The sequence below is a fragment of the Chryseobacterium sp. BGARF1 genome (genome assembly GCF_001677955.1).
In the GTDB taxonomy this organism is placed as follows: Bacteria; Bacteroidota; Bacteroidia; order Flavobacteriales; family Weeksellaceae; genus Chryseobacterium.
In genome coordinates this window covers 1-57671 of the sequence record NZ_LELA01000030.1, presented here as the reverse complement: position 1 = coordinate 57671, position 57671 = coordinate 1, and the positions used below count along the sequence as shown (strand labels likewise).

Annotated in this window: 58 protein-coding genes; 21 read left to right on the top strand and 37 right to left on the bottom strand. The window is 33.1% G+C overall.

The genetic code is table 11. The features are described 5' to 3' along the window. Positions 1-19: 19 nt before the first annotated feature. Entirely contained in the window at positions 20-505 is a 486-nt protein-coding gene (locus AB671_RS04935; RefSeq protein WP_157444130.1) for a hypothetical protein, read from the bottom strand. 10 nt (positions 506-515) lie between these two features. Further along, a complete protein-coding gene (locus AB671_RS04930; RefSeq protein ID WP_066677346.1) occupies positions 516-3479 on the bottom strand; it encodes a tetratricopeptide repeat protein in 2964 nt (987 codons plus the stop codon). A gap of 248 nt (positions 3480-3727) precedes the next feature. Here AB671_RS04930 and AB671_RS04925 point away from each other — a divergent pair, with 248 nt between their 5' ends. The 4 genes from AB671_RS04925 to AB671_RS04910 all read left to right on the top strand — a co-directional run bounded on the left by AB671_RS04925 (position 3728) and on the right by AB671_RS04910 (position 6965). Beyond that, complete coding sequence (locus AB671_RS04925; RefSeq protein ID WP_066677344.1) at positions 3728-5398, top strand: APC family permease; 1671 nt, start codon at positions 3728-3730, stop codon at positions 5396-5398. A 79-nt stretch (positions 5399-5477) separates the two neighbouring features. Further along, positions 5478-5999 carry a hypothetical protein gene (locus AB671_RS04920; protein WP_157444129.1) on the top strand — a complete coding sequence of 174 codons (522 nt, stop codon included), beginning with the start codon at positions 5478-5480 and terminating at the stop codon, positions 5997-5999. 247 nt (positions 6000-6246) lie between these two features. Beyond that, positions 6247-6567 (top strand): DUF962 domain-containing protein, encoded by a 321-nt coding sequence (locus AB671_RS04915; protein WP_066677340.1) that lies wholly within the window; start codon positions 6247-6249, stop codon positions 6565-6567. A gap of 50 nt (positions 6568-6617) precedes the next feature. Beyond that, positions 6618-6965 (top strand): DUF4377 domain-containing protein, encoded by a 348-nt coding sequence (locus tag AB671_RS04910; RefSeq protein ID WP_066677338.1) that lies wholly within the window; start codon positions 6618-6620, stop codon positions 6963-6965. Between the two features lie 46 nt (positions 6966-7011). Here the strand turns inward: AB671_RS04910 and AB671_RS04905 are convergent, their stop codons facing one another. Continuing rightward, positions 7012-7959, bottom strand: coding sequence for an SPFH domain-containing protein (locus AB671_RS04905; RefSeq protein WP_157444128.1), 948 nt, complete (start codon positions 7957-7959; stop codon positions 7012-7014). 82 nt (positions 7960-8041) lie between these two features. Here AB671_RS04905 and AB671_RS04900 point away from each other — a divergent pair, with 82 nt between their 5' ends. Continuing rightward, a complete protein-coding gene (locus AB671_RS04900) occupies positions 8042-8758 on the top strand; it encodes a hypothetical protein (RefSeq protein WP_157444127.1) in 717 nt (238 codons plus the stop codon). A 13-nt stretch (positions 8759-8771) separates the two neighbouring features. Here AB671_RS04900 and dgt read toward each other — a convergent pair whose 3' ends face one another. Continuing rightward, entirely contained in the window at positions 8772-10127 is a 1356-nt protein-coding gene (gene dgt / locus AB671_RS04895) for a dGTP triphosphohydrolase (RefSeq protein ID WP_066677373.1), read from the bottom strand. A gap of 71 nt (positions 10128-10198) precedes the next feature. On the opposite strand from dgt, the gene AB671_RS04890 reads away from it, so the two are divergent. Together AB671_RS04890 and AB671_RS04885 are read left to right on the top strand one after the other, a co-directional pair. Continuing rightward, positions 10199-10930 carry an endonuclease gene (locus AB671_RS04890; RefSeq protein WP_066677336.1) on the top strand — a complete coding sequence of 244 codons (732 nt, stop codon included), beginning with the start codon at positions 10199-10201 and terminating at the stop codon, positions 10928-10930. 59 nt (positions 10931-10989) lie between these two features. After that, positions 10990-11616 carry a class I SAM-dependent methyltransferase gene (locus tag AB671_RS04885; RefSeq protein WP_066677335.1) on the top strand — a complete coding sequence of 209 codons (627 nt, stop codon included), beginning with the start codon at positions 10990-10992 and terminating at the stop codon, positions 11614-11616. A 31-nt stretch (positions 11617-11647) separates the two neighbouring features. On the opposite strand, the gene AB671_RS04880 is transcribed toward AB671_RS04885, so the two are convergent. After that, on the bottom strand, positions 11648-12373 hold the full coding sequence (locus tag AB671_RS04880) for a LytR/AlgR family response regulator transcription factor (RefSeq protein ID WP_066677333.1): 726 nt from the start codon (positions 12371-12373) through the stop codon (positions 11648-11650). Further along, positions 12370-13446, bottom strand: coding sequence for a sensor histidine kinase (locus AB671_RS04875; RefSeq protein WP_066677371.1), 1077 nt, complete (start codon positions 13444-13446; stop codon positions 12370-12372). Before AB671_RS04875 ends, AB671_RS04880 begins: the two co-directional genes overlap by 4 nt. A 199-nt stretch (positions 13447-13645) precedes the next feature. Here AB671_RS04875 and AB671_RS04870 point away from each other — a divergent pair, with 199 nt between their 5' ends. The 5 genes from AB671_RS04870 to AB671_RS04850 all read left to right on the top strand — a co-directional run bounded on the left by AB671_RS04870 (position 13646) and on the right by AB671_RS04850 (position 17708). Next, on the top strand, positions 13646-14074 hold the full coding sequence (locus tag AB671_RS04870; RefSeq protein ID WP_066677331.1) for a hypothetical protein: 429 nt from the start codon (positions 13646-13648) through the stop codon (positions 14072-14074). Between the two features lie 6 nt (positions 14075-14080). Then, positions 14081-15061, top strand: coding sequence for a hypothetical protein (locus AB671_RS04865; protein WP_066677329.1), 981 nt, complete (start codon positions 14081-14083; stop codon positions 15059-15061). Between the two features lie 534 nt (positions 15062-15595). Beyond that, on the top strand, positions 15596-16099 hold the full coding sequence (locus AB671_RS04860) for a MepB family protein (RefSeq protein ID WP_066677328.1): 504 nt from the start codon (positions 15596-15598) through the stop codon (positions 16097-16099). A 184-nt stretch (positions 16100-16283) separates the two neighbouring features. Further along, complete coding sequence (locus AB671_RS04855; RefSeq protein WP_066677327.1) at positions 16284-17003, top strand: AAA family ATPase; 720 nt, start codon at positions 16284-16286, stop codon at positions 17001-17003. Between the two features lie 168 nt (positions 17004-17171). Next, positions 17172-17708: an STM3941 family protein gene (locus AB671_RS04850; protein WP_066677326.1), complete on the top strand. Its 537-nt coding sequence runs from the start codon at positions 17172-17174 to the stop codon at positions 17706-17708. Positions 17709-17868: 160 nt separating this feature from the next. Here AB671_RS04850 and AB671_RS04845 read toward each other — a convergent pair whose 3' ends face one another. After that, positions 17869-18084, bottom strand: a complete 216-nt coding sequence (locus AB671_RS04845; protein ID WP_066677324.1) for a hypothetical protein — start codon at positions 18082-18084, stop codon at positions 17869-17871. Between the two features lie 45 nt (positions 18085-18129). On the opposite strand from AB671_RS04845, the gene AB671_RS04840 reads away from it, so the two are divergent. The 4 genes from AB671_RS04840 to AB671_RS04825 all read left to right on the top strand — a co-directional run bounded on the left by AB671_RS04840 (position 18130) and on the right by AB671_RS04825 (position 21943). Next, positions 18130-18513: an outer membrane protein assembly factor BamE gene (locus tag AB671_RS04840; protein WP_066678090.1), complete on the top strand. Its 384-nt coding sequence runs from the start codon at positions 18130-18132 to the stop codon at positions 18511-18513. A 226-nt stretch (positions 18514-18739) separates the two neighbouring features. After that, positions 18740-19534: a GLPGLI family protein gene (locus AB671_RS04835; RefSeq protein WP_066678092.1), complete on the top strand. Its 795-nt coding sequence runs from the start codon at positions 18740-18742 to the stop codon at positions 19532-19534. A gap of 129 nt (positions 19535-19663) precedes the next feature. Continuing rightward, positions 19664-21103: a hypothetical protein gene (locus AB671_RS04830; RefSeq protein ID WP_066678095.1), complete on the top strand. Its 1440-nt coding sequence runs from the start codon at positions 19664-19666 to the stop codon at positions 21101-21103. A 378-nt stretch (positions 21104-21481) separates the two neighbouring features. Next, positions 21482-21943 carry a hypothetical protein gene (locus tag AB671_RS04825; RefSeq protein ID WP_066678097.1) on the top strand — a complete coding sequence of 154 codons (462 nt, stop codon included), beginning with the start codon at positions 21482-21484 and terminating at the stop codon, positions 21941-21943. Between the two features lie 108 nt (positions 21944-22051). On the opposite strand, the gene dnaN is transcribed toward AB671_RS04825, so the two are convergent. Then, entirely contained in the window at positions 22052-23182 is a 1131-nt protein-coding gene (gene dnaN / locus AB671_RS04820; protein ID WP_066678098.1) for a DNA polymerase III subunit beta, read from the bottom strand. A gap of 84 nt (positions 23183-23266) precedes the next feature. Continuing rightward, complete coding sequence (locus AB671_RS04815; protein WP_157444126.1) at positions 23267-23881, bottom strand: hypothetical protein; 615 nt, start codon at positions 23879-23881, stop codon at positions 23267-23269. 74 nt (positions 23882-23955) lie between these two features. Here AB671_RS04815 and AB671_RS04810 point away from each other — a divergent pair, with 74 nt between their 5' ends. Beyond that, complete coding sequence (locus tag AB671_RS04810) at positions 23956-24312, top strand: diacylglycerol kinase family protein (protein ID WP_066678102.1); 357 nt, start codon at positions 23956-23958, stop codon at positions 24310-24312. A gap of 72 nt (positions 24313-24384) precedes the next feature. On the opposite strand, the gene AB671_RS04805 is transcribed toward AB671_RS04810, so the two are convergent. The 26 genes from AB671_RS04805 to tpx all read right to left on the bottom strand — a co-directional run bounded on the left by AB671_RS04805 (position 24385) and on the right by tpx (position 50392). Further along, a complete protein-coding gene (locus AB671_RS04805; protein WP_066678103.1) occupies positions 24385-24768 on the bottom strand; it encodes a ribonuclease inhibitor in 384 nt (127 codons plus the stop codon). A gap of 15 nt (positions 24769-24783) precedes the next feature. Continuing rightward, positions 24784-25506 (bottom strand): hypothetical protein, encoded by a 723-nt coding sequence (locus AB671_RS04800; RefSeq protein WP_066678105.1) that lies wholly within the window; start codon positions 25504-25506, stop codon positions 24784-24786. Further along, positions 25503-26300 carry a DUF4097 family beta strand repeat-containing protein gene (locus tag AB671_RS04795; protein WP_157444125.1) on the bottom strand — a complete coding sequence of 266 codons (798 nt, stop codon included), beginning with the start codon at positions 26298-26300 and terminating at the stop codon, positions 25503-25505. Before AB671_RS04795 ends, AB671_RS04800 begins: the two co-directional genes overlap by 4 nt. Positions 26301-26434: 134 nt before the next feature. Next, complete coding sequence (locus AB671_RS04790; RefSeq protein ID WP_066678109.1) at positions 26435-27277, bottom strand: HEAT repeat domain-containing protein; 843 nt, start codon at positions 27275-27277, stop codon at positions 26435-26437. Then, complete coding sequence (locus AB671_RS04785) at positions 27261-27833, bottom strand: RNA polymerase sigma factor (protein ID WP_082987233.1); 573 nt, start codon at positions 27831-27833, stop codon at positions 27261-27263. Before AB671_RS04785 ends, AB671_RS04790 begins: the two co-directional genes overlap by 17 nt. Before the next feature lie 193 nt (positions 27834-28026). Beyond that, positions 28027-31725, bottom strand: a complete 3699-nt coding sequence (locus AB671_RS04780; RefSeq protein WP_066678113.1) for a phosphoribosylformylglycinamidine synthase — start codon at positions 31723-31725, stop codon at positions 28027-28029. Positions 31726-31955: 230 nt separating this feature from the next. Continuing rightward, positions 31956-33383 carry an adenylosuccinate lyase gene (purB, locus tag AB671_RS04775; RefSeq protein ID WP_066678116.1) on the bottom strand — a complete coding sequence of 476 codons (1428 nt, stop codon included), beginning with the start codon at positions 33381-33383 and terminating at the stop codon, positions 31956-31958. Between the two features lie 121 nt (positions 33384-33504). Further along, complete coding sequence (locus tag AB671_RS04770; RefSeq protein WP_066678118.1) at positions 33505-33963, bottom strand: DoxX family protein; 459 nt, start codon at positions 33961-33963, stop codon at positions 33505-33507. Positions 33964-34087: 124 nt separating this feature from the next. Continuing rightward, a complete protein-coding gene (locus tag AB671_RS04765) occupies positions 34088-34540 on the bottom strand; it encodes an SRPBCC family protein (protein ID WP_066678120.1) in 453 nt (150 codons plus the stop codon). A 58-nt stretch (positions 34541-34598) separates the two neighbouring features. After that, a complete protein-coding gene (locus AB671_RS04760) occupies positions 34599-35027 on the bottom strand; it encodes an SRPBCC domain-containing protein (protein ID WP_066678122.1) in 429 nt (142 codons plus the stop codon). 61 nt (positions 35028-35088) lie between these two features. Continuing rightward, positions 35089-35952: a VOC family protein gene (locus tag AB671_RS04755; RefSeq protein ID WP_066678154.1), complete on the bottom strand. Its 864-nt coding sequence runs from the start codon at positions 35950-35952 to the stop codon at positions 35089-35091. 66 nt (positions 35953-36018) lie between these two features. After that, positions 36019-36276: a hypothetical protein gene (locus AB671_RS04750; RefSeq protein WP_066678126.1), complete on the bottom strand. Its 258-nt coding sequence runs from the start codon at positions 36274-36276 to the stop codon at positions 36019-36021. Between the two features lie 20 nt (positions 36277-36296). Then, complete coding sequence (locus AB671_RS04745) at positions 36297-36710, bottom strand: SRPBCC family protein (RefSeq protein ID WP_066678127.1); 414 nt, start codon at positions 36708-36710, stop codon at positions 36297-36299. Positions 36711-36783: 73 nt separating this feature from the next. Further along, a complete protein-coding gene (locus tag AB671_RS04740; protein WP_066678129.1) occupies positions 36784-37215 on the bottom strand; it encodes a VOC family protein in 432 nt (143 codons plus the stop codon). A gap of 167 nt (positions 37216-37382) precedes the next feature. Further along, positions 37383-37907 carry a hypothetical protein gene (locus AB671_RS04735; RefSeq protein WP_066678131.1) on the bottom strand — a complete coding sequence of 175 codons (525 nt, stop codon included), beginning with the start codon at positions 37905-37907 and terminating at the stop codon, positions 37383-37385. 62 nt (positions 37908-37969) lie between these two features. Beyond that, positions 37970-38431 carry a hypothetical protein gene (locus AB671_RS04730; RefSeq protein WP_066678132.1) on the bottom strand — a complete coding sequence of 154 codons (462 nt, stop codon included), beginning with the start codon at positions 38429-38431 and terminating at the stop codon, positions 37970-37972. A gap of 4 nt (positions 38432-38435) precedes the next feature. Further along, positions 38436-38843 carry a VOC family protein gene (locus AB671_RS04725; RefSeq protein WP_066678133.1) on the bottom strand — a complete coding sequence of 136 codons (408 nt, stop codon included), beginning with the start codon at positions 38841-38843 and terminating at the stop codon, positions 38436-38438. Between the two features lie 35 nt (positions 38844-38878). Further along, on the bottom strand, positions 38879-39292 hold the full coding sequence (locus AB671_RS04720; RefSeq protein ID WP_066678134.1) for a VOC family protein: 414 nt from the start codon (positions 39290-39292) through the stop codon (positions 38879-38881). Between the two features lie 76 nt (positions 39293-39368). Beyond that, positions 39369-39959, bottom strand: a complete 591-nt coding sequence (locus AB671_RS04715) for a Crp/Fnr family transcriptional regulator (protein WP_066678155.1) — start codon at positions 39957-39959, stop codon at positions 39369-39371. 318 nt (positions 39960-40277) lie between these two features. Next, positions 40278-41489, bottom strand: coding sequence for a DUF763 domain-containing protein (locus AB671_RS04710; RefSeq protein ID WP_066678135.1), 1212 nt, complete (start codon positions 41487-41489; stop codon positions 40278-40280). Between the two features lie 292 nt (positions 41490-41781). Then, positions 41782-42663, bottom strand: a complete 882-nt coding sequence (locus AB671_RS04705; RefSeq protein WP_066678137.1) for a YitT family protein — start codon at positions 42661-42663, stop codon at positions 41782-41784. A gap of 7 nt (positions 42664-42670) precedes the next feature. Then, entirely contained in the window at positions 42671-43255 is a 585-nt protein-coding gene (locus tag AB671_RS04700) for an HD domain-containing protein (RefSeq protein WP_066678138.1), read from the bottom strand. Positions 43256-43441: 186 nt separating this feature from the next. Further along, the gene (locus tag AB671_RS04695) at positions 43442-45451 is read right to left on the bottom strand and encodes an adenylate/guanylate cyclase domain-containing protein (RefSeq protein WP_066678140.1); all 2010 of its coding nucleotides are present in this window, start codon (positions 45449-45451) and stop codon (positions 43442-43444) included. Between the two features lie 11 nt (positions 45452-45462). Further along, positions 45463-47460: an adenylate/guanylate cyclase domain-containing protein gene (locus AB671_RS04690; RefSeq protein ID WP_066678142.1), complete on the bottom strand. Its 1998-nt coding sequence runs from the start codon at positions 47458-47460 to the stop codon at positions 45463-45465. A 10-nt stretch (positions 47461-47470) separates the two neighbouring features. Next, positions 47471-49807, bottom strand: a complete 2337-nt coding sequence (locus AB671_RS04685; RefSeq protein WP_066678148.1) for an adenylate/guanylate cyclase domain-containing protein — start codon at positions 49805-49807, stop codon at positions 47471-47473. Positions 49808-49894: 87 nt separating this feature from the next. Then, the gene (tpx, locus tag AB671_RS04680) at positions 49895-50392 is read right to left on the bottom strand and encodes a thiol peroxidase (RefSeq protein WP_066678149.1); all 498 of its coding nucleotides are present in this window, start codon (positions 50390-50392) and stop codon (positions 49895-49897) included. Positions 50393-50542: 150 nt separating this feature from the next. Here tpx and AB671_RS04675 point away from each other — a divergent pair, with 150 nt between their 5' ends. From AB671_RS04675 to AB671_RS04665, 3 genes are all read left to right on the top strand, one after another. Further along, a complete protein-coding gene (locus AB671_RS04675) occupies positions 50543-50995 on the top strand; it encodes a T9SS type A sorting domain-containing protein (RefSeq protein ID WP_157444124.1) in 453 nt (150 codons plus the stop codon). Between the two features lie 13 nt (positions 50996-51008). Next, the gene (locus AB671_RS04670; protein WP_157444123.1) at positions 51009-51950 is read left to right on the top strand and encodes a hypothetical protein; all 942 of its coding nucleotides are present in this window, start codon (positions 51009-51011) and stop codon (positions 51948-51950) included. 109 nt (positions 51951-52059) lie between these two features. Next, positions 52060-54279, top strand: a complete 2220-nt coding sequence (locus tag AB671_RS04665) for an NADP-dependent isocitrate dehydrogenase (RefSeq protein WP_066678648.1) — start codon at positions 52060-52062, stop codon at positions 54277-54279. 289 nt (positions 54280-54568) lie between these two features. Here the strand turns inward: AB671_RS04665 and AB671_RS04660 are convergent, their stop codons facing one another. Beyond that, positions 54569-55753 carry an MFS transporter gene (locus AB671_RS04660; protein ID WP_228390942.1) on the bottom strand — a complete coding sequence of 395 codons (1185 nt, stop codon included), beginning with the start codon at positions 55751-55753 and terminating at the stop codon, positions 54569-54571. Between the two features lie 289 nt (positions 55754-56042). On the opposite strand from AB671_RS04660, the gene AB671_RS04655 reads away from it, so the two are divergent. Then, positions 56043-56330 (top strand): GNAT family N-acetyltransferase, encoded by a 288-nt coding sequence (locus tag AB671_RS04655; protein ID WP_066678644.1) that lies wholly within the window; start codon positions 56043-56045, stop codon positions 56328-56330. A 1-nt stretch (position 56331) separates the two neighbouring features. Here the strand turns inward: AB671_RS04655 and AB671_RS04650 are convergent, their stop codons facing one another. Further along, on the bottom strand, positions 56332-57426 hold the full coding sequence (locus AB671_RS04650) for an MBL fold metallo-hydrolase (protein ID WP_317040107.1): 1095 nt from the start codon (positions 57424-57426) through the stop codon (positions 56332-56334). Between the last annotated feature and the right edge of the window lie 245 nt (positions 57427-57671).

Sequence of the window (57671 nt, the reverse complement as noted above, 5' to 3'; positions counted from 1 at the left end):
TTGAAAAATAGATGAGAACTTATTTATTTGAAGCGATATAATTGCCCAATAAAACCTTCCCTGTTTGCTTTTTATAAGTTTTACCCAGTCTGAATATATTAAACAGCCAAAGGCTTTGATAAACTTCTAATTTGTATTGATAATTTTTGGCTGTATTGTTTTCAGTAATATCATAACTATATGTTTCTGTATATGGAAAATAAGACGGAAGAAGCCCTACGGTCAACATACTTCCAATCATTGGATTTCCACATGGCGGACTATACGAATGAATGGGATATAGCTTTAATATAGCAGTATTTGTACTGTCTTCAACAATATTATAAATATTTGAATTCTTTAAAATTTCAAATTCAGTCTTTAAATCCTTATTCGCAACAAATACATTTTGCTTAGAAAAATCAGCTTTTACATTTCTATATTCTTTTGCCACATTGTACGAAGGAATACAGCTGCAAAGCAGTCCGGATAATAAAAAAGAATATGTTAAAACTTTAAGTTTCATTTATTTCAACTTACTTTTTAATCTGTTTTTTAACTTCCTTCGCTTCTGCAACAATTTCAGGGAAATCTGCATAGTTTGAGATAATCTGGTCGCAAGTATAACTCGCCTGATAATTATCTTTCAGACCTATATAATTTTTCGCCATCAAAACCAATGCTTTTGCTCCCCAATAATCTTCTGATGCGTAATTGTTGGCAATTTTAAAGATTGTTTCGTTAGAAGATTTATAAGCTTTCGCTTTGTTTTGATAAAATGCTTTTGCATAGAAAGCTTCTGCAGCAACTTCAGTGTTGGATGATTTTTCAAGAACCATATAAGCAGTTTGTGCGTCTTTATCTTTCCCTGAATTCATTAAGCTTCGTGCCTTAATGACTTTTGCTGTTTCAATTACAGCAGCAGAGTTTTTATTGTTGGCAATTACAGCGTTGGCTAATTTTTCAGCTTCTGAGAAATTCTTTTCTTCAGCATACATTTTCATCAACTCAACATTAGCATAATTTTTAACGTTGACATTGGATGAATTTTTAATATTTTCTAAATACTTTTTAGCTTCGGCAGAATTTCCTTGTGCGATGTAAATCTGTGCAACTCGCGTTTGCGCATCATCCTGATAATCGTTCTGAACATTCGCAACTTCCTGAAGAACTAATAATGATTTTGTAGGATTATTGGTCTGGTAATAACTTTCTCCCAACTCGTATTTAGCCTGATAAAGACCTTCTCCTGTAGGATTTTGAGTTAAATATTTCTCGTAATAAGAGATTGCATTTTTGTAATCTTTCCTTGTAAAATACTGTTTTCCAGTCGATAAATTGATTTCATCAATTTCAGAAGCATCAATATTTACGCCTATATTTCTTGCGAAATCTGCGTAACCTGAAACATCCCCATTTTTAGTAAAAATCGGTTTTGCAGCCTGAACAATTTTCTGTGCATAAGCTGTATTTCTATACTGTTCACCCAAAGATCTTAACTCAGACAACGCTTTATCATTTTGATTTTGTTCGATATAATTTTGCGCTCTGTAAATCGATGCATTGGCTACCAAATCTTTATCTGAAGAAGATTTTATAACTTTTCCGAAGAAATCATTAGAATTGGTAAAATCATTTTGAGCGGCATAAGCTGCTCCTATTTCGTATTGTGCATCATCGATATATTCTGAAGCAGGATATTTAGAAATTAAAGATTTTAAGTTGGTGATTTTCGCAGCTTGCTCATCTTTAAATCCTAAAGCCAAGGCTTTTTGATATAAGGTATAGTCTGTTGCGTCTTCGTTTTTATCGTAAATCGCAATCGCACGATCCAAATCGTTGTTGGCGTAATTAATATCTGCTAAACGAAGTTCTGCATCATTTTTAAACTCAGATTTTGGATTTTTAAGATATTGTGTAAAATATTGCTCTGCCTGATCGAATTTTTTAGATTTAAAATAAGCATACCCTAAATCGTAAGAAAGCTGTTGTTTTTCAGGGAATATTTCGTTGGTTAGTTTTTCGTAACGAACAATTGCTGAAGGATAATTACCCTTCTGATAATATACCTGCCCCAACCAATATAAAGCCCTGCTGTGGAATTCTTTGTTTAAATCAAATTCTAAACTTCTGAGGAAATATTTTTCAGCTTCATCGAAATTACCTTTGTTAAACTCTTCCGTTCCCAAAAGATAAGAAACTTCCTGGTCTACTTTATTAATCTCAGAAGTTGAGTTTGGTAATTTGTCAATCGCATTCAGCGTTTCTTTAAAGTTTCCGGAATACAGATAAGATTTCACTAAAAGTGATCTCATTTCTGATGTTTTCGCATCATTATTATTAATGGTAATGTAATCTTGGATAACCGTTGTAGGGCTTTCAAAAGGATTACCGATATCGTAGCTCAGTTTTGCATACTGCTCATGCGCCAGTTTTTTCACACTTTTATCGTAATCCATTTGATAAGACGAACGGAATGCAGAAAGTGCTTCTTGCTTTTTCTCAACCGCCAAATAAGCATTTCCTAATTGATAATAAGCATTCTGAGCCAAAGCCGAATTGCTGTTTAACAACTGATTGTAGTAAGAAACCGCTTCGTCATATTTTTTAAGCTGCGCTGCTACAAATCCCATTTCATACAAATCATTCTCAGAAGGATTCGACTGTACCGCCAAATAATCCTTCAAATGTGGATACGCCGAATTGTAATCGTTCTTCATGAAATAAGATTCACCAATAATCTTGTGAACCTCTGCTTTGTAAGAATTTGAAATACTTTCATTCAACAACGCATTTCCTTCCGAAATTGCTTTGTCGTAATCTTTATCATTATAATACATCTGCACATAATACGGACGCACCAATTTTGAATATTTAGGCTGATCTTTTACCGAATCAAAATACTGAAATGCCTGATCATTCTGTCTTTTAGAATAATACAAATGTCCCAACATATAGGCGATATCGCCTTTTTGAGATTCATCAGCAGTTTTGTAAGCTTCTTCAAGTGCATCAATAGCACCTTTAGAATCGCCCATCATAAATTTAGCATACCCCAATTTCAGAATATACTGTGTATTTTCTTCTTTGGTTAATTGATATTGATTAACCTTCTTTAAAGTTTTTAAAGCTTCCTTAAAATCTTTTTTAGCTAAATAATAATCAGCCAAAGGTAAGTTTGCCTGTGCAAAATAGGCAGAATTCGGGTATTCTTTCATAAAAGCCGTCAAACCGTCTTCCGCATGATTTTTCTGAAGAATAACACCAATTACATTATCAAAAAACTGCGCAGCTTCTTTTTTCGACTGCTCCAGATTCTGATTATAGAAATACTGGCGTGCATATTCGTATTGAGAAGCGTTGTATATTTTTGTTTGATAAAGATTCTGAGCTAAGTTAAACCTATAGTTTTCCTTTTGGGTAAAGTATTGAGACTGTTGTGCTTCGGAAACTCCAAAATAGAAAACAGCAGCCGCTAAAAGTATTTTTTTTGATTTCATTAATATCAAATTTAAAATGGATAGGCCTTCAAAAATAAGACCAAATATTTTAATTTTCAGAAGGTTTTATCCCTGAATTGTCAACGAAAATATCGAAAAGATATTGTATAAACAAGTCTTTTTACACATTGTTAGCCCGTGAATTATTTTTTAGCATTTATTAACTTTTATATAAGAAAGATTAAGAAAATCTTAATTATTTCTCAGAAATAATTACATTTGTTTTTTTCAACATAAATTATCATTTAATGAACCAACTTTTCAGAAGAAAGCAATACTCAGATACAGACACATCAACGAATCTTTTAAGGGTTTTAGGAACCTGGGACATCGTATTTTTTGGTATTGCGGCCATTATTGGAGCGGGCAGCTTCAGTAGTTTGGGTGAAGCCGTTTTCAGAGGCGGTCCCGGTGTTATTCTTCTCTATTTGATCTGTGGTTTTGCTTGTGGTTTCACAGCTTTATGTTACGCTGAGTTTGCAAGTAGGATTCCTACGGCAGGCTCTGCTTATACTTATGCATACGCAAGTTTTGGTGAATTAATTGCGTGGGTCATCGGTTGGGCTTTGATTATGGAATACTCTTTCGGAAATATTTATGTTGCCTTTTCATGGTCTGATTATTTCACCAGCTTTATCGAGCGTCTTGGGATGCATATTCCTGATTATCTTACCTGCAGTTACACAGAAGCTAAAAAAGCTTTTACAAACGGATCTACAAATAAAGAACTCATCAACGCATGGGTAAATGCACCATTATTAGGAAGTTTAAAATTCATCGTCGATATTCCGGCGCTGGTTATCAACGGATTAATTACGTGGTTGTGCTACCGTGGAGTGAAAGAAAGCAAGAACTTCAACAACTCTTTGGTTATTCTAAAATTAGCAGTGATCGTTTTGGTTATTCTGGTTGGTTTTTCATACATCAATACTGAAAATTGGACTCCCGTAAGTATCGAAACTGGCCAACCTTCTTTTATGCCGAATGGCTTTGCAGGAGTAATGAGTGCTGTTTCAGGAGTTTTCTTTGCTTACATAGGATTTGACGCATTGAGCGTACTTTCTGAAGAAACAAAAGACCCACAAAAAACCTTACCTAAAGGAATGATCATTTCTTTGGTTCTTTGTACCGTAATTTATATTGCCCTTACTTTAGTCTTAACGGGAATGGTAGATTACAGAAAGTTTGACGGCATCGGAGATCCACTATCATTTATATTTGAAAAGACGAATGCCAATGTTGCATGGATGGAATTGACGGTTTCTTTCGTGGCAATTGTCGCAATTACAACTGTTCTATTAGTTTTCCAAATGGGACAACCTAGAATCTGGTACGCAATGAGCCGTGACGGATTGATGCCTAAAAAGTTTCAGGATGTACATCCAAAATACAAAACGCCTTCATTTGCAACGATTGTTACCGGTATTGTAGTGGGGGTTCCTATTATTTTCACCGATAAAACTTTTATCTTAGATTTTACAAGTATCGGAACTATTTTCGCCTTTGTATTGGTTTGTGCAGGAGTTTTAATGCTTCCAGCAAAAGAAAAGATCAAAGGTAGATTTCACCTTCCTTATATTAACGGAAAAATTATTTTCCCTGTTATATTTATTGGTTCATTGGTAGGATTCCATTATTTCCAGCCGGAATTTTTTGATCATTTAATGGAATGGAGTGATCCTAAAGAAGGAGAATTCAAAGCTTCTATTTTCTTTTTCATCTTAATTAATCTTGGGCTTTGTGTTTTAGCATTTATTAAAAATTTATCCTTAATTCCATTAATTGGTTTAAGTTCTTGCTTATATCTTCTTACCGGAATGAGCCATGAAAACTGGTTTTATTTCGGAATTTGGTTCGCTGTAGGTTTGGTTATTTATTTCTTTTACGGATATAAAAACAGTAAGCTGAGAAATGCCTAATTGATCCATGAAATATCTTTTCTTCTTCGTATTTTTAGCCTTTATCGGTTGCAACAAAACAAAAGTTGAATCGGAAAATTTGGAGACAAATAAAATTCCGTACAAAGAGTTTTTAGTTTCGATTAACAAAAAGTCTGAAGAAGATAAGAAAAAATATCTGTTTACATTTATCAACTATGATGTTTCAAATTACTGGACCTCTACTCCATGGTCATTTAACGGAACATCGAGGGAGCCACAGAAAGGAACAATTGCTTGCGGATATTTTGTAACCAATACGCTGACTGATTTTGGTTTTGATATTAACAGAACTTATTTAGCGCAACAAGCTTCGTCAGTGATGATAAAAAAGCTTTGCAAAGACATTAAATATTTCAGCAAAAGACAAGATTTAGATAAGTATATTTTAAGTAAAGATAAAAATCAGGTGTATATTGTCGGCTTAGATTTTCATACCGGATTTATTACCAGGGAAAATAAAGACACCTATTTTATTCATTCTAATTACATCAAAAATAAAGGTGTCGTAAAAGAATTTACACAAACATCACAAGCTTTGAATGCTTCAAAAACTTTTATGATTGGAACTTTAAACTATTGACATTTTTAATTTTCTTAACTTAAATAAACTTTGTTTATTCTTTTTTAAACATTGAGAAATTAAGAAATAACATCATAATGAACAGTTTAAGAAATCAATAAATTGATTTTGATGAAAGTTTATTAAGCACAATTCTCTGAAAACCTTAACTTCTTAATGTTAAAAAATTTTTTGTGGAAATTTAAACAGCTCTAATAATTGGCGAAATTATTGCTAAGGTTCTTTAGGAACTTTAAACTATAATGCCATGTCTGAAAGAATCAAAACATATGATGAGTTCTATGAGTTTTACCTCGGTGAACACAAGAAATTGGGAACCAGGATTTTTCATTTTCTGGGAATTCTATCTGTTTTTCTCGTCATTGGTTTTGTAATATATACTGGTAAAGAAAGATTCTTATGGTATATTCCGATATTTGGATATGGTTTTGCTTGGCTCAGTCACGCTTTTATTGAAAGAAATAAACCTGCAACTTTCAGGTATCCGCTTTGGTCTTTAATGTCTGATTTTAAGCTGTTTTTTGAGCTTTTAATCGGAAAACAGAAATTTAATGGAAAACAATCCTGAATTTTCTTTGGCACAAAACTTGTAAACCAACCCCCAAATTATATGAAGTTATGAAAAATGCGAAACTCTTCCTAAAAGGAACTTTACTAGTATCGTCTTTATTTGTTTTATCACAATGTAAGCCGATGCCCAACTCAACAGCAGAAAATGAAAAAACATTTATTGTAGGTCCTGAAACAGCAGATTGCACAGGAGTTGCTCCTATGAAATGTCTTCAGGTAAAAGAAAAAGCATCTGATAGCTGGCAAAATTTCTATACCAACATTGAAGGTTTCACTTACGAACCGGGATATGAATATGTTTTAAAAGTGAAAACAGAAAAAATCGAAAATCCACCAATGGATGCTTCTTCAATAAAATACACTTTAATAAAGCAGGTTTCTAAAACCAAAAAATAAAAAAATCCCTTTCAATTAATTTTGAAAGGGATTTGTATTTTGATGATTAAAACGACGATCCTTCAAAACCTTTGTTTTTTGGAGGATTTTGAGGCTGTGTTTTATTCGTTTCTTCCATTTTTTGCGTTGCCGCCATAGAAACAACCAAATCATTCAGCATAGAACTTGCTGCTGTTGGAGAATTAGGCAATAGCACTAAATTACTTCTGTTGTTTGCTCCAATAGAACTCAATGTATCATAATGCTGCGTAACAACGATTAATGCAGAAGCTTCCTGCGCATTGATATTGGCTGCATTCAGCATTTTTACAGATTCTTCCAATCCTTTTGCAATTTCTCTTCTTTGATCTGCGATACCTTGCCCTTGCAATTTTTTAGATTCAGCTTCAGCTTTTGCCACGGCAACAATTCTAATTCTTTGTGCTTCAGATTCGTATTCAGCAGCGGTTTTTTCACGTTCTGCAGCGTTAATCCTGTTCATAGCGTGTTTTACCTGTTCGTCCGGATCGATATCGGTTACCAAAGCTTTAATAATGTCATATCCATAACTTTGCATCGCCTCCTGCAGTTCATTTTTTACCGCATTGGCAATATCATCTTTTCTTACGAAAACATCATCTAATTTCGTTTTTGGAACCTCTGCACGTACCACATCAAAAACATAAGATGTAATCTGATTTTCAGGATTTTCCAGACGATAATAGGCGTCTTTTACATTTTCTCTGATGACCTGATACTGTACAGAAACTTTCATTTTAATGAAAACATTATCTAAAGTTTTAGTATCAATCATCACATCCAATTGCTGAATTCTAAGGTTCAGACGTTTTGAAATCTGATCAAGAAACGGAATTTTCAAATGTAAACCGGCGTGGCTCACTTTCAAAAATTTTCCTAATCTTTCTACAACAGCCGCAGATTCCTGCTTTACCGTAAAGAAAGAAGCGAATAATGTGACAAGTCCGAAAAAGACCAAAATACCTACATACACCATATTTGTTTTATTTATTTATGAATTTCTTAAAGATAATTTATTTATTTGAAATAACATATATTTAAATCTTAAATAAAACATCATGAAAATCACTTTTATCATTCTGCTGTTCGGTCTTTGTAGCATAAAAGCTCAAAATAAACTCATGTATTATCCAAGATTGAATGGCATTTATTTATCTAGTAAAGACAGTGATTACAATGATTTTATTTATGCTAAGAAAAATTTGGTTGCCGAACTCTCAAAAATATCTCAAAAAACGTTCTATTCCAATTACGGAGTCAGCACTTCGCCAAGTGGTCATGGTGCTTTCACGGGATTAGATCTGGTTCCGCTTTTACAGACTTACGAAAACTTTTTTGTTCCCGGTTTCACTTTAAAATTGTTGGGTGATAAAGAAATTCACATTCCACTTACTTACACAGAAAGCTTCCCAGAAGATGAAAATGGCAAAACAGAGGAAATGAAATCGAATCTACAACTCAATAAGCCAGATAAAATTGCACTTTTTATTCCGCTGCAACTTCTCCATGCAACGGGTGAAAGTAGTGAATGCAACGGCGAATTTTATTTTGACAGAATTGAAACCGTTATAAAAAGAGAAAACTACGCTTCCTTTACGATTGATGGAAAATTCTCAAAAGAATTCCATCTCAAAAACTGGCAGATTAACAGCTTAAAGATAAGCACTTTAATCTTTGAATTCAAAGATAATCAATTGATGATTAAAGCTATTTATTCTACGCCAGACCAATCTAAAAATGAAAGCGTAATTTTCACTACGCCATTCATTCTTTAATTATTTTTAAATTTTACATCGTCATCCCGATATCAATTCCTTTTATTTTTCGATAAAGGTCAGTTGCGTAATTATCGGTCATTCCAGAAACAAAATCGATTACCCCCAAAGTTTTCTGGTAATCGCTCCCCTCTTCATATATAAATTGTTGAGGAAGAAGTTTCAGCGCCATTTTGTCGTAAGATTTTCGCTCATCTTTTGCTTTTAAAACTGATGGAATAAAATGATCCAGCAATTCATACATTACGTTGTAGCCTGCATTTTCTATCTCTACAACCGCCTTATGATTGTAAATTTTTGCAATAGAATATTTTTCTATTTCTTGTAAAGCTTTATTTCCGTCCCTGTAAATATCAAGCAACCCTTTATCTAAATTTCCCTGCAAAATTGTGGTAAAATTCGTTTTAAAACTCTCAATCGACTTATTGATCAGAGCATTGATAACTTTAGCTCTTAGATAAGAAACTCTTTCATTATCATTAGAAATTGCTACCAACTTATCTTTTACTTTTTTAATATTTTGATTTTCAGATTCAATAAGATCTAAGAAAAGGTTTTCGCAGTCTGAGCTTGAAATAATCCCCAATCGATGAGCATCTTCCATGTCAATAATATTGTAGCAGATATCATCAGCAGCTTCTACCAACCAAACAAAAGGATGTCTTTTGAAGATATAAGGTTCATCATTTTCCTGGATCAGATTAACACCTTTCGCTATTTCCAGAAAAGTTTCTTTTTCATTTTGAAAAAAACCAAATTTCTTTCTGTGAACAATTCCTTTTTTCTTGGCAACCGCTTCACAAGGATATTTTGCAATACTTGCCAGTGTCGTAAAAGTCAACTGAGCTCCTCCAAAATCTTTTCCCTGTTGCTGATGTGCCAAAACACGAATAGCATTGGCGTTTCCTTCAAAATTAACCAAATCAGCCCATTCTTTCTCTAAAAATTTAAATTTAAGATCATTTTCATTTTTATCAAAATAACTGGCAATTGCATCTTCACCCGAATGTCCGAAAGCGGGGTTCCCCACATCATGACAAAGACAGGCTGCAGCAATTACATTTCCTAAATTATGGTTGTAAAAATTCTTTGAATCTTCTGTAAGGTCACTTTTAAAATTTTCAGCAATAAATTCGCCGATCACGCTTCCTAAACTCCTTCCAACAGAAGAAACCTCTAAAGAATGTGTAAGTCTATTATGTACAAAAACACTTCCCGGAAGTGGAAAAACCTGCGTTTTATTTTGTAATCTTCTGAAAGCCGAAGAAAAGATAATTCGATCAAAATCTCTCTGAAAATCTGTTCTTGAAGCTGTAGTATTTGGATTATTACCGGTACGCTGACTGGTAAAAATTTGGTTCAAATTCATCATTTTTCAAAATTAATTCAATTTTTACTTTTAAAGGAATAATATTTGAGTTTTTCTTTAAAAACCAACTCATGCCTGAAGGTCCTACAATTGTTTTAATGAAAGAAAATCTGCAAAAATTTGTAGGTGAAAAGGTAATTGAAGCTGATGGAAGCGAAATCCCTAAAGCTCCCGAAATAAAAGGAGAAATTCTGCGTGAAATAAAAACTTTTGGAAAACAAACTTATTTAATCTTTGATACAATTATTTTCAAGATCCATTTATTGATGTTTGGCTCTTACAGTTTGTATAAAAGAAAAGATATCGAAACGCTACGATTAGGACTCACTTTCAAAGATGGTGGAATGTATTTTTATACGTGCTCGGTAAAAATTGTGGATGAAAGTTTTCTTAAGAAAATCGATTGGGAAGCTGATGTGATGAGCGGCAAATGGAATCCAGAAAAAACTGAAAAAGTTTTAAAAGAAGATCCTAAAATGATGATTTGTGATGCCTTGATGAACCAGGATATTTTTTCAGGAGTTGGAAACATCATTAAAAATGAAGCTTTATTCAGAATTGGAATTCATCCGGAAAGTCTGATTGGAAATTTACCTCCAAAAAAATTAAAGGAGATCATTTCAGAAGCAAGAAATTACAGTTTCGATTTCAAAAAATGGAAAAAAGCGAATGTCTTGAGTAAACATTTTCAGATCTATCATCAGAAAAACTGCCCAAAATGTGGTGAAGAGGTTATTAAACAAGATACGGGAAAAGGAAAACGCACAAGTTTCTTCTGCGAAAACGACCAGAAACTGTATTAAAAATCATGTTTTTAAGAACAAAAAAATATTCTAAATTTATAAAACCTTAATTACATGAAATGACCGACAATAAATGGCTTGACCGATGGAACGAAAGATACAGCAATGATGAATTTGCTTATGGAACACAACCCAACAATTATTTAAAAGAACAACTGCAAAAACTGGAAACGGGTTCTGTTCTTTTTCCTGCAGAAGGTGAAGGTCGAAATGCTGTTTTTGCCGCTCAACTCGGATGGAATGTTTCTGCTTTTGACATCAGTTCTGAAGGAAAAAATAAAGCATTACAACTGGCAGAAAACAACAACGTAGAAATTGATTATCAAGTTGGCGAATTGCAAAATTTGAACTTCCAGAAAGAACAGTTTGATGTCATTGCTTTAATTTACGCTCATTTTCCTGCGGATATTAAATCTTCAATCCATAAAATGTTAGATACATATTTGCGTAAAGGAGGTTATATTATTTTTGAAGCTTTCAGCAAAAAACATTTAGATTTTGTCTTAAAAGACGAAAAAGTTGGCGGTCCGAAAGATATAGAATCTCTATTCTCAATTGATGAAATGAGATCTGATTTTCCGGAATATGATATTATTGAATTGGTGGAAACAGAAATAGAACTTAATGAAGGGATTTTTCACAATGGTACAGGCTCGGTAATTCGATTTTTAGGAAAGAAAAAATAGAACATTTTAGAAACATTCTATTTTTGAAAATTTAGACCTCCAAATTTAGTGAGCCTCCCGAATAAGCATTGAAAAATGCAGACCTGTAGACTTCACCCAAAGGAATCTCAGATTCGTCGATGTAAATATTATGATTATCAAAAGAATCGATTACATTTAAATTAACCACAAAAGATTTGCTTACTCTGGAGAAAATTTCTGCCGGAAGTTTTTGATGAATGGTCTTAAGATTCATCGCCGTGATCAGCTTTTGAGTCTTTGTATGGATAACGACATAATCTTTTAAACCTTCGATAAATTTGATCTCATCAAAATTGAGCTTATAAAATCTTCTGTCTGCTTTGATGAACAGAAACTCTTTGGTATTCGATTCAACCGTATTTTTCACCGTTCCTTGTGAAAGTAACTGATGATAAAGAATTGCTTTTCCAATTGCTTTTTCCAGGCGGGTTTTTTCTATTGGTTTTAACAAATAGTCGATGGCATCGAGCTCATAGCTTTTCAAAGCATACTGAGAATATGCCGTTGTGAAAATTACCAGACATTCTTTGGGAAGCATTTTCGCAAATTCTAAACCCGTCACCAAAGGCATTTCTATATCCAAAAAAATAAGATCGACAACATTGGTTTTTAAAAACTCTAACGCTGCAGGAGCATTGGAAAATGTTCCTAAAATATTGATCTTTGAAACTTCAAGGATCAACGACTGCATTTCTGCTTTTGCCAAAGGCTCATCATCTACAATAATACAGTTCATACAGGAATTATTAGATTTACAATATATTCGTTTTTGGTGGAATTGATCTCCAGCGTAAAAGTATTTTTGTAAAGCAGCTCCAGTCTTCTTTTGATATTCACCAATCCAAGTCCGCCATAAATAGTTTCGGGAATTGGAAACTCTGAATTTTGAGAATTTCGGCATTCAAAGTGAAGAGTTTTATCTTTAATTTCGATATTTACTTTCACATAAGATTCTTTTCCACTGATATCTACACTGTGTTTGACGGCATTTTCTACAAACGTGGTAAATAAATTAGGCGGAATGAAGGTGCTGTTTAAAGTTCTTTTATCGGTTTTGCTGTCGATATAAATTTGGAAATCTTCTCTTCTTATTTTTTCAAGGTTCAGAAAATTAGACAAAAAATCAATTTCGGAAGTGAGTAACGTTTTTTCTTCGTTGTTTTCATAAAGTTGGTAACGCAGAAATTCTGATAACTTCATAATGACAACGGTTGCTTTTTCAGGATCTGTTCTTATCAAAGCTTTCACATTATTCATCATATTAAATAAAAAATGTGGGTTGATCTGATTTCGCAATTCATTAAGTTCCATTTTCAAAGTCAGATTGCTCAGTTCTACAATTCTCTTGTTATCTTTTGTCCATTTCTGAATAAGTTTCACCGTTGTACTCACCAAAATAATAGGAATACAGATCATAATTCCTTCATAAAGCCCACCTCTTCGGGCATCATTCTCCAGACCTTCAATTTTATATTCTGCAAAGAAGATCTCAAAACAGTTCCCGATTAAATTAAGACCGACAATTCCCAAGGTGAAAAGCAATAAAAAGTAAATTACATAACGGGTTTTAAAGAAGAAAAGCGGCACCAAAACATAGATATTAATATATGCCATCCCAATCAACGATACAAAAACGAAAAGCAAAACAAAATATCGGTATCCTTCCTTATACCAATGCCAAAAATCTGCGAAGTACAGAAATATAAAGAAACAAATCGCCGAAACAACGTGCCTCAACAAACGGTAACGATCTTCCACCAGAAAATCGATCACCATCGTATCGTTTAATTCTTTAGTCTTACAATTCATTAAAATATCTGATCTTGTTAATTGTAAACAAAAATAACTAATAACGTCATCAAACAGCATATTATTATACAAACCCTGCACTTTATTATACAAAATTTCAAAACGTGGTATTTGGTAGAATTTGTAAGGCAGTTGGTATAAAAAACCAATTCCCAAAGCCTTTTCTCTATTCCTTTGTCTTGTAAAATTTATTCAAGACATGGAATTAAACGTTTTTCAGAAACTCACCGAGCAAATTACACAGGAGTGTTATTTTATGACCGATTCTCAGCAGGAAGAAAAAGTCATCCAATTGATCGATCTGCATCACTTTATAGCATCTTACAATGAAAGCCTGAAAGTGATCGATTACATCCATCATCCAATCAACATCATCGAAGAAAATGGAGAAAAAAAAGGGGTCTTATTTTACGATATGAAGCATTCTCATGCTTTGGATATTTATGAATCTGAACTTTTTAAAAGCCATCATCAGATCCAGGAATTATGGTTTGTTTTTGTAGAGGAAGAAAATGCTTCAAAAGCTGAAAAGTATATGGATTTTATTCAGCTAAATGCTATAGAAACTTTTTATGACAGAATATTTATGTTCAATTTTTTTCAGTCTACCATCAACGCCATCAAGTAAATTTTTATGATCCTATTTAAAAAGAATTTCATCACTTTTGCACTTATTCCTGTTGCAACAATTGTTTCAGCTCAAAAAAGAGACAGTATTCCGCATAAAGTAGTTGCTTTCGTGACCGATAAATTTCCTCAAGCCCGAGATTTAAATATCGAATTTACCCAGGTTACGCCTTATCAATTTTCACCTGAACTTTATGGAAGCGATCTACCAGAAAATAAGATCAAATCTTTTCAACAGGTAAAAGCGAATGCCAATGTTTATTTTATTAAAAACAGAAAATGGATGTTGAGTGGATCATTAAATTATCGCTTCACTTCTGTTAATTCAGAAAACAACATCAATATTTTCTCCGATGAAAATACCAATAAAGGTAATTTCCATTATCATTCTGAGGCTGTTAATGTTACTTATTTTTCAAAACTTTTTAATAAAATAGCTATTTATTCTGCCACCGCTTCTGTTGATGGAAGCAATCAGCATTTTGAAAGAATTAGAGGAATGATGACCGGAAGTTTGGTTTTAAAAGCCAATGCAAAAACTAAAATGACCTTGGGTATCGCTGTTTTAATAGACCCAAGTACGCCAATTCCTGCGTTACCGATTTTTACTTATGAACATAAATTTGATAATGGCTGGGTTGCAGATATTATTTTACCAAAGAAAGTTTTGGTGAGAAAAGATATTTTTTCAAACGGAAGAATTTCATTTGGAACTGAGATGGATACTACTTCTTTCTATCTTTATCCGTCAGGAAAAACATATGAATTCAGGCAATTGGAGATCAATTCCGGAGCAATTTATGAACATCATTTAGGTGGAAATTTTATCGGAACATTAAAAACAGGACTCAGAGCAACACCAAATTCAAGGATTTTTGAAAAGAAAGAATCTCAGAAAGATTATATTTTTGAATCCAATGCAAAACCATCTTTTTATTTCAATGTAGGACTTTCTTACAACCCTTTTGGAAAACCAAGAACAAAATGACATAAAAATTGAATGCAAAAATGTCAGTTTTTAATGTTTCTAACATTTAATATGCTTTACATTCTATTTCCTTGATATTGTCAACCTGAAAACAACAAATACAAAAACATTAACAGATTCTTAATTTTTTATGAATTAAATAATTAAAAACAAAAACATTTTACACCTAAAGCAATCAATCCATTAATACTAAATTCACCTAAAAACACATCCTCACACTCATAAAACACTGATATACATCATAACAATTCAATTTGGCACGTCATTTGAAAGTTGTAATATTGCAATTATAAAATTCGCAATAAATAATTAATAATTTAAAAATTCAAAAATTATGATCGCTTATATTGGTATCGCTACATGTGCAGTTATTGTTACTTCTTATTTTGTAACAGCTAGAAAAGAAAGAAACTAGTTTTTAATAAACACGTTCTTTTATTTAACAAATTTCAATTAATATTTTTTTTTATGTTTGCAGTTCTAAACTGCCGCTCTTTTACTCAACCGGAGTAAAAGAGCCGAAAACATAAAGCAATGACTACCCTACTCGAGAAACTTCAAACATTACTTTTTTCAAATCTCGGCTTAGTCATTTCCAATCTATATCAAGAGCAGGAATCCAAAGAATATTTTGGATGCAACTTTCAGCTCAACTCCTTTCAAATTAAATTCAGAAAAGCCAAAGTAACCCCGACAAAAGTTGGTCAGTTCGTCACTTTATGGAAAAGAAATCCTATTTCTAAAGAAACAGAACCTTTTACTTCTGAAGACACTTCCGATTTTTATTTAATTCTAAATGAAACATCTGAAAATTTCGGGCTTTTCCTTTTCACGAAAGAAGTTTTAATTAAAAATCAAATTCTCAGTACAAATTTAAAAGACGGAAAACGAGGTTTCAGAGTCTATCCGAACTGGGATATTCCACAAAATAAACAGGCAACGAAAACTCAAAACTGGCAAGCTCAATTTTTTATCAACTTTGCTGATGAAAATTATGTTGAGAAGTTTGAAGCTATTTTGAAATCTACAGCTCAGTAAAAATTACATTTTTTCTCTCGCAGATCTTTCTGATCGAGCAGATTTAAAATGCTTTAAAATAAACGAATTTAATTTGCAAGAATTTGAAAAATAAAAAGAAGAAATTGTTTTTCAGACTCATTTAAATAGGCTTCAAAATTTTAAATCAATTATCTTTGCAGATTAATATAAATGTTCAAGAAATATGAATCTGTACAATCTCATTATTCAGGATAAAGAAGCTGTAACGCTGGATGAAGTTTATCTTGAACCTCAAAATAAGCAACAATTTGTACAGCTCATCAAAGAACATACTTATATCAAAGAACTTCAGGAATATGGACTTCCCCTCAATAATAAAATACTTCTGGAAGGAAGTTCCGGTTGCGGAAAAACGATGACCGCAAAAGCGATTGCCAACGCATTAGGAAAAAGTATTATCATCTTAAATTTGAGCAACATTGTTTCATCTAGGATCGGGGAAACTTCTCAAAACATCAAAATGATCTTCGACAAGGCTGCAAGAGAAAGATCGGTTCTTTTTCTGGATGAACTCGACCAGATTGGAAAAGCCCGCGGAAGTGATGATAAAGATGTTGGTGAAATGCGAAGACTCGTTAATACTTTAATTCAGCTGATTGATTATTATCCCGAAAATGCACTTCTATTGTGTGCTACCAATCACGCAGAAATTATTGATACCGCCATCATCAGACGTTTTCAATTAAAGATTAATTACAAAATACCTTCAAAAGATTTTCTTGATGAATATTACGACCATCTTTTATCCCAATTTCCAGAAGAATTGAAAAATATTAAAAGAAAATATGAAATCTCGTTTGCAGAAGCGAAGGATTATACTTTTACAGTGGTGAAAGGGAATTTGATTGAAAAGTTGGAAGCCAAAAATTCAATACTTCTATAAATATTGAGATAAAGATTTTTCTTTTAATGTTGATTTAAAATTGTTTTGAATTAGATAATTATTTACTTTAGCGTAATTAGTTTGGATTGACGTAATGCGTGAAGCCAAACGTTAGCGGTCAGCTTAAAAGACGACACAGGAATAAACAGTAACGCAAGACAATTAAATATGGATAAAGTTGAAATTCCTTTGAGTAAGACAAAACTACTTCTCGGTATTGGTGGTTCAATTCTGTTTGTAACATTAGGACTTTACTTCATTACGACAATGGCAGACCAACAAACAAGGTTTAACCCGTCAATCTTAAAAGGTATTGGTGTTGCCAGTATTCTATTCTTTGGTGCGACTGGTATTTACGGAATAAAGAAAATGTTTGACAAAACAACTGGGTTGACAATTGACGAAAACGGAATTTTTGACAATACAAATGCTTCAAGCGTTGGACTCATAAAGTGGGGTGACATTACAGCAATAAAAACAGAACAGGTTGCCTCGACAAAATTTTTGTTGATTTACACTTCAAATCCTGATTTTTATATTGACAAAGTAAAAGGCTATAAAAGGAAACTAATGGAAGGAAACAATAGAATGTATGGAACGCCATTATCAATTACTTCCAATACTTTAAAATATAACTTTAACGACTTGGAGAAACTAATAAATGACGGACTTGACGAACAACGAGAAAGAAAGCCGAACCGCTAACAAGGGTTTTGCAATAGTGGGGCGAAACTGCAAAGTTCAAGGCTATTTCTTCGATTGAACTTTTGTGCAAAATTGAAGAGTTGAGCTTCGATTGCCGACCATCGCAAAGCCCCGAACAGCTATCTGCAAGCAAATCTAAAAATATGATTACAAAAGATTTTTATAAAGTTTCATTTTCATTATTATCGTTTTTAATTGCTTTTTTCATTACAATATATGCACATAATGACAATAACATATTGCTTTTTTTAGTTCCAATTTTAATCACAGGAATGTTTATTCCTGTAACTATTGCAATATTTAAAGATGGAAATTTTAAAGCAAATTTTATAAAAAGTTTAAAATATTCTTTCTTAATAAGTTCTTTAATATACATCAGCGGGTATGTATTTTTTGCATTACAACCTTTATTCTACTAAAAATGAAAAATTTATTTAAGATATTATCAATAACTATATTAATCCCTTTAATAGTAATAAATTTCTTTTTTGGTAGCGCAAATTTGATTGAAGGAAAAAATTTCTTTTTTCCTTATGCTGATACTGAATTTTCTGCAAGTTATACACCTAAAAAATTTGATAATATAAAAAATGGACAAACAATAGATGAAGTAGATAAAATTCTTGGTAAACCTCTTTATAAAAATATAGACTCACTTAATAACAGTATTGAATATGTTTATACAAATGATGGAAAATTAATGAAAAATAAAAGAGAGGGAGATTTGGCTTGGTATTATTCAGCAATTCAGTTTGACAATAAGAAGAAAGTTTCTAAAATAGAAAAACACTGGGTTTTTGATTAAAAATTCTGCCTGCAAATAACATTGTATTGGTAAAATGCGGGGTTAAGTTTAAATTGAAAATTTCGTCAAAATAATCCGCATTTTTTTAATTGGTGAATTTGAATAACTTAGCAAAATAAAAAAGTTTTTTCTACGTCTCGTCTTTCTTGAACTTACGTCTTTCGAAAGTCCGAGCTTCACAAAGTCTTTTTTTGTTATCAGAAATTTAAACAAACACTCGCCACAAATGAAATTTATTATATTTTTTCTTGGAATATCTACCTTATGCTTCTCGCAAAAATTTAGTTTTATTTACGAAACAAAATACAAACTGAATTCAGAAAAACCAGATGATGTTAATTCCGATTATATGATTTTGGATTTAAAAAATAATAGTTCAATTTTTAGAGAATCACAAGACAAAAAAACAGATTCAATAAAGTTGAATAATGGAAACGGAAGGTATAATATGGGTGTTGAAAACCAATTCTATGTCAAAAAGAATCTTGCTCAAAAAAGAATTGAAAAAGTAATAACCTATTTGGGAACAGATTATCTTCTTCCAATTGATGAAATATTAAATTGGAATATTACTTCGGAACAAAAACTCATTGGAAAATATAAATCTCAAAAAGCAGAAACCAATTATGGAGGAAGAAACTGGATTGCCTGGTTTACTACAGAATTACCTTTTGCAGATGGCCCCTATATTTTTAACGGTTTACCTGGATTGATCGTTTCTATTCAAGATTCAAACAACGACTATTCATTTAATTTGATAGAAGTCAAGAAAGGCGGGAATATTTTTGACGCACGAACAAAAACAGTAAAAATTGACTGGAAAAAATATGAAACTCTTGCAAGATCATATTTTAATGACCCATATGATGTAAATTCAAAACTGAGAATGGGAAAAACAGTTACATTTACCGGTCCGAATGGTGTTACAATGGATATTTCAATAAAGAGTAAAGAAATGCAAAATAGTATTTTGCAAGACAATAATCCAATTGAGTTAAATCGCAAAATAAACTACCAATAAAGACTTCTGCTAACAAAATTTTTATGCTAGGCGTATTGAAACTTTTTTCCATAAATTTAGCATCAGTTAAGAGTTTAGCGTTGGTGTCAAGACTAGAAACGTTAGCAGATACTTTAGAAAAACCGAACAATGAAAAGAATTATACTTTTATTATTTACACTTCTTAGTACAACATTAAGTTATTCACAAAATCTTTATCCAGAAAAATATAAAGATTGTAGTTTAACAAGTTTTTGTCTTGATTGCGGAGATACAAAAGCCGAGCCTCCAAAAAATCTAATGAATGAATTATTAGATAAATTTGACAAAAAGAGTTTGAGCAAGATAAAAGGAATCATTGAAGTACAAATTCTAATTGACGAAAATGGAAAATCTTGTTTATTAAGTTCAGTAAATCAAACAAATATTTCATCAAAAAAATTGGGTTTACAGAATGCTATAAACTCTACATCAAATTGGAAATCTGCTATTTCAAAAAATAAAAAAACAAATAGTTCTGTTTCTTTAATTATTGAATTTGAAAATTCTAGTTTTTCTGCAAAACGCAGAGTTTTTGACTTTAAAAATCAGTCAAATGCAAAATCTGTCGGAAGCCCAGAGGTAAAAGGTACAGACAAAAACAAACTTTCAAAAAGTTGGTCTGTATTTACTCAACAGAATTCAGAATTACCTTGGGATATGACAAGAGCAGTTACAAACGATTTAGACAATAATATTTGGATTGGAACAGACAATGGAATTGTAAAAATAAATAATGGAAAATGGGAACATTTTAATTCAAAAAATACATCTATCTCTTCTCCTGCTTATAATAAAAGTGAAACACAATCTGTACGAAATTTAGAAGTTGATAAAACCAACAATAAATGGTTTGTTGCTGGCTGGGATGTTTACAGATATGACAATAAAAACTGGACAAAATATGACTCAATAAATTCTCCAATAAATTGGGCTCGAAAAATATTTGTTGACCATTCAAATAATGTATGGTTTACATCTTGGGATGGTGTAGCAAAATTTGATGGAAAAAATTGGTCAGTAATCAATAAGCAAAATTCTAATTTGCCAACTGATAAAACTCTTGGTGTGTATGTTGATAAAAAAGATAGAATTTGGATTGGAACTTTTGAAGGAAACGTTATTATTGAAAACGGAGTAACAAAATTATTAAACGATAAAAATTCACCTTTATCGAAAGCCTACATTTCAAAAATCTATGAAGACAAAAAAGGATTTTTTTGGTTTGATTTATACAATGACAAATCTGATGAAGCGGGAATTTATGTGTTAGATTTACAAGGAAAATGGACAAAAATAAGTCACCCAAATCCTAAAATGTTTAGTGAAAATGCAATCAATGATTTTTATTTAGACGAAGAAAGTAATTTATTATGGATAACATTAAACGGAGTTGGTGTTCTATGTTACGATACAAACTCAAAGAAATGGGAAACTTATACAAATGAAAATTCAAACGTTCCAAGCGTTCATTGTGAGAGAATAACAAAGGACAAAGATGGTTCAATTTGGATTGCCACTTATGCTGGAGTAATTAAACTTAATCAATAAAAAAACATCTGCTGCTAACAAAGGTTTTCCAAAAGCGGTGCAAAAAGCAAAATTAGAAATCGAATCTTCACACAAGAAAAACCCAACAACCAAAAATTTCCAAGAATACACTTCGATACACGCATCAAGTTGTTCGGATTACGCTTCAACTATTTAGTTTAAACAATCAAACAATTCGTTAGGTGGTTCAAGTATTAAGAATGAAGAGTAAACCGTTACGAATAGGTAATCAAGCATTTCGAAGAGCCATTCAACCATTTCGAAGGAGCAATCAAGTACTTCGAAGAGTCATCCAAGCAGTTCGAAGAGGCAATCAAGTACAATTCACTACTTTTCAACATCTTACAGCCTTTTCCAAAAATTAATGCAAAAAAAATTATGACAATACAATTGATCTATGCAATAAACCAAGTCATAAAATTTGGGCTTGAGCCTAATTTAACAATCAATAAGAATGAAAGGGACCTATTACTTGAAAGATCTTTAATAAATATTTATAGTTTATATTTTGATATTAACTACGAGTATGACGATGCGGACTACAAAGAATATAACGAATACAAATATGCAGACATAAGAAAGAATGTTGAGCATAATTTCCCCGACTTTGGTTTTTATACTAATGCTCTGGATATTTTAAATCTTGAAAATAAAGATAACTTTGGATTGGGTGATGCTACAGACGATTTAACAGATATTATCCTTGATCTATTACAAATAAAATGGAGAATAGAAAACAATAGCCCGAATGATGGGCTTTGGTATTTTCAGTTAATTTTTCACGGTCATACACAGCAACATATTATTGACTTATTAAATTATCTTAAACAAAGAAAATGAAACCATTTTTTCACTCACGAAATAAAATTGATTAAAAACTGGAAATACATCAATAAAAAAAGGATTTCAAAAATTTGAAATCCTTTTTACGTATATTTTTTTTTAATCTTACAATCCGATTACCGGCATTGATAACATTAAGATATTTTCGTTTTCTTCAAGACCATCAAGAGGCTCGATGATTCCCGGTCTGTTTGGCTGAGACATTTTCATTGTGATATCGTCTGCTCCCAAAATACCCAACATTTCTGTTAAGAATTTAGAACTGAAACCGATATTGATGTCTTCACCGTTATAATCACAAGGAATCTGCATATCTGCTTTGTTCGCATATTCTGTATCTTCTGCGTGAAGGTGAAGAATATTAGCAGATAATTTAAATCTCACCTGATTGGTTGATTTATTAGACATAATTGACGCTCTCTTAATCGCACCCAATAAAAGGTTTCTGTTGATCGTCAAAACATTCGGATTCTCTTTTGGAATTACCGCAGTATAGTTAGGATATTTCCCGTCGATTAATCTACAGATCCAGATATGTTTACCAAAAGTAAATTTAGCCATATTCTCGTTGAAGTCGATTTTGATGTCTTCGTTTGAGCTTGCTAAAATATTTTTGAAAATATTCAAAGGTTTTTTAGGCATGATGAATTCCATTGGTTCGGCATTCATCAAATCTGTTCTTTTGTACACCACCAATCTGTGAGAATCTGTAGAAACAAAATTGGTTTCGTTTTCGCCAAACTGGAACAAAACTCCTGTCATTACCGGACGAAGAGAATCGTTACTTGTTGCAAAAAGGGTGTTGGTTAAAGCTTCAGACAAAACTCCTGCAGGCATTGTGACACTTTGAGAAGCATCAAATTCCGGAATCTCAGGATAATCGTCTGCGTTATCTAAAGCCACAGCAAAATTATCTTTTTCATCTAAGATTTCCAACAAACTACCTGTACCTTCGGCATTGTCTTTTACCACTAAGGTAAGAGGCTGCTCGCCATAGGTTTTAATAAAATCTTGAAAAATTTTAGCTGGGACCGCAAATTTACCAGAGTCATCTGACTTTACCTCCAAAGAAGTAAGAAGCGTTGTTTCGCCATCAGATGCAGTAATGGTAACGATGTTTTCGTTGAGTTCAAAAAGATAGTTTTCTAAAATCGGTCTCGATTGAGAGCTTGATATTACGCCACTTACAGTTTGCAAAGCCTTCTGCAGTTCACCACTTGAAATAATAAATTTCATAGATTTAAAGAATAAGTTTCTACAAATATAATAAATAGAAAACAGATAGAAAAGAATAATCCTGAGAGTTATTAACAAATATCATTATTCTGTTTTCAGTGTCGAAATAATATTCAGGGTTTTGTAGTCATTAATTTTCGGATCAAAAATCTCCATCGTAAAATAGCTGATGTTAACTTTTTTGTTCATCAACGTCTGATATTCTTTAGGCAGATCTAAATTGGAATCCACAGATGAGATCCAATAAAGCTTATTCAGGATCTTATTTTCTCCTACCACATGGAAAACAATAAAGTTTTCTTTCTCAATTTTAGAGACCGTTCCGTTTATTAAAAGTTCTGAAGACTCTTTTCCTCCCGCTTCCTCATTAGCATATTGAGCTATTTTTAAAAACTCTTCCTGACATTCTTCCGCCATGAGAATTCCCATTTTTATTCCCAGCTGTTCCATTTTCTCAGTATCTGCAATATCAGCTGTAGGATCGATATTATAATCTTTTTTGATTTCTTTTGAAAATGGCATTGTAGCTCTAAGCATACACACTCCAAGCTCTGCAGTTATTGCCGAACTATTTTTTCCTTCGGTCTTAATTGACTTCACGCAATCGCAAGAAGATTTAGCAATTTTTTTCTTATAATCCTGTGAAAAAAGGCCTGTAGAAATCACTAAACCTAATAAAAGAAATACATTTTTCATCATTAAAATTAAATTTCTCAAAGATAAGAGAAAAATCAAAATTCTTCTCTTTTTTCTATATTTGTAAAAAAGAAAAAATGCGCAAACCTCCGATTCATAAAAGTTTTCTGAATGCTTTTCGAGGTATTTTCTTTATTCTTAAATCTGAAAGAAATTTTCAGCTGGAAATTTTCGCCTTTTTTATCAATATTTTTCTGATTTTTTATCTAAAACTTTCAATTTTTGATACAATTCTCATCCTTATTGTTAGTTTTGGAGTTTTAGTTGCTGAAATTTTTAATACAGCAATCGAGAAAATTTGTGATATCATTCAGCCTGAGTTTGACAAAAGAATTGGTTTTATAAAAGATATTTCTGCAGGAGCTGTTACTTTGATGGCGATACTTTCGGTAATTGTAGGGATTTTGGTGTATTGGAAATATATTTTCAGCTAAATTGTAATTATTTCAATCAAGCTATTAATTCCCACGGATTTCTCAGATTTTCACAGATTTTATATTTAAAAATCAATCTAGAATCAGCGTAATGTTTTTATGTGATTCTATGATTTCAATTAAAATTTCAAATAAAGTCTGTCCGTTTCCGGCAATTAATTCAGCTAGTTTTTGTTGAATCAATTGCACATTGAAAGGTTTCCTTTGTTTGATTTTATTTTCATAGAATTTTTTAGTTAAATCAAAACCTAAATCTTCTTTTGACTTTTGAGAATCTTTCCAAGTAATATCTGTTTCAACTCCATATAAAATATCATCAAAACCATCCAGAGTTCCGACTTTCCAATCTTCACCTTTCATGAAAAGTTGAGAAACTTCTTCGTAAAAACCTTCCAAATCTGAAAAATGACCGCCATTGATGACAGTCATTTTGTTATGATGAATTTCGTTTTTCATTAAATACTACCAATATTATTTTCTTAGATAAATATTTCCGTATTTGGATTCCAGATTATATTGTGGTCCGTTTCCAAATGTTGCCGTAACTAAAGTACGAAAATCATCCGAATCTTTTCCTGCGAATTTGGTATCTAAATTTGAATAAATTTGTCCAAAATGGGTTTCCGCGGAAAGCTTTCCAACATTTTTATCCAAAACCGTAGCATCAATTCCACCATATATCGCATTCACATTGATCGTTCCGCCAAAATCTTTCACTTCAACCAAGCCATATTGAGATTCTATCTGAGTCATTAAAGATCTCGGAACTTTTATTTCTAATTTGATATCTACATCAACACCATCGGTCATCGAATTAAAAGTTACCTTGTTTTCTTTACAATACCTTTGGTATTCTTTACGAGTTTTAAAAATCAGTTTTTTATTATCTTTTTCAACCTTGATCCGACGAGGAATATTTTTCATTTCAGCTATTTTACCTTCAATAATCAGAGAATTCCCTTCTTTAGATTCTTTTATCTGGAAAGCTTCATTACTTTCATTCTCATCAATATTTACCGTTCCCAAGATTTGAACTTCAGGCTTATCCCAAGTGCTAATCTTAATCAATTCGGGATAATCAAACTTCAACGATATTTTTTGATTTTTATCTGTAGAAAAACTTTTATTAATCGCTGTTTGTGCTGCAGCAAGACCGAAAACCAAACTCACTGCAAGAGTTAGTACCGTTCTCATTTCGCTCTTAAATAAACTTTACTGTAATCGGAACGAACTTCAATAGTGGTACCGCCGCCGTTCACTTTTCCAATCAATTCATCTCCATGACGTACCAAGCCATCTTTCTTCTCAACATCAATTTTAAAATCCGGAGACATATAGATTTCCCCATAAGAAGTTGTTGTTTTCAAGTTAGCTTTTACCGATTTAGGAAGCGTAACATCAGCAAGACCATACACGGAAATAATCGACAAAGGTCCTTTTGTATTTTGATTAAAAACCGCTTCTACTTTTCCATAAATAGATTTTACAGTAGCTGGACCTGTAATATTTTCCAGTTTGATATTGTTATAAGTGGTCGCAATTTCAATTTCATTCTGAATATTTTTGAAAACTATATCTCCTCCATATTGTGACTGATGTTTAAATGAAATAATAACGTTTTCAGGAACTAAAATTTTCACGTCCGGAAAAGACATTTTTTTCAAAGAATTAACCTCCAATATACCGTCTTTTTCATTGACATTAATTCCAAGTCCTGTATTATCTACAAGTCCTAAAGAATTAACGATTTGCAGCCCTTCAGCACGTTTATCTTCATCCTCATCTTCGCCTTTCACCGAAAAAATGATCTCGCTCCCCTTGTAACCTTCCACCGTTACTTGACCTAAATTAAGGAGTAGTTTGCCTTTACTTTTTTTGATTTTATACGTTTTAGAACTTTCTTGTGTAGCGTTGGGTTGCTCAGCATCATCTTGCGCATGCACAGAAAGTGTCATCAAAGCAAATAAGATTAAATATATCTTTTTCATATGTAGATTTTTATTGTTTTTTTTAATTGTCATATGTTATCGCTGTACCATCACACGTGTTTATAATTTCTAATAATGGCGATTTCATAATGTTTAATTTGTTAAATAATTTACTTGTTTATATATAAAAGCTTTTAATATCTCATTAAAACCGCATATGCTTCGTCTTTTACGAAAACGGCTGTTGTAGGATCAAGAGTAAGTTCCTTCAACTTTGCATTAACTTCTCTGTTAAGTTGGGATGGATTTTTCTCAGTTAAAATCGCAATAAGTTCTTTTTGTACGATAGGGTCATCTTGATTGAGAAAAATCTGTCGAATATTTTCACTAACCTCTGTATTTTCAATATGTACAGATAAAGCTTCAACAGCAGCTAATCTTACATTTGTATTTTCATCCGAAAGTGCTTTTTCAGATAAAATATTGATAATTTTTTCATCAGAAGCTGAAAAACTCTTCAGTAGATTAATTCCTCGTAGCCTTGAACTTGCTGAATGCTGATCATTTATCAATTCTAAAGCTTTCAGCTCGTCAAAATTACTTTCACTCTCAAGATCATCATTCTGGGCAAGACTTTTAGTTTCTACTATTTTCTGTGAATGATCTGAATTATTTTGCGTGAAAGCTTTACCTGTATTTTGTTGTATTACAGTTTCTATTTTTACAGTTTCCAACTCATTTTTTTGATTTAAAACATCAACTTTACTTTCATCTTCCTTAAGTTTTTCATGAACTGCAATCCTTGTTTTTTCACCTTCTTTTTGATTCCAAAAAGCATAAAGTCCAATACTAAAAATTATAACTACAGAAGCAGCGGCACTCCATTTTTTCCACGAAAATAATGGAGTGATTTTTTCTTCAGAAACGGCTGTCTCATTTAATCTTAACATTATTTTATCAAACGTATCTTCCGGAACTTCGAGCGTATCAAACTCCTCACGGTGGTCTTGAATATATTTTTTAAGCGAATCTTTCATTTTGACTTTTTTGAGTTAGTTTTTCAAAAATTTTCTTTTTAGCACGGTGATAATAGCTTCTTACCGTACCTGCCGGAATATTTAAACTTTTTGCTATTTCTTCCTGTGGCATGTCTTCAAACAGAAGAAGATTCACAATGGTTCTGATTTGCACCGGAAGCTCTGCAATAGCATTCTGAAGCTCTTCTATACGGAATTCTAAAGCCCGTTTCTCTTCCAGTTCATCATCTTTATCATCCAACATTTTATCGTCTTCAATTTCAGAAAAATAGACTTTCTTTTTTCTGAGGAAATTCAGTGAATGATTGATTGCAATTCGCTTAACCCACCCTCCGAAACTATCTGTATTTTTTAAAGATTTTATCTCCGAGAATACTTTTACAAAAACTTCCTGAAGAATGTCTTCTGCATCTTCCCTATCATTTACAATACGAAATATTGAATTGAAAGCAGCCTTAGAATAGCGCTGATAAAGCAGAGAATATCCGGAATTGTTTCCGGAACCGCATAGCTCCAACAATTCCCTATCACTGATATTTACTGTTTTTGTTTTCAAAAATTATTAGTCGTTTATCGTTTCTATCTAATAGACGCAATCACATCGTGAATGTTGCAATTTATTTTATTTTTTTTCGATTTTATTAAAAAAATCATTGAAAGTCTTCAAATAAAAAATGACTGCCATTAATGACAGTCATTTTCTTATTATTTATTTAAAAATATTTTAGCCTTTAAAAAGCCTCAATAATCTATTTAAAGTATTCCACTCCGTTTTTAAAGATATTGTGATAATTCGCTGTTGGAATGTTTTTCATTAATCCTTCTGCGAAACGTTCAGGATGCCCCATTCTACCATAGATTTTTCCACACGGACTTGTGATTCCTTCAATTCCGAATAATGAGTTATTTGGATTGAACGGCATTCCGTGAGCGATGTTTCCATCTAAATCTAAATATTGAGTAGCAATCTGTCCGTTCTCATACAATTTCTGAATTTCTTCTTTCGAAGCCATAAAACGACCCTCACCGTGAGAAATTGGAATTGTGAAAACTTGGTCTTTCATTCCTTTCAACCAAGGCGATTCATCATTTAATACTTTCACATTGACCATTTGAGAAATGTGTCTTCTGATTGCATTATGAGCCAACGTCGGAGAATTCTCATCCAAATCTTTGATCCTTCCATAGGGCAGTAATCCTGACTTCACCAACGCCTGGAAACCGTTGCAAATTCCGATAATCATTCCGTCTCTGTCAAGCAATTCGTGAACGGCATTTTTCATCTTTTCGTTCTTCAAAACATTCACGATAAACTTAGCAGAACCATCTGGTTCGTCACCTGCAGAAAACCCTCCAGAGAATGCTAAAATTTGCGACTGTTTAATTTCTTCTACCCACGCATCGATGCTTTCGTCAAGCAATTGATGATTGATATTGATTAAAGGTAAACTGCTTACAATTGCACCTTCTTTTTGGAATGCATTCAGCGTATCGTACTCGCAATTTGTCCCTGGGAAAACCGGTGCAAAAACTCTTGGCTGAGCGATTCCGTGTTTCTTAATGATGATATTTCTTGGGTTGATTGAGTTCAGTTTTGAATCTAATTCAACCACGATTTTTTCTTTTTCAATCGTTGAGAAAAGGTTTTCAAAAGTTTTCGTATTTGCTTCAAGTAATTTTTCGATTTCAAAATTCAAATTACTGATTTTCAAAATATTTGAATTTTTAACTTCACCTATTAATTGAAGTAAAACAGAACTTAATTCTTCAGTAGATTCGATGATTAAACTTCCAATGTTTTTAGCTAATAAAACGTTCTCATTAGTAACATTTATTTCAACTCCCAATCTGTTTCCGAAACTCATTTTTGCTAAAGCAACTGCAACTCCGCCTTCTTTAATAGTCTTCACAGAAACTACTTTTCCAGCTTTGATATTTTCGAAAATAAGTTCGTAAACATCTTTCAATTTATCATAGTTTGGAAGTCCGTTTTCCTGCGGAATATGATTGAAGAAATAGAGTTTATTTCCTGCCTGTTTAAATTCAGGAGAGATGATATTTTTCTTTTCTCCATTAGCACAAGCGAAAGAAATTAACGTTGGTGGAACATTCAAATCCTGGTATGTTCCACTCATTGAATCTTTACCTCCAATCGCAGCTAGACCAAAATTGATTTGAGCATCATACGCCCCCAAAAGAGACGCCAAAGGCTTACCCCACTTTTCTGGATTCTGACCTAATTTCTCAAAATATTCCTGGAAACTGAATCTGATATTTTTATAATCGCCACCCATCGCAACGATCTTCGCAACACTTTCAACCACTGCATAAGAAGCTCCAAACAATGAGTTTTGCTTTGAAATTTCAGCATCAAATCCCCAACTTGCCAAAGAAACCGTTTCGATGTCTTTTGCTCCTAAAATCGGCAACGTCTGAACGCTTCCTTCCATCAAAGTCTGCTGATATTTTCCACCTAAAGGCATTGCAACTGTAGTCGCACCAATTGATGAATCGAACATTTCCAACAAACCTTTTTGAGAAGCAACATTTTTATCACTTAATATTTTTAAGAAATTTTCTTCGTTAAAAGTCTGTGCTTCTTCTTTCAATTCATTAAGATGTGTGATCTTAACTTCTTGGCTTTTAGAACAACCGTTTGTATCCAAAAACTCTCTTGAAAGGTCAACAATCTTATCACCTTTCCAGAACATCTGCATTCTTCCTGAATCTGTCACTTTTGCAACTTCAACAGCTACAATGTTTTCAGCTTCACAGAATTTGATGAACTGCTCTTTATCTTTTGGTTCAACCACAACCGCCATTCTTTCCTGAGATTCTGAAATAGCAAGCTCGGTTCCGTTCAAACCTTCATATTTTAATGGTAAAACATCCAAGTTAACTTCCAAAGAATCAGCGATCTCACCAATTGCTACAGAAACTCCACCCGCTCCGAAATCATTCGATTTTTTAATCAGTCTCGTTACTTCAGGATTTCTGAACAATCTCTGGATTTTACGTTCTTCCACTGCATTTCCTTTCTGAACTTCAGAACTCATCGTGTGGATAGAGGTTTCGTCCTGTTCTTTCGAACTTCCGCTTGCTCCACCAACTCCGTCACGACCCGTTGCACCACCTAAAATGATGATAGAATCACCAGCTTCAGGCTTTTCACGTCTTACCCAATCCACAGGAACCGCTCCGGCAACGAAACCAACTTCCATTCTTTTTGCTTTGTAGCCTTCGTCATAGATCTCAGAAACCATTGTAGTTGCCAAACCGATTTGGTTACCGTAAGAAGAATATCCGTTTGCAGCCTGTTTTGTGATTGTTTTTTGAGGTAATTTTCCTGGTAAAGTTTTATCAACAGATTCCAACACATCAGCTGCACCCGTTAATCTCATTGCCTGAAAAACAAAAGAACGTCCAGACAAAGGGTCTCTGATCGCGCCACCTAAACATGTTGAAGCACCACCAAAAGGTTCAATTTCTGTTGGGTGATTGTGTGTTTCGTTTTTGAATAATAAATACCAAGGTTCTTTTTTACCGTCGTATTCAGCTTCGATCTGTATTGTACAAGCGTTAATCTCGTCTGAAACTACCAAGTTATCAAGCTTTCCGGTTTTACTAAAATATCTTCCGCAAACGGTCGCCAAATCCATTAAAGAGATTGGTTTCAATTCGCGTCCTAAGAATTTTCTTTTTTCAATATAATCATTGAAAATAGTTTCCAATGTATGTTTAAACTGTCCTTCAAATTCAATATTTGACAATTCTGTTTCAAACGTTGTGTGACGACAGTGGTCGCTCCAATACGTGTCTAAAACTTTAAGTTCAGTTTCCGTAGGATTTCTCTGTTCAGTTTTAAAATATTCCTGAATGAATTTCAAATCATCCAATCCTAAAGCAAAACCGTGATTGTTAAAGAATTCTTCAAGCTGAGCATCATCAAAATTGATAAAACCTTCATGAACAATCACTTTTGACGGCGTTTCTTCCGCAGGAATATTTAAAGTTGATAAATCTTTCTCCTGAGATTCTACTTTATTGATTAAAAGGTCTTTGATTTTAACTAAGTCAGATTCGGAAACTCCTTCGAATTCGATAAGTTTACCGCTTCTTACTTTAGACTTCTCATTTTCAGTCAGTAAAGCAATACACTGTTGTGCAGAATCAGCACGCTGATCGTATTGTCCCGGTAAAAATTCTAATGCGAAATGAGTTCCCTGTGCAGGGTTTTCTTCGATTAAAATATCAGTAACCGGATCTACGAAAGTGCTGTTTACTACTTTTTCGAATTCACCATCATTTAATCCAAAAATATCGTAAACGTTATACACTTTTACGCTTTGGATAGACGGAACCACCGCTTTTACTTCATCAAAAATTTTTGGACTTTCTACATCGAAAATACCTCTTTTTTCTACGAAAATTCTTTTGTTATTAGACATTAGATGTCAGATATTTATTAGATTTATTTTATATTTTAAACTGAAATTTATTTTGGCAACCCCACTTTGCAGCCCGACTTGAGCGGAGCTCTTTTGCCGAAACGAAGTGTAGGCAAAAAGCGGGAGCGGAAGGCGGATAAAGCTGCCATAAAAAATTCAGCGTTTCTCAAACTTTGTCAAATCTTAAAGTCAACAAAGTAAAAAATGCAGCCGAAAAGACTGCATATCATTTATACTTTAAGATCAGCTTCTAATCCTATCAGATCTTTGTTTGCGTCAATTATCGGCTGAACTTCATTGGCAATGAATTCTTCCGTCTGAATTGGTGCAAAACCAATGAAGTTTTTAGGATCAAGAACTTCTTTTAATTTTGATTTGTCTAGCTTTAATGAATCGTCATTTAAGATCCTTTCGATAAGGTCGTTTTCTTTACCTTCTTCTTTCACTTTCTTAGACGCTTCCATAGAATGAACCCTGATCACTTCGTGAATTTCCTGACGGTCTCCCCCAGCTTTCACTTCTTCCATGATGATGTATTCTGTCGCCATGAAAGGAAGTTCTTCCATAATATGTTTGTTGATTCTGTTTGGATACACCACGATTCCGTTCATGATGTTGTTCCAAATTAATAGAATCGCATCAACAGCCAAGAAAGCCTGAGGAATTGTTAATCTCTTGTTTGCAGAATCATCTAAAGTTCTTTCAAACCATTGTGTTGAAGCCACCATCGCAGAACTAGTCGTTAAAGACATTACATATTTTGCCAATGCTCCAATTCTTTCGCTTCTCATCGGATTACGCTTGTAAGCCATTGCAGATGAACCGATTTGGTTTTTCTCGAATGGTTCTTCAATTTCTTTCAAATTCTGAAGAAGACGTAAATCGTTTGTAAATTTATGTGCAGATTGAGCAATATTTCCTAATAAAGCCACCACTTTAGCATCAATCTTTCTGTCGTAAGTCTGACCAGAAACTCCGAAAACTTTTTCGAAACCGAATCTTTTTGACAATTCTTTATCTAAATGTTTTACTTTAGAATAATCACCGTTGAAAAGCTCTAGGAAACTTGCTGCAGTTCCAGTTGTTCCTTTAACCCCTCTAAAACGTAGAGTTTCTAGGAAGAAATCAAGTTCTTCGATGTCCAGAACCAAACTCTGTAACCAAAGTGTTGCTCTTTTTCCAACAGTTGTTAACTGAGCCGGTTGGAAATGTGTAAATCCTAAAGTCGGTAAATCTTTATACTGAATAGCAAAATCAGAAAGATTTTTCATCACGTTAACCAACTTTTTCTTTAAAATTAAAAGTCCGTCACGGATTTGAATTAAATCTGTATTGTCTCCTACAAACGCTGAAGTAGCTCCCAAGTGGATAATTCCTTTTGCAGAAGGCGCAACGTCACCATAAGCGTGAACGTGAGCCATTACATCATGACGGAATTTTTTCTCGTATTCTGCTGCTTTATCGTAATCGATATTATCAACATTAGCTTTTAACTCAGCGATTTGCTCGTCTGTAATTTCAAGACCAAGGTCTTTTTCGATTTCAGCAAGGGCGATCCAAAGTTTTCTCCAATTCTGGAATTTGTTGTTATGAGAAAAGTTAAATAACATTTCTTCACTGGAGTAACGCTCTTCCAATGGATTTTTGTAGGAATTCATTTCTTTACTTTTACTTTTTAGATATGCAAAAATAAGGATTTTCGGTGAGAGAGAAAAATTGTGATGTTGGTTTTAAGTTTTGTTTATATCAAAGTTATTTTAATGGATTTAAAACTTATTTTCAGTTCAGATAAATTCCAAAATACCAAGTCCAGGCTATTAAAATGACCTGCATCGGAATTCTTTCTTTATACAGATAGCTCATTCCCGGACCAGAATAATCTGCTTTAAAAAGATTAACTTTCTTTCTTGATGAATCGATATTTGCAATAAATACTAACACAAAAAAGATAATCAATAAAATTGAAGTAAGTTCACGAATTGAAGGAATCATTAAGCCAATTGCAGCAGCAATTTCGATCAAGCCTGTAAAATAGACCCAAAATAGTTTTGCCGGAATAAACTCAGGAATCATTAAAGCCATTCCTTTCTGAAATTTAAAATGGGCAAAACCTGTGAATAGCATAAAAACCGCCATTCCGAGATTTCCAGAAAATAATAGATCCCAATTTCCCTGAAATATTTTTGTGCCCAGTAGCGCTAAAATGAATGTAATAAAAAGAATTGCCAGTAGTTTCATGATAATTGTTTTAGACTCCCACAGATATAACAGATTTCCACAGATGATCGAGAATATTTTTTAAAGTTAAATAAAAAAAGAGGTTTCCTGTAAAAACCTCTTGATATATACTATTCGATTCATATTATTTTGATTCGGCAAGATCTTTCACGATCTGTAAACCTTTTGTAAAACCCTCATTCATGTGGTCTTTCCATTCGCTCTCAGCCTGAACTTCTGCCTGAAGTTTTACCGTTCCATCATCAAGCGAGATCAGGAAATATTTTTCGAAAGAACCGTTCCACTCCATCACTTCTTTGCTTTGAGTGTCTTCATTTCCGTCTTTATCTACCATTCCCAAATGTTTAAAAACAATTTGATCAGGTTTTTCCAGACTATCGATCGTGGAAACCATTCCTTCGCCTTCGGTATTTGTAAAATAGGTCTTTCCGCCGACTTTCCAATCCGATCTCATCAATGAAATTGATTTAGGATTGAAAAATTTTGTCCATTCACTGTACGTTTCGGGAGTCCACAAAACGTCCCATATTTTTTGTTTTGGGGCATCAATAATGATATTGTATGATAAGTTTTCCATAATAATGATTTTTTTGGGGTGTAATTTTGGTAAAAAACAATGGTGTCTTTCTAATAAATCAAAGCTGATTTTCAGCCAAATTTTTCACATTCTGAAGTGCTGCAGGGAATTTTTCTTCAAAAAAGTCCTTGAATTCTGGTGAAGATTTAATGGTGGCTTTTAATATTGTTTCCTCTTCAGTTTCCTCTAATGTATAAGTTTCCGTGGCATCACCCCAATCTTGTGGAACTTCTATACCATCGTAAATTTCCCCTAAATGTAGAAAAGTCATCTCTTTATTGGGATCATTTTTTAAAACACGGCTGTACATTCCGTTGTTATTGGGATCAAAAAATTTAATAATACTGTCTTCATCCCAAGTTCCTACATAAAAAGAGCCTTTCGTAAACGCTGAGGTCCATTGTCTATAATGCATGTCGTCCCAAAGAACCGTCCATATTTTTTCTGGACTTGCATTGATTTTTATTTCGAATTCTAAAATTTCCATATTTTAATTTTTAGGTTTAGGCGTTTATTTTACAACAAAAGCAACGCCATTACCTAAAATTTTAAGAATTATAAGCTTCTTCTAAATCTTTAATCACAATTCTCTGCATTTTCATCATTGCCTGTACTACTTTTTGAGCTTTCAACTGATCTGGATCACTCATCAGTTCTATCAATCTTTTGGGTACAATTTGCCAGCTCATTCCGAATTTATCTTTCAGCCAGCCACACATACTTTCTCTTCCGCCATCTGCTGTTAACGAATTCCAAAGATAATCTGTTTCTTCCTGGTTTTCTGTCATAATGACCATTGAAATCCCTTCATTGAAATCAAATTTATGGTCGTAAGAATTATCCATACAAAACATCGAATAACCGTCAATTTCAAAATGAGCGTGCTGTACGTTTTCTGGAACTTCGTGATTTTCATCATTTACTCCTTCTCCATATTTCAGAACGCTTTCTATTTTTGAATTAGGGAAAGTTTCTGTATACAATTCCATGGCTTCCAATGCTTTTCCGTTATTTTGATGAATAAACATTAAAGTCGGAATAATTCTTTGTTCGCTTTTCTTTTCACCTAAATATAATTGCCAAGTAACGCCAAATTTATCCCGGATCCAACCGTATTTTTTGCTCCAAGGATAAGAATCTAACGCCATCAACACAATCCCCCCGTCTTCTAATTGACTCCAATATTTCTGAACTTCATCTTCAGTTTCACACATCACCATAAACGAAACTGAAGCATTTTTTTCAAAGTGTGGACCGCCATTTAACAGCATTAACTTTTGTCCGAAAAGTTCGATATTTAAAACCATCGGAGTATCTGCTGTAATTTTTCCGTCGAATATTTTGCAATAAAACTCTGCAGATCGTTTGGCATCACCATCATACCATAAACACGGGAAAATATTGTTATTCATTTTTTTAAAAAATTTAGGATCTATTAAATATTTTTCTGAACCTCTTTTTCTGAGCCTCAATTTGTTTTATTGATCTTTAAAAGAAAAATTATTTTCTTTCATATAGTTTTTTAGTTTCGAGATCGTATTTTTTCCGAAACCGTGAAATTTCATTACTTCTTTTTCAGAATAATCTGACAGTTTTGTGAGAGAATCTATTTGCTTTATTTCGAGCGCTCTTCTTGCAGGCATTGCTATAATACCCTGTAAAAATTTGTTTTCCACAACATGATTCTCAGTACAAATAGGCTTTAAACATTTTGCCATTATTACCAAATTGATCATGATTACACGTTTTTTTAAGTTTAATGGTTTTCTACATATTTATGAAAATTGTTGAGAATCGCATACCATCCTTCTCGCTGCATCTCAACTGAGTTTTGTTTTTCAGGATCAAAAACCTGGGTTACTTTGGTCGTATTTTCGTCAATTTTTTCAAAGATTACTTCTACCTCTCTTCCGTCTTCAATGTGATATTTTATTCTTTCATTCGGAATCACTTCATCGTAAATTCCTATAAAATCAAATCCAAAGCTGCCATCTCTCGCTTCCATTCTATTATTGAATTTCCCACCGACCTTCAAATCATTTTCAGATTTTGGGCAATACCAACTTTCGTGTGCAAAATTCCATTTGGTAATATGTTTTGGACCATTAAAATAATCCCAAACTTTTTCTACTGGTGTCAGTATCGTAATATCAATTTTAACTTTATCCATTTAATATTTTGTTTTTAAGGTGTAAAAAGAAGGGTAAACTCAACATTTACCCTTTCATTAATTAAATATAAAACTATTTTGTGTATTCTTCATTATAATTAATCATCCAATGTACACCAAATTTATCCTGAAAGCTACCAAAATAGTCTCCCCAAAATTGGTCTTCAAGTGGCATTTCAATATTACCTTCTTCGGAAAGTCCTTTAAAGATTCTGTCTGCATCTTCTCTGGAATCCGGAAATACTGAAACGTAATTATTATTTCCAACGGTTAAGTTTTGTCCGAATGACGGTATAATATCTGAAGCCATCAAAAGGTCGCCCCCAATAGGAAGCGCAATGTGCATGACTCTGTTTTTTTCTTCATCCGATAGATTTTCAGTTCCGGGAGCATTGCCCATTCTGTAAATTTCTCCAACGAATTCTCCACCGAAAACCGTTTTGTAAAATGTAAATGCTTTTTCTGCTGTACCATCAAAATTCAGGTACGGATTTAATTTTGCCATGATTTTTATTTTTAAAAGTTAGTTTTATTATAATCTTAATTTTTTTTAACGCAAAGAGCGCAAAGATTTTCTTTAAAGTATTTGAAAACATTTTTCGTTCGCAAAAGTGTCTGAAATCGTAGGGCATTCGATTTCACTCAGAAAATATTATAAGCGCTAAAAGGAATTTAATATTTCATATTCTCGTCAAAATCGTATTTCATTCCTTCATAATTGAGAATTCTACGCATCAATCCAATCTGTCCACAGAGATAATCTTCACGACCGATGCACATTCCTACGAAATTGAGCACATTTTCAGGGAAAAATTCGATATTCATTCCCATTGGAAAAGCTTTTGCCAGATCTTCGTCTGAAGCTTCCAATAATTTCTGATAAACAAGAGGCGAAATTTTATGAAAAGAATCTTTCAGCTGCTGTAAGGAAGGATATTCTAAGTTTGGATCTAATGCTTTTCCCTGAAAGAAAAGATCTTTAAATTCAAATTCTTCATTTAAACCGAGTATGCTTCCCATTGCATAACGCATATCGAGAAAATTACCAACCATCCAAACGATGTGGTTTGTTCTGTTTTCAATTCTTTTCAGAGCGTCTTCTTCTGAAATTCCCTCAAGAACCATCAGAAAGTTCTGACTGTGTCCTCGAAATGCAGGAATGATGATTTCTAATTTTGATGATTTTGGGGTGTCCATTATGTTAGTTTAATGTTGTTTTGTAAATTCTATGAATTATTGTTAAAATTTCCCTCCCAGATTTATTTTACCGCTCCGGGTTTTCCTAAGATCCTTCGGAGATATCCGAATTGACCGCTGTGATAAATTTCGTGAAGAGATAATCCTGAAACGTCATTAACTATTGCAGGATCAAGGCTTTCAAGACTGTTAAGTTTCACTTCAAACTTATTCTGAGATTCTTTTAAGTACGATCTTAGTTCTTCAAAACTTACAAATTCATCTTTCCTGTTCAAAGGAATTTCTCCTATGTTGTAGCATGAAAATTTTTCGTTATCCCAAACTGACTCTTCACCCAAAACATTCAGAAAAACATTTCTTATGTAAATTAAATGTCCTAAGATCCAATTCATACAATTCGCTTCGCCATTAGGAAAGATCATTGCTTCTTCGTTTGAAATATCATTGATATTCATCGAAATCACTTTGTAATTACTGAATATCAGAAACTTTAGGATTTTAATATCGTTTGATTGTGTTTCCATTTAATTATTCTTGAGGCATTTGCGACATATCTGCAAAAGTAACATTCCAACCATGTCCGTTGATGTCCCAAAAAGAATTTTGATACATCCATCCGTAATCTTGTGGTTCTTCATGTTGATAAGCTCCATTCGCTACCGCAGCATTTACAACTTCATCCACTTCTTCACGACTGTTTAAACCGATTGCAACCAAAACTTGTGTAGTATCGCCATTCGGAACCGGTCTTTCTGAAAAAGTCTGAAAATATTCTTCCGTTAAAAACATGACGTAAATAGTATCGTTCAACATAACACAAACTGCTTTATCGTCTGAAAACTGTTTGTTAATGGAGAATCCAACATTCACCCAAAACTCTTTTGTTTTCTGAATATCTTTCACCGGAAGATTCACGTAAATCTGATTGACTTTCATTTTTTCAATTTTTTATTTAGGTTAAATGTGAAAAGTTAAAATTCTGCAGGAAGCTGAGACATATCTGAAAAAAGTATTTCCCACTGATGACCATCTAGATCTGAAAAAGTTTTCTGATACATCCAACCATAATCTATTGGTTCACTGTATTTTGAACCTCCATTTTCTGTAGCAGTTTTCACCATTTCATCAACTTCTTCACGACTGTTTACGCCAATCGCAAGAAGCGTTTGAGTGGTATCTCCTTTTGCAACGGGTCTGTCTGTAAAAGTTTGAAAAAACTCTTCTTTTAAAAACATGGTGTAAATATGATCTTGTTTCATGATTACACAAATCGCTTTTTCATCGGAAAATTGTTCGTTGATTGAAAAACCTAGTTTTGTCCAGAATTCTCTCGTTTTCTGAACATCTGTAACGGGAAGGTTTACGTAAATTTGATTGATTTCCATTTTGCAATTTTTGATGTTAAACTTTTAACCAAAATTACCAAGTCATTGCGAAAATCAACTTGCCATAAGACAAGATTTAATTTTTCTTCGGATGAGATACTATTTCTTTGCGAATTCTACTTAATGAAGTGTCTGTAATTCCAAGATAGGAAGCAATTTGTTTTAAAGGTGCAAATTGTATCACCTGAGATTTTTGCTCTAAAAGATGAAGGTAACGTTTGGTTGCAGAAAGCGTAAACATCTCTACCGAACGTTGTTTATATAAAAAAAGCTGTTGAGACATCCAGGCTCTTCCCCATTCTCTGAGGTTCGGAATTTTATGAAACAACTCCTGAAAAACATCAAAATCAAGTTTCCAACATTCGCAATCTGTAATGCAGACGATATTTTCCTGAGTGGGAATTCTTTGAAATAATGAAGAAACATCGATGATAATTTCGTTTTCTGTAAAGAAGTTTGTTGTTACGTCATTTCCGTTGAAATCATTGACAAAAGAACGCGCCAAACCTTTTTCTAAAATATAATATTCGTTGGCCATTTTGCCTTCCTGAAGAATAGCTTCCCCTTTTTGGAAAACTACTTTTTCGTGCTTCTGAATAATTTCATCAAGTTCTTCTTGAAAGAAAAAAGGAAAATCACGATAAACGTCGAAGGCTTTGCTGGTCATCCAATTAATATTTTGAGATTTTAAAATTAAAATTTTTATTGGAATTAAATGTGATTTTTTTAACACATTAGTGTTTTTAAGTTTATTTTTAAACTACAAAGAAGAACACATTAGTTTTTGAAACCTCTTTTGAGGTTTACTTATCTTTTGAAAGGAATTATCAAATTTAAATATTCATTTTGTTATTCTGCGGGAATCTCAACTATTTAATATCAATTCTTTGCTTAGATTCCTCCGGAATGACAAACTATACGTTAATGAAGAAACTTACCATTGAAAAACACAGGGTTAATTTAATTGAATTTCAGTCAGTTAAATCTAAAACAAAGAAAGCTGAATCGGTTTTGGTTTTGATGGCTTTTCAGCGTCACCGAATACTGTTTTCCCACCAAATTTCCATGAGTTTTGGCGTTCTTCCTCAATGACTTCATTAATATCAAAATCCGGAGTAAAATTTTTCTCGGCTTCTGCAATAATCGTGTGAAGTTTATTGATGGATTGCAGCTTATCTGAATTTCCCAATTTAGATTTTTCAATCCCTTTTTGTAAAATTAAGATTGTTTCATCATAAACGTTAATGGGAACGGGAAACGGATGGCCGTCTTTTCCGCCGTGTACAAAAGAAAATCTCGCAGGATCTCTGAATCTTGAAGGTGCACCATGAATGACTTCACTTACCAAAGCAAGGCTCTGTAAAGTTCGTGGTCCTACTCCTTTCATTAAAAGCAATTCTTCAAAATTTTCAGGCTGATTTTCTCTTGTCATATATAAAAGTGTTCCGAGCTTTTTTAAATCAACATCCGAAGCGCGAACATCATGATGAGCCGGCAAAATTAAATTGGCAAAATCCTGCATAATCTTTTCGGAATTGGTATGTGAGATTTCTAAAATTCCTTTACGACTTTCCTTAGCTTCATTTGCTGTAAGATTCAGAATATTTCCACGATTAATTCCCTGAATTCCTTTGTGAGGTTCATCAACAAAAGATTCCATATTTTCAGAATGCCAATGGTAACGGCGCGCTGTACCATCAGAATCATTCATTCCTTGCTGTACAACTGCCCAATTTCCTTTATCAGAAACAATAAAATTATGAAGATATAACTGATAACCATCCTGAATCGCAGTATTATCAACTTTTGCAGAAAGTTTGCTTGCCCGAACTAATTCGTTTCCATCTAATCCGGTTTTATCAGCGATGACGAGAAGTTCGTTCGGAGTTTCTTTAGAAAGTTTTCCTTTTCCGCCACAAATATAAATTCCAAGTTCTTTAGAATTTGGATTAATGCTACGTTTTAAAGCTCCCATTACTGAAGTTGTGATTCCTGAAGAATGCCAATCCATTCCCATCACTGCACCAAAACTTTGAAACCAAAAAGGATCTGCCAATCTTCGAAGAACTTCATTTTTTCCGTAATCTGCAAGCATTACTTCAACAATAGAAAGCCCGAGTACAGCCATTCTTTCATAAAGCCAAGGCGGTACTTTTCCGTAGTGAAGTGGTAAAGTTGCGGTTCCGGAACGTTTCATTTATTTATAGTTGATAGTTAATAGTTGATAGTTGATAGTTGATAGTTGATAGTTGATAGTTGATAGGCAAAATTAAAGCCTTACAATTGAAATACATAAGGCTTTAACATTTTTATTTTTTAATGGGAAATTTTAACAAAATCAATTGAATAATATTAAAATTATTGATGTGAAAGAATATTAACCAGTTTTCTGAACGCTACGATTCTTTTTACCATTTCAATTTAAAATTAACAAAAAAGCCTTGCGAAATATAATTTCACAAGGCAATATAAAATATTGATTTAAAATTTTAATGCTTTATAATTTCCTTTACAATTCCACCTTGAGGTTCTCTTACGGTCTGTGTAAAAATAAATGCTTTCGGATCGATTGAACGAACGATATTCTGTAGTTTTCTAACTTCCAATCTGGTGACAATGGTAAAAATAATATCTGCTTCGGCACTTTGCTCAAAAGATTCTTTCATAAAACCTCTTTCACCTTTGTACACCGTAATTCCTCTATTCATCGTTAAAACCAAAGCTTTTTTGATTTCTTCACTGTTTGCAGAAACGATGGTTACGCCAGTGTAGGCTTCAATCCCTTCAATTACATATTTGGTAATCTGACTAGCCACGAGATACGTCATAATTGCATACAAAGCTGTTTCAAATTTAAGAAAAACGGTTGCGATGGTAAAGATAATCACATTCATTCCTAAAATAATTTCGGTAATGCTAAAACTGCTTTTTTTGAATGTTAATAAGGCTAAAACTTCCATTCCGTCGAAAGTTCCGCCACCTCGCATAGATAAACCGATTCCAATTCCCATGAAAAATCCGCCAAACACGGCGACCAATAATTTGTCATGGGTCACTTCCGGAAAAGGGACGAAAAAAATGGTGATGATGATTAGTAAAATCGTTAAAAAGCTTCTGATCGCAAAGTGTTTTCCGATTTGAAAGTACGCCAGAATGATAAATGGTAAGTTTAAAACCAATAGAACGACTCCGAGATTCCAATGGTAAACTTCGTGAAGTAAAAGTGAAACACCGGTAACACCACCATCTAAAAAGTGATTAGGAACCAGAAAAGATTTTAAAGCAAAACTCGCAGAAATAACTCCTAAAACGAGATAAATAATATCTGAAAGAGTAAAAAGCGGGCCATGTTTAGTTGAAGCTGAGCTCATAAAGTGATCAGTTGTTTTTTAGTTTTGTTTTAATAATATTCAGGTTATCCTGTTTTTTTTGATTCCTGTTCTTAATAGCTGTTTCTGTGAAATAATGATGGCTTTCCAAAAACTTTTCCTGTAAAAGATTCCAGTCGCGCTCGGAATTGACAATCCCAAACATCGAAAGTTCTTCGAATAATTTATCTCCAATCACAAAAAAATCATCTCTACCTAAATAATCCAAATCAGCATCGGCAACAATTTGTTCTAAATGATTTTTCGGAGTCTGAGGAATTTTTGTCGCCATGATCATTCCTTTGATTTTATCTAACTGATCTTGCGAAAAGCCATATTCTAACAGATATTCCGCAGCAATTTCACAAGACTTTTCTTCATGATTTTTTGATCCAAATAAAAATCCGGTATCGTGAAATAAAGCAGCGGTTTTCAGCAATACCAAGTCTTCATCATTAACTCCTTCAGATTTGGCAATTTTTTCTACAGCATCGATAACGTCTTTTACGTGCATTACACTGTGATAAGAAAGATGCTCAGGAAGATTTTCTCTGAGTCTTTTTAATATGAGTTTATTTAATTTTTCGTATTCCATATTTTAAAATAGAAAATGTGTTTACAATTTTTAACCACAAAAGCTAATACAATAATTTTAAAAGTTTTAAAAATTACTTTGAAAGTTCAAAAAAGTAAAAATAAGATAGTCTCCTTTCTGCTCTTATCACAATCCGAATAGATCTTATAATAAAAATTTTATGGCTTTTGTGGTTTAATTAATTATTTATTCAGTTTTGATTTCAAGCGCAAAATACATATCCATATCCCCTTTTCCTTTGGTGTGAATTTTACCTCTGTATTCACAAATTATTTTTTCTTTTACCAATTGATAGGTCGATTCTGAAATATTTATTTTTCCTTTTTCACTGTTCTGTTCCATTCTTGCAGCCGTATTTACCGTGTCGCCCCAAATATCGTAAGCGAATTTTTTCACGCCTACAATTCCGGCAATCAAAGAACCTGAATTAATTCCGATTCTGATATCTAAAACATCTGGATGAGTTTTTTTTCTTTCTTCAATAAAATGAATAATATCTAAAGCCACTAAAACTGTTTTGTAGGCATGACATTCATTTTTAATTGGCAATCCGCAAACCGCCAAATAAGCATCACCAATGGTTTTTATTTTCTCTAAACCATGCTTTTCCATAATCATATCGAAAGCGGTAAAACATTCATTGAGTTCAACCAACATTTTTTCGGCACCCATTTTCTCAGAACTCTCGGTAAAATTAACAAAATCGGTAAATAAAACAGTCACTTCATCGTAATATTTGGCTTCAGAGCTTCCGTTTTCTTTTAATTCTTCAGCTACTTCATGAGGAAGGATATTCAACAATAAATTTTCAGTTTTTTGCTTTTCTTTTTGCAATTCAAAAGTTCGTTCATCAACCTGTTTTTCAAGCAAATCATTTTGATCCTGAAGAATCTCCTGCTTTTCCTGCTCTTGTTTTAAATTAATATCAGAAAGTCGGTTGACTTCATCCAACTGTTTTACTAAGCTTAAATTGGTTGATGCAAACTGCCATCCAAGATAAGCAGAGATAGAAATAGGAAAACTTACGAAAATAAGAACTAAGATAAATATGCCAAATTCATCTCCCGAAAATATTTTGGGCATTGCAATATTTAAAGAATCTAAAATATTAGCAATGATGGTTAAAATAATAATTAAAAAGAAAGTAAGAATTCCACCGCCCACTATAAATGCTGATTTTTCTCTTCTTATCATCGCTCGAATGATGAGATATAATGACTCAAACCAAACGAAAAATATATAAAAAGTAACAAGGCCAAAAGCTGTTTTCACAGAAAAATAATAGAGAATAAGTAACAAAGCAGCAAGAATAAGCATAATCTTTAGTCTTATTTTACTCCGTCCAAATAAGGTGTTGACAAAACCAGTAAGCGAAGCACCAAAAACAAGTATCGCAAGGAAAGAAAAGAAACCGTAAATCTCTATACTTTTCGGATCTGTCATCTGGTAAATTGACAAAACCATATAACTCAGCAATCCGATGGATAGATTGTACGCGGAGAAATAAAGATTATAAATCGCCTTTCTGTAAAATAAAAACAACAGTAAATGGATGAATCCCAAAGCTGAAAACACACCACAGATGAGCATAGTCACAAAATTGAACCCCCGCATCATTTTAACATTTTGATCCAAAAACTCGTTGGCAGAAACCAGCTCTATATCGAGTGCTACAGGACTATAATTGATGCTTATTTTTTCACCACCAACGATGGGTAAAAAACGAATAGCCAAAACGTTGACATCTGTATTATTTAATGAAAATAACTGAGGAACTTCATTTTTTATTTTAAATACTCTGGTCTTGGGATCACCTATTTTGCCGATTGTCTCAATTTTTTTACCGTTTAGATAAATCTCAGAAGCACCCGCCTGTTTCACATCAAAACACAATGACTCATTGATCATTGTGGAATCGATTTTAAAATAATACCTAATCCAATAGGGCTGATCTTTAGTGTAATTCTTTTTAGATGAAATCTTAACGTTTTTCCAGCTAGAGTCATCAAATTCTACAGAAGAAAAAGCGGGATTGTCGCCTGCAAAGAATTTACTCTGTTCATCTATTTCTACGCCGTTCTTTATTTCCTTTTCGGTAAAAACGGCAGGCTTTTCACGAGAATTTTGTGCAAAACATAAATTTTGCAGCGCAATAAAGGCAAAAATTAAAAATGTAAAGAATATATTTTTTTTCAAAATTTTAAAATTTAGATTAATGAATTTACAAAATACATCTCCATTTCTCCTTTTCCTTTAGTTTCGATTTTGCCACGATATTCAAAAATAAAATCTTCTTTTATTAATTGATAGGTTGCTTCAGAAACATTCAGTTTTCCTAAAGAACTGTTCTGCTCCATTCTTGCAGCCGTATTTACTGTGTCTCCCCAAATATCGTAAGCAAATTTTTTAACGCCTACAATTCCCGCAATCACCGACCCTGAGTGAATTCCGATTCTGATATCTAAAGCATTTGAGTTATTTATTTTTCTTTGTTGAATATAAGAAAGAATTTCCAAACCGGCATCCACAGCATTTTTAGCATGCTCTTCATTAGAAATTGGCAAACCACTTACCGCTAAATACGCATCTCCAATGGTTTTTATTTTTTCTAAATTGTATTTTTCCATAATTCTGTCGAATTCTGTGAAACACTCGTTCAGTTCGCCTAACATTTTCTCGGCACCTAATCTTTCTGAACTTTGAGTAAAATTAACAAAATCAGTAAATATTACGCTAACTTCATCATAATATTTAGCTTCCGAACTTCCTTTTTCTTTTAATTCTTCGGCAACTTCATGAGGAAGGATGTTGAGTAAAAGGTCTTCCGTTTTTTGTTTTTCTTTTTGCAATTCAGAAGTTCTTTCGTCCACTTGTTTTTCAAGCAAATCATTTTGATTCTGAAGAATATGCTGTTTTTCCTGTTCCTGTTTTAAATTAATATCAGAAAGTCGATTGACTTCATCCAGCTGTTTTACCAAACTTAAATTAGTGGATGCAAATTGCCAACCTAAGTAAGCAGATATAGAAATAGGGAAGCTTAAAATTATTAAAACTAAAATATAAGCTCCAATATCACCTTCAGCCCACCTTCCCGAAAAAGAAACATTAAGATTGTTTAAAACATTTAAAATAATTGTACTGACAACAAAAACAAAAAATGCCAGAATCCCACCACCAACGATGAAAGCTGCTTTTTCTTTCCTAATCATTGCACGAATGATTAAATAGAATGATTCAAAAGCAGTAAAAACAATGTAAAGTATTCCCAAAATTACTGTAATGGTAATATTAAAATAATATACTATGATTAAAATGACAGCTATTATAAGCATAACTACCATTCTTGTTTTCTTCTTTGCAAATAAAGTATTGACGAAACCGCTCAAAGAAGCACCAAAAAGTATCATTGCTAAAAATCCCAAAAACACATACCTTCCTAACAACTCAGGATTTTGCATTTGATAGAGAAGAATGACAAGATAGCCTATTAAGAAAATTGAAATATTATATAGCGAGAAAAAAAGATTATACAATGCTTTTCTGTAAAAAATAAACAGGAGAAGGTGAATAAATCCTAATGCTGCAAAAACTCCGCAAGTGAGCATCATATAGAAATTAACTTCTTCAGCAACTTCCATTTTATCTTGTAAAAGAGTTTCAGCTTCTTTGAATTCTATATTCAATACCCTGGCTTTTTCAATAAATTTAAACGTATTGGGCAAAGGTAGATACCGGATTACCAAAACATTAACTTCTGTGTTTTCTACAGTAAAAATGGTCGGAACTTTATTCTTGATTATAAATTTTGCTAGATCTCCTTTCCCAATTTTGCCGACACTTTGAATTTTCTTTCCATTAAGAAAAATTTCAGAGGCTCCAAGCTGACTGAAATTTATGGCAATGGCTTTATTTACCAATGAAGAATCAACTTTAAAATAAAAACGAATCCAATGTGGTTGATTTTTTTTATAGGCTTTCCTATCATTAAAACGAATATTTTCCCAAGTAGAATCATTAAATTCTACAGAAGCAAAAGCCGGATTGTCGCCTGCAAAGAATTTACTCTGTTCATCTATAGAAACTCCGTCAGAGATTTCTTTCAAAGTAAAAACTCTAGGTTTTTCAAAAGAATTCTGAGCAAAACATAAATTTTGCCATCCGATCAACAAGAAAAGTAAAAATGTTAAGAGTAGATCTTTTTTCACTCTGATAAAATTAAATTTGATTTACAAAATACATATCCATCGCACCTTTTCCTTTGGTCTCGATCTTTCCGCGATGCTCAAAATTAAAGTCTTCTTTTATTAACTGATGGGTGGCTTCAGAAATATTTACTTTTCCCGGTGAACTGTTTTGCTCCATTCTTGCGGCCGTATTTACGGTATCTCCCCAAATATCGTAAGCAAATTTTTTCACGCCCACAATTCCTGCGATCACCGGTCCGGAATGAATTCCTATTCTGATATCTAAAGCACTGGGATTATCTTTTTTTCTTTGCTGAATATAAGAAAGAATTTCCAAAGCTGCATTCACTGCATTTGTTGCATGGCGTTCATTAGAGATCGGTAAACCACTCACCGCCAAATAGGCATCACCAATGGTTTTGATCTTTTCTAAATTGTATTTTTCCATGATCCTGTCGAATTCTGTAAAACAAATATTCAGTTCATTCAGAACTTCCTGTACACCAATTCTTTCGGAGTTTGCGGTAAAATTGACAAAATCGGTAAACAAAACAGATACCTGATCAAAATGTTTGGCATTGGTTTTTCCTTTTTCTTTTAATTCTTCAGCAACTTCATGAGGAAGAATATTTAACAATAGATCATCAGATTTCTTTTTCTCTTCAGCAATTTTTTTGTTGTCTTTACGCTTTTGATTGTATGAAAAACCAGCAAAACCTAATAATAGTAAAGACAAGCCTGCTCCAAAAGCCCACATATTTTTCTGAGCTTTAGAGTTCTCCAGATCTGCTTTTACAATGGCATCTTTTTTCTCCTGATCAATTTTGGCAATTCTTTTTTCCTGGTCGTATTTTAATGCAACAGCTTTTTGTTCTTCATCAAATTTTATCTGAATTTCTTTTCGTTTTAGATCTTCTTCAAGCGCCAGTCTTTTGCGTTCTTCTTCAGTTTTTGCAGCTGCCTGTTTTTTTTCATACTCAAAACGAAGTGCTTTTAATTCTATTTCTTTTTGAAGTTGGATACGTTTGGTTTCTTCTTCTAGTTTTATTCGGGTTCTTTCGTTGGATAGTTCGGTTTCAGATTGTACAGAAGAAAGTGCTTTCATTTTTTCGATTCCGTACGTTTCTTCTTTCTTATCGTACATCTTTTTTAAGTATGAATAAGATTGATTGTAATCTCCAAGAAAAGCATAGGCACGATGCAATACTTCGTAATTCTGTATAAAAATTTCCGGGGAAACATAAGTTTTCAATTGAGTAAAATACTCAAGATTTCTGACCTGTTCATTGGTTTTAACTTTCAATTCAGATAGTTTCGCTGGATTATTTTTTAAGGAAAGACTGTCTTCCATTATTTTTTTTAACCCGATAAATCCTTCATGATTTTTGTAATACTCATACATAGGATCATTTTTATTACTTAATTTCAGCCCTTTATTCGCAAAATCTTCAGCCTTTACAAAATCTTTTTCTTTAGAATAAATGTCAGCGAAATAGTAATAAACCAATGGTAAATTGTCTTTCAAATTATGAGATTCATAATAAGCTTTAGCATCATTCAAATATTCTTTTGCAATTTCCAGTTGATTCATTTCAGAATAAATATTAGCCATAAAGATTTTCGCTTCTGCTGTCTGCAAATCATTATGCTCTTTTTTAGAAATTTCTAAGCCCTTTTGAAAATATTCTAAAGCTTTTTTGTTGTCTCTACTTGTAAGAAAAAAAGTTCCCGCACTTCTGTATGCAACATATAAATTTTCGGGATAGTTTTTTTTAACAAAATCTATATAAGTATATAAGGATGTATAGCTGTCTGCGTAATCTTGTTTGATAAAATTATTTGCGAAAAGCCCTTGATATGATTCCATTACGAGCTTTTTATCTATTTTTCTGCCTTCTTTATAATACTTTAAAATTTCGTTGTAATATTTTGTGGCAACATCACTTTTTTTATTGACAGCATTCAGTCGTGCCATCCAAAAATTGAGAATAGCTCTCTTTTCATAATTTTCAGTTTTATAAAGATACTTTTCTGCTTCTAACAAATATTTTTCACCTGTAACTAAATCATTTTTTTGTAAAAACAAAGTCCCTATAAACAAATTTGTTCTTCCAATCTGCTCAGTATCATTGTTTTTCAAATAAATAGGCAATGATAATTTGGAATATGAAATTGCACTGTCTACATTTTTATTCTGAAAATAGATATTACCTAAATCTCCAAAAATCTTTGCTCGTTCTTTGTCAGATTTAGTTAATTTCAGCTGACTTTTAAGATTATTAATCTCAACAGATTCTTGCGCTTTAAAAGCTGCGTTCCCGCAAAAGAGAAAACAGATAATTGCAAAAGACGTAAATTTATTTTTCAATGGCTGGTTATTGCGTTGATGCACAAAAATAAAAAAATCATTCCATTAAATAACGGAATGATTCAAATTGATGAGAAATATTTTAATTTATTTCAAAGAAGCGATAGCAGCTTCGTAATTAGGCTCTTGCCCTATTTCCGGAACTTGCTCAGTGTAAATTACTTTAGCCTTTTCATCTAAAACAACAACAGCTCTGCTTAAAAGCCCTTTTAATGGAGAATCTGAAAGCGTTACACCATAATCTTCCCCAAAGTTTCCTCTGAAATCTGATAACGTTTCTACATTATTTAAACCTTCCGCTGCACAAAATCTTGATAATGCAAAAGGCAAATCTCTGGAAACATTAATTACCACTGTATTATCAAGGTTTGAAGCTTCTTCGTTGAATTTTCTAGCAGAAGAAGCACAAATACCAGTATCAATACTTGGGAAAATATTTAAAACTACTCTTTTCCCAGTGTAATCTGCAAGATTTTTTTCAGATAAATCTGAAGACACCATTGTAAATTCCTGAGCTTCTCTTCCAACTTCTGGAAGGTTTCCGATTGTATTGATAGGGTTTCCTTTAAATGTAATTGTAGACATAGTTTATTGATTTAAATTTTCATCAAATTTATTCAAAATTCACACGATTTTGCTTGAAATAAAGGTTAAATAATTCTTAAAGTGGAAAACAAAAAAAATTATACTCGTATTAGTGATTTTTTTTATATTAGCACTCTTAAATCAATAGCAATGAGAAAAAAAATTACTCTTTTGTTATTTGTAGTTCCGTTTTTCGGTTTTGCCCAGTCTGTGATTGGAGGCATTAATTCGGGAGCGGTCTCTGCAGATAACTTCAACCATTCTGTGGGTGAAATTTATGTAATCCCAACTGACCCCGACAAAGCAAATTCAGGAACAATGGGAATGTTTTATCAATCTGTCTTGCAGGTTTTAGGAGTTTCCGAACTTGAAAAAGACAATGTAAAAATCTACCCCAATCCTACTGCTGATTTTGTTTACATTAAATTAAACTCAAAATCAAAAATTGAAGGAGCCGAAATTTATGATCTTTCGGGAAAACTTGTTTTGAAAACAAAATTAGAATCAGACAAAATTGACCTTAGAAATCTTCCTCAAGGTGTTTACATGATTGTTTTCAAAAATTCTGACATCAAGCCTATTAAAATTATTAAAAAACCTTAAAAACCCATTTGAAATGAAAAAACTTTACACATCTATAGGATTATTTTTAGCAACATTATTAAGCGCACAGGTTCCACAAGCTTTTAGTTACCAAACAATTGCATTCAACGCTTCGGGAGCTCCTATTGCTAATGGAAACGTAGCTTTAAAAATAAGTATTTTAGAAAATTCTGCTACAGGAACTGTTTTATATACAGAAACCCACAATAAAACAACCAACTCTAAAGGTTTGGTTAATTTGAATATCGGACAGGGAACGGCTACTACAGGAACTTTCGGAGGAATTAACTGGGGAACAAACACGAAATTTGTAAAAGTGGAAATGGATCCTGCAGGAGGTTCTAACTACACAAACGTTGGCGTAAATCAATTAATGAGTGTACCTTATGCTTTGGTTGCAGATAAAATTAATTTAAACTCAGATAATTCAACCTTTAATGAAGATCTTATAGAAAATAAATCAGCCAATTTTGCAATTTATAATTATGGTGATGGAAAAACTTATGTATATAATTCTAAAACAGGAATGTGGAGCGGACAAACTGGCGGTGGTACAGGAACTAATTATGTTGTAGCTTCAAATGGTAATTTTGTAATTTACAATTATGGAGATGGAAAAACATACGCTTATAATTCTAAAACAGGAATGTGGAGCGGACAAACTGGCGGTGGTACAGGAACCAATTATGTTGTAGCTTCAAATGGTAATTTTGCAATTTACAATTATGGAGACGGAAAAACATATGTTTTTAATTCCAAAATAGGAACTTGGAGTGCGGGACAAAATGGTGGGGGTACAGGAACCAATTATGTTGTAGCTGGTAATGGAAATTTTGCGATTTATAATTATGGTGATGGGAAAACATATGTATATAATTCTAAAACCAATATTTGGAGCGGACAAAATGGTGGTGGTACAGGAACCAATTATGTAGTAACTTCAGAATCGAACTAAAAATAACTTAAGAGACTTCAGTCTCTTTTTTTACGCAAATACTCCCAATAAAAGAATGATAATTACTAAATTTGTGAAACTAAAAATTTAAATAATAAATATCAGTATAATGTCAGACAAATCAAAAATCTATTACACCCTTACGGACGAAGCTCCAATGTTGGCAACACACTCGTTTTTACCTATTGTAAAAGCTTTTACAAAATCAGCTAATATCGAGATTGCAGTTCCGGATATTTCTTTGGCAGGAAGAATCTTAGCCAACTTTCCAGAATTTTTGAATGATGATCAGAAAGTAGTTGATGCTTTGGCTCAATTGGGAGAACTGGCAACTCAACCGGATGCAAACATTATCAAATTACCAAACATTTCAGCTTCGGCTCCTCAATTAGATTCGGCTATCGCTGAATTACAAGCTAAAGGTTTCGCAGTGCCAAATTATCCTGCAGAGCCTAAAAATGACGAGGAAAAAGCAATCAAAGCTAAGTATGCTAAAGTTTTAGGAAGTGCTGTAAACCCCGTATTAAGAGAAGGAAATTCTGACAGACGTGCTCCAAAAGCAGTTAAAAATTACGCAAAAGCAAACCCTCACAGAATGGGCAACTGGGCTTCAGACAGCAAAACTGACGTTGCTCACATGAACAGCGGAGATTTCTACGGAACGGAAACTTCTACTACTCTAGAGAATGCTACAAAATATAAAATCGTTTTCAAAGGAAATGACGGTGCTGAAACTTTATTAAAAGATTTCGCAGGTCTTCAAGCTGGTGAAGTAATCGATTCTTCTGTAATGAATTTAAATTCTTTGAAATCTTTCGTTCAGGAAGCTATCGAAGAAGCTAAAAACAGAAACGTACTTCTTTCTGCTCACCTGAAAGCAACGATGATGAAAATCTCAGATCCAATTGTATTTGGAGCTATTGTTGAGACTTTCTTTAAAGATGTTTTCACTAAATATGCTGAAACATTTAAATCTTTAGATGTAAATCCAAACAACGGTTTGGCTGATCTTTTCGATAAAATAAAAGGAAATGCTCAGGAAGTTGATATTAAAGCTGATATTGAAACTGCTTTAGCAAACGGACCAAGAGTGGCAATGGTAAATTCTGACAAAGGAATTACGAATTTCCACGTGCCTTCAGACATTATCGTTGATGCTTCTATGGCTGCTTTGGTAAGAGGCGGAGGAAAAATGTGGAATAAAGACGGAAACGAAGAAGATACAGTTTGTATCATTCCAGACCGTTCTTATGCAGGTTTTTATCAATCAGTTATTGATGATATGAAAGCGCACGGAAAATTAGACCCTACAACAATGGGTTCTGTTCCTAACGTTGGTTTGATGGCTCAAAAAGCTGAAGAATATGGTTCTCACGACAAAACTTTCCAGGCATCTGCTGAAGGAACAGTTGAAGTTCAGGACGAAAACGGAAACGTTCTTCTTTCTCAGAAAGTTGAAGCGGGTGATATTTTCAGAATGTGTCAAACTAAAGATGCTCCGATCCAAGACTGGGTAAAATTAGCGGTAAACAGAGCAAGACTTTCTGATACTCCTGCTATTTTCTGGTTAGATAAAGGAAGAGCTCACGACAGAGAAATGATCAAAAAAGTTGAAAAATATTTAGCTGATCACGATACAAACGGACTTGACATTAAAATTCTTGACGTAAAAGATGCAATGACAGAAACGTTGAAAAGAGCAAGAGAAGGAAAAGATACTATTTCTGTTTCAGGAAACGTATTGAGAGATTATTTAACTGACCTTTTCCCAATTCTTGAACTTGGAACTTCTGCTAAAATGCTTTCTATCGTTCCATTGATGAACGGTGGTGGTTTATTCGAAACAGGAGCTGGAGGTTCTGCTCCAAAACACGTTGAACAATTCTTGGAAGAAGGTTATTTAAGATGGGATTCTTTAGGTGAATTCTTAGCTTTACAAGCTTCTTTAGAGCATTTAGCACAAACTCAAGGAAATACAAAATCTCAGGTTTTAGCGGATGCACTAGACGAAGCAAATGCTAAATTCTTAGCGACTGACAAATCTCCTGCAAGAAAAGTTGGACAAATCGATAACAGAGGTTCTCACTTCTATTTGGCAATGTATTGGGCAGAAGCTTTGGCAAGCCAAACTGCAGACGCTGAATTAGCTGAACAATTTGCTCCGGTTGCAGAAGCAATGCAGGAAAATGAAGAAGTAATCAATGCTGAATTGATTGGTGCTCAAGGTAAACCTCAAAATATTGACGGTTACTTCAAAACTGACACTTACAAAACTTACGAGGCAATGAGACCAAGTACTGTTTTAAATGAAATTATTGACGGAATCTAATTTTCGAATTTAATATAAATTGAAAGCTCCTTTTTTAAAGGGGCTTTTTTTGTTTGATTAAACACGAATTGCGCAAATGTTTTTCACTAATTGCGCAAAAAAATATGCGTGTAGTTTGTCATTCCGGAGGAATCTAAGCATAGTAATAGCGAAATATTTTTAAATCGTTATATTACAAAAACAAAGCGGACTAAAGCCCGCTCCTATTGATATTGATTAGTACAAGATTTGAAATTTATCAAAAAACTAATTCCTAATTCCTAATTCCTAATTCCTAATTCCTAATTAATCAAACATGCGCCTTTCTCCATTTGATCATACTTAAAATAAACAATCCTAAAACTCCCATTATAAAATATCCTTCTGCAACATCCATTTGAATCTGAGGTCTAATGAGCGTTACAATTCCGTAGCTGATTGCAGAGGTGAGGATAAATACCACTCCACCGGTCATTCCGCCTGCAAGTCCGGCTGCGTTTGGAAATCTTCCGATGCAATATGAGAAATAATTATTAAAAATAAATCCGGCAGTTACATGAATGACAAATGCAAAAGCAACCAGACTGTAAATATTATTTGAGAAATAAGAAGCTATAAACATCAAGATAATTAAAGATAATTGGATAAAATTTGCATACCGTATTTTAGGTAAAAACGCTTTATTGATTAATGCTTTTCCTAAAAACCCACCCGCCATCCAGGCAAAACCAAGGATTAAAGAAACATAACCCGCAATGACTTCAGAATAGCCCATTTTATGTTCGATGATGAAAGATCCGCACAAATTAAAAAACATAATCATCGAATAACTGATTCCGCACATCACCATTCCGTAGAAAAAATCTTTGGCTTTAAACATAGAATCATATTCTTTCAGCAAAAACTCAACATTGAAAGGGTTTCGTTTCTTTAAAGTTTCGCCAGAAAAAATCAATTCAAGAATTAAAAGAACCAAACTATATCCTGCCAAAACATAAAAATTAGATTGCCATCCAAAAATTTTCTGCAAATATCCTCCGATAAAAGGCGCAATAATCGGTCCGACCGACCAGACAATCGTCATAATACTGAGATAATGTTTCCGCTCATCGCCTTCATAAACATCCACAAAAAAGGCTCGTTTAGAAACGACAGCAAATCCTGATAAAATCCCTTGTAAAACACGCATCGCATAGATTACAAAAATATTCTGAGTGGTCGCTGTGATCAGAAAAGAAACAACAAACAAAGCCAGAGAAGCCATTGAAATTTTATACCTTCCGAAAGAATCAACAATACTTCCTGCAAAGAACTGCGTTATGCCATAGCTGATCAGAAATATCGATAAAGTAAGTTGAATATTACTTTCAGGCTGATGAAGCTCACTCGCCATACTCGGCATAGAAGGCAAATAGATATCGGTCGCCAAACCCGACATCGGGATCATTGCAAAAGCAAGAATCGTTGCAATAAATTTATTTTTCTCTTTTAACATCCGCATGAAATTTTCAAGCGACAAAAGTCCGACTTTTTATTTGTTCAAGCGCATTTGTTTAAATCAATAATTCTGAAATAGTATATAATTAAATTCAATCGAAACCGATCTCTTTCTCCATAAAATTTCTGTATCTATAATTATAGTCTCATCAATTTGCAAGAAAACATTTCATTGAAGATTTAATTCAAATCATTATAAATTAGTTTCATTTTCTCAAAATAATCTCATTTTAAAATATAAATTTGTAATTTTAAAGTAGAATTTCACCAAAAGCATCAGAGAAATCATGGAAAATATAAAATTTGAGATCACCCCTTACCAAGATGAACTGCAGTTGTTAATTGATGGTAAAAAAGTCGGCTATATGTCGATTTCTGTTGACGGAAGACTGCTCAATGTCTATTATACTAAAATTGATGAAGATCTGGAAGGTCATGGTTACGCCAAACTTCTTCTAGACAGATTGGTAAGTTTTGCAGAAGAAAAAGATCTGATGATTGATCCTGAATGTGATTTCGTAAGACAACAGCTAGAAAATCATCCTAAAAGATATAGAGGAATCTGGCACGAATAAATTATTCCCACCAATTCTGAAAATGATTATCCGTTTTATTTAAATCTAAAACTTCACCGATTTTTGGAGTAAGGATTTGTAGATTTTTTTCTTTTCCTAAAGTAGTCACTTTTTGTAAAGGTTCATTCCAGGGATGCAAAGCCAAAGCAAATTTCCCAGAATGCACCGGAATAATATTTTTTGCCTGAATATCTAAACTTGCCTGAATTACATCTTCGGGCAAAGCGTGAATGTATTTCCAAGCTTCGTTGTATTGTCCGTTTTCCATGATTGCAAAATCAAATGGTCCGTATTTTTCACCAATTATTTTAAAATGGGTGTCATAACCGCTGTCACCGCCTAAAAACAGTTTTTTCGTAGGAGTTTCCAAGACATAAGAAGTCCACAACGTGGTATTTCTCTGGAATTTTCTACCTGAAAAGTGTCTTGCAGGAGTAAAAGTTATTTTAAAACCATCTTTTAAAGCCACAGTTGCGCCCCAATCTTCTTCAATAATCTGATCTTCCGAATATCCCCATCGTTCAAGATGAGCTCCCACTCCTAAAGGCATAATTGCCTTTCCTACTTTCTCACGGATAGCTTTTACTGTTGGGAAATCCAGATGGTCATAATGATCGTGTGTAATCACGAGATAATCAATATTTGGAATATCTTGAGGTTTAAACAGGTCTGAACCTTCAAAAGCTTTATTGAAAAACTTAAAAGGTGAACCAAAAGTGCTTAAAACAGGGTCAATCAGAAAAGAAACTCCATTAATTTTTATAAAATAAGAAGAATGCCCCATCCAAATGAAAACATCTTCGTTAGCCGAAATTTTATTTAAATCTGTCTGAATTGCAGGAACTGCCTGCAAAGGCTTCAACAACGGATCTTTTTTCCCAAATAAAAAATTGACCATTACTTTTGGCATAGAAAAACCTTCCGCAATCTGCGGTGTAAAACTTTGATTCTGAAACTGCTTATCTTTATAATTCTTAGAATTAAGTATCTTTTCCAGACGTTTTCCTTTTGGTGCTGCACCAAAAACTTCCTGAGACATTACAAAATAAGTGGCTGCAACAAGTACCGCAATTAATATAACTAAATAAATCATCATTAAAATTTGATATTCAAATGTAAAAAACTTTCTTTAAGTTTAGTACTCTTACCTCAATGACGCATGAAAATGAATTTTACTTTTTTTATATTTAATTAAGTACTAATAATGATTAAATCACACATTCTGAAACGTAATATAATTGCAGCCCGACCTAAGTGGAAATCCTTTTTTGCTGCTGGAAAAACGAGGGCAAAAAAGATTGGGAACGGAGGGCGGAATAGCTGCCCAAAAATATATTGTTA

Coding starts and splice junctions, on each gene's coding strand:
- AB671_RS04745 (WP_066678127.1), bottom strand. CDS start 36,710: ATGGATAAAGTTAAAATTGATATTACGATACTGACACCAGTAGAAAAA.
- tpx (WP_066678149.1), bottom strand. CDS start 50,392: ATGTCTACAATTACATTTAAAGGAAACCCTATCAATACAATCGGAAAC.
- AB671_RS04725 (WP_066678133.1), bottom strand. CDS start 38,843: ATGAAAGTCAATCAGATTTACGTGAATCTTCCGGTGAAAGATATTCAG.
- AB671_RS04835 (WP_066678092.1), top strand. CDS start 18,740: ATGAAATTTATTATATTTTTTCTTGGAATATCTACCTTATGCTTCTCG.
- AB671_RS04875 (WP_066677371.1), bottom strand. CDS start 13,446: ATGAATTGTAAGACTAAAGAATTAAACGATACGATGGTGATCGATTTT.
- AB671_RS04915 (WP_066677340.1), top strand. CDS start 6,247: ATGTCTGAAAGAATCAAAACATATGATGAGTTCTATGAGTTTTACCTC.
- AB671_RS04880 (WP_066677333.1), bottom strand. CDS start 12,373: ATGAACTGTATTATTGTAGATGATGAGCCTTTGGCAAAAGCAGAAATG.
- AB671_RS04700 (WP_066678138.1), bottom strand. CDS start 43,255: ATGGAATACGAAAAATTAAATAAACTCATATTAAAAAGACTCAGAGAA.
- AB671_RS04850 (WP_066677326.1), top strand. CDS start 17,172: ATGGATAAAGTTGAAATTCCTTTGAGTAAGACAAAACTACTTCTCGGT.
- AB671_RS04670 (WP_157444123.1), top strand. CDS start 51,009: ATGAAAAAACTTTACACATCTATAGGATTATTTTTAGCAACATTATTA.
- AB671_RS04830 (WP_066678095.1), top strand. CDS start 19,664: ATGAAAAGAATTATACTTTTATTATTTACACTTCTTAGTACAACATTA.
- AB671_RS04815 (WP_157444126.1), bottom strand. CDS start 23,881: ATGATGAAAAATGTATTTCTTTTATTAGGTTTAGTGATTTCTACAGGC.
- AB671_RS04910 (WP_066677338.1), top strand. CDS start 6,618: ATGAAAAATGCGAAACTCTTCCTAAAAGGAACTTTACTAGTATCGTCT.
- AB671_RS04930 (WP_066677346.1), bottom strand. CDS start 3,479: ATGAAATCAAAAAAAATACTTTTAGCGGCTGCTGTTTTCTATTTTGGA.
- AB671_RS04860 (WP_066677328.1), top strand. CDS start 15,596: ATGACTACCCTACTCGAGAAACTTCAAACATTACTTTTTTCAAATCTC.
- AB671_RS04925 (WP_066677344.1), top strand. CDS start 3,728: ATGAACCAACTTTTCAGAAGAAAGCAATACTCAGATACAGACACATCA.
- AB671_RS04845 (WP_066677324.1), bottom strand. CDS start 18,084: ATGTATATTAAAGAACTTATTAAGAAAGAATATTTTAAACTTTTTATA.
- AB671_RS04710 (WP_066678135.1), bottom strand. CDS start 41,489: ATGAAACGTTCCGGAACCGCAACTTTACCACTTCACTACGGAAAAGTA.
- AB671_RS04855 (WP_066677327.1), top strand. CDS start 16,284: ATGAATCTGTACAATCTCATTATTCAGGATAAAGAAGCTGTAACGCTG.
- AB671_RS04765 (WP_066678120.1), bottom strand. CDS start 34,540: ATGGAAAACTTATCATACAATATCATTATTGATGCCCCAAAACAAAAA.
- AB671_RS04750 (WP_066678126.1), bottom strand. CDS start 36,276: ATGATCAATTTGGTAATAATGGCAAAATGTTTAAAGCCTATTTGTACT.
- AB671_RS04705 (WP_066678137.1), bottom strand. CDS start 42,663: ATGAGCTCAGCTTCAACTAAACATGGCCCGCTTTTTACTCTTTCAGAT.
- AB671_RS04650 (WP_317040107.1), bottom strand. CDS start 57,426: ATGATGATTTATTTAGTTATATTAATTGCGGTACTTGTTGCAGCCACT.
- AB671_RS04870 (WP_066677331.1), top strand. CDS start 13,646: ATGGAATTAAACGTTTTTCAGAAACTCACCGAGCAAATTACACAGGAG.
- AB671_RS04900 (WP_157444127.1), top strand. CDS start 8,042: ATGAAAATCACTTTTATCATTCTGCTGTTCGGTCTTTGTAGCATAAAA.
- AB671_RS04795 (WP_157444125.1), bottom strand. CDS start 26,300: ATGAAAAAGATATATTTAATCTTATTTGCTTTGATGACACTTTCTGTG.
- AB671_RS04755 (WP_066678154.1), bottom strand. CDS start 35,952: ATGAATAACAATATTTTCCCGTGTTTATGGTATGATGGTGATGCCAAA.
- AB671_RS04885 (WP_066677335.1), top strand. CDS start 10,990: ATGACCGACAATAAATGGCTTGACCGATGGAACGAAAGATACAGCAAT.
- AB671_RS04890 (WP_066677336.1), top strand. CDS start 10,199: ATGCCTGAAGGTCCTACAATTGTTTTAATGAAAGAAAATCTGCAAAAA.
- AB671_RS04770 (WP_066678118.1), bottom strand. CDS start 33,963: ATGAAACTACTGGCAATTCTTTTTATTACATTCATTTTAGCGCTACTG.
- AB671_RS04735 (WP_066678131.1), bottom strand. CDS start 37,907: ATGGACACCCCAAAATCATCAAAATTAGAAATCATCATTCCTGCATTT.
- dgt (WP_066677373.1), bottom strand. CDS start 10,127: ATGAATTTGAACCAAATTTTTACCAGTCAGCGTACCGGTAATAATCCA.
- AB671_RS04840 (WP_066678090.1), top strand. CDS start 18,130: ATGAAAAATTTATTTAAGATATTATCAATAACTATATTAATCCCTTTA.
- AB671_RS04905 (WP_157444128.1), bottom strand. CDS start 7,959: ATGGTGTATGTAGGTATTTTGGTCTTTTTCGGACTTGTCACATTATTC.
- AB671_RS04865 (WP_066677329.1), top strand. CDS start 14,081: ATGATCCTATTTAAAAAGAATTTCATCACTTTTGCACTTATTCCTGTT.
- AB671_RS04760 (WP_066678122.1), bottom strand. CDS start 35,027: ATGGAAATTTTAGAATTCGAAATAAAAATCAATGCAAGTCCAGAAAAA.
- AB671_RS04935 (WP_157444130.1), bottom strand. CDS start 505: ATGAAACTTAAAGTTTTAACATATTCTTTTTTATTATCCGGACTGCTT.
- AB671_RS04715 (WP_066678155.1), bottom strand. CDS start 39,959: ATGACCAGCAAAGCCTTCGACGTTTATCGTGATTTTCCTTTTTTCTTT.
- AB671_RS04790 (WP_066678109.1), bottom strand. CDS start 27,277: ATGAAAGATTCGCTTAAAAAATATATTCAAGACCACCGTGAGGAGTTT.
- AB671_RS04730 (WP_066678132.1), bottom strand. CDS start 38,431: ATGGAAACACAATCAAACGATATTAAAATCCTAAAGTTTCTGATATTC.
- AB671_RS04740 (WP_066678129.1), bottom strand. CDS start 37,215: ATGGCAAAATTAAATCCGTACCTGAATTTTGATGGTACAGCAGAAAAA.
- AB671_RS04825 (WP_066678097.1), top strand. CDS start 21,482: ATGACAATACAATTGATCTATGCAATAAACCAAGTCATAAAATTTGGG.
- AB671_RS04665 (WP_066678648.1), top strand. CDS start 52,060: ATGTCAGACAAATCAAAAATCTATTACACCCTTACGGACGAAGCTCCA.
- AB671_RS04655 (WP_066678644.1), top strand. CDS start 56,043: ATGGAAAATATAAAATTTGAGATCACCCCTTACCAAGATGAACTGCAG.
- AB671_RS04660 (WP_228390942.1), bottom strand. CDS start 55,753: ATGTTAAAAGAGAAAAATAAATTTATTGCAACGATTCTTGCTTTTGCA.
- purB (WP_066678116.1), bottom strand. CDS start 33,383: ATGAATTCCTACAAAAATCCATTGGAAGAGCGTTACTCCAGTGAAGAA.
- AB671_RS04780 (WP_066678113.1), bottom strand. CDS start 31,725: ATGTCTAATAACAAAAGAATTTTCGTAGAAAAAAGAGGTATTTTCGAT.
- AB671_RS04800 (WP_066678105.1), bottom strand. CDS start 25,506: ATGAGAACGGTACTAACTCTTGCAGTGAGTTTGGTTTTCGGTCTTGCT.
- AB671_RS04810 (WP_066678102.1), top strand. CDS start 23,956: ATGCGCAAACCTCCGATTCATAAAAGTTTTCTGAATGCTTTTCGAGGT.
- AB671_RS04805 (WP_066678103.1), bottom strand. CDS start 24,768: ATGAAAAACGAAATTCATCATAACAAAATGACTGTCATCAATGGCGGT.
- AB671_RS04720 (WP_066678134.1), bottom strand. CDS start 39,292: ATGGAAATCAATCAAATTTACGTAAACCTTCCCGTTACAGATGTTCAG.
- AB671_RS04675 (WP_157444124.1), top strand. CDS start 50,543: ATGAGAAAAAAAATTACTCTTTTGTTATTTGTAGTTCCGTTTTTCGGT.
- dnaN (WP_066678098.1), bottom strand. CDS start 23,182: ATGAAATTTATTATTTCAAGTGGTGAACTGCAGAAGGCTTTGCAAACT.